General features: G+C 45.5%; 49 protein-coding genes and 1 CRISPR repeat array (1 of these 50 only partly in view). Of the genes, 36 read left to right on the top strand and 13 right to left on the bottom strand.

Annotation, left to right across the window (positions count from 1 at the left end; all coding sequences use genetic code 11):
* Window positions 1-145: 145 nt before the first annotated feature.
* Window positions 146-544, bottom strand: a complete 399-nt coding sequence (locus tag TOL_RS10820) for a hypothetical protein (RefSeq protein ID WP_015487365.1) — start codon at window positions 542-544, stop codon at window positions 146-148.
* Between the two features lie 1244 nt (window positions 545-1788).
* Window positions 1789-2844 (bottom strand): LysM peptidoglycan-binding domain-containing protein, encoded by a 1056-nt coding sequence (locus TOL_RS10800; RefSeq protein WP_015487362.1) that lies wholly within the window; start codon window positions 2842-2844, stop codon window positions 1789-1791.
* Between the two features lie 431 nt (window positions 2845-3275).
* Between TOL_RS10800 and TOL_RS10795 the strand changes: the two genes are divergently transcribed.
* From TOL_RS10795 to TOL_RS10750, 10 genes are all read left to right on the top strand, one after another.
* On the top strand, window positions 3276-4139 hold the full coding sequence (locus TOL_RS10795; RefSeq protein ID WP_015487361.1) for a helix-turn-helix transcriptional regulator: 864 nt from the start codon (window positions 3276-3278) through the stop codon (window positions 4137-4139).
* Window positions 4140-4234: 95 nt separating this feature from the next.
* Complete coding sequence (locus tag TOL_RS10790; protein WP_015487360.1) at window positions 4235-6505, top strand: CRISPR-associated helicase/endonuclease Cas3; 2271 nt, start codon at window positions 4235-4237, stop codon at window positions 6503-6505.
* A gap of 326 nt (window positions 6506-6831) precedes the next feature.
* Window positions 6832-7488 (top strand): type I-C CRISPR-associated protein Cas5c, encoded by a 657-nt coding sequence (gene cas5c / locus TOL_RS10785; RefSeq protein WP_015487358.1) that lies wholly within the window; start codon window positions 6832-6834, stop codon window positions 7486-7488.
* A complete protein-coding gene (gene cas8c, locus TOL_RS10780) occupies window positions 7485-9245 on the top strand; it encodes a type I-C CRISPR-associated protein Cas8c/Csd1 (RefSeq protein ID WP_015487357.1) in 1761 nt (586 codons plus the stop codon). Before cas5c ends, cas8c begins: the two co-directional genes overlap by 4 nt.
* Complete coding sequence (gene cas7c / locus TOL_RS10775) at window positions 9229-10089, top strand: type I-C CRISPR-associated protein Cas7/Csd2 (RefSeq protein WP_015487356.1); 861 nt, start codon at window positions 9229-9231, stop codon at window positions 10087-10089. Before cas8c ends, cas7c begins: the two co-directional genes overlap by 17 nt.
* A gap of 15 nt (window positions 10090-10104) precedes the next feature.
* On the top strand, window positions 10105-10731 hold the full coding sequence (cas4, locus tag TOL_RS10770; RefSeq protein WP_015487355.1) for a CRISPR-associated protein Cas4: 627 nt from the start codon (window positions 10105-10107) through the stop codon (window positions 10729-10731).
* Window positions 10728-11744, top strand: a complete 1017-nt coding sequence (gene cas1c, locus TOL_RS10765) for a type I-C CRISPR-associated endonuclease Cas1c (RefSeq protein ID WP_015487354.1) — start codon at window positions 10728-10730, stop codon at window positions 11742-11744. Before cas4 ends, cas1c begins: the two co-directional genes overlap by 4 nt.
* A 1-nt stretch (window position 11745) precedes the next feature.
* Window positions 11746-12039 carry a CRISPR-associated endonuclease Cas2 gene (gene cas2, locus TOL_RS10760; RefSeq protein ID WP_015487353.1) on the top strand — a complete coding sequence of 98 codons (294 nt, stop codon included), beginning with the start codon at window positions 11746-11748 and terminating at the stop codon, window positions 12037-12039.
* 188 nt (window positions 12040-12227) lie between these two features.
* Window positions 12228-19932: direct repeats of the CRISPR family, unit length 32 nt; unit sequence GTCGCGTCCTTCACGGGCGCGCGGATAGAAAC.
* Window positions 19933-20153: 221 nt separating this feature from the next.
* Window positions 20154-20780: an AHH domain-containing protein gene (locus TOL_RS18390; protein WP_015487352.1), complete on the top strand. Its 627-nt coding sequence runs from the start codon at window positions 20154-20156 to the stop codon at window positions 20778-20780.
* Window positions 20781-20782: 2 nt separating this feature from the next.
* Window positions 20783-21352, top strand: coding sequence for an imm11 family protein (locus TOL_RS10750; RefSeq protein WP_015487351.1), 570 nt, complete (start codon window positions 20783-20785; stop codon window positions 21350-21352).
* Between the two features lie 122 nt (window positions 21353-21474).
* On the opposite strand, the gene TOL_RS10745 is transcribed toward TOL_RS10750, so the two are convergent.
* Window positions 21475-21717, bottom strand: coding sequence for a hypothetical protein (locus tag TOL_RS10745; protein ID WP_015487350.1), 243 nt, complete (start codon window positions 21715-21717; stop codon window positions 21475-21477).
* Between the two features lie 197 nt (window positions 21718-21914).
* On the opposite strand from TOL_RS10745, the gene TOL_RS10740 reads away from it, so the two are divergent.
* The 10 genes from TOL_RS10740 to TOL_RS10700 all read left to right on the top strand — a co-directional run bounded on the left by TOL_RS10740 (window position 21915) and on the right by TOL_RS10700 (window position 29982).
* Window positions 21915-22172 (top strand): hypothetical protein, encoded by a 258-nt coding sequence (locus tag TOL_RS10740; RefSeq protein ID WP_015487349.1) that lies wholly within the window; start codon window positions 21915-21917, stop codon window positions 22170-22172.
* A 193-nt stretch (window positions 22173-22365) separates the two neighbouring features.
* Window positions 22366-22929 carry a hypothetical protein gene (locus TOL_RS18385; RefSeq protein ID WP_015487347.1) on the top strand — a complete coding sequence of 188 codons (564 nt, stop codon included), beginning with the start codon at window positions 22366-22368 and terminating at the stop codon, window positions 22927-22929.
* 333 nt (window positions 22930-23262) lie between these two features.
* Entirely contained in the window at window positions 23263-23784 is a 522-nt protein-coding gene (locus TOL_RS10730) for a hypothetical protein (protein ID WP_015487346.1), read from the top strand.
* Window positions 23781-23954, top strand: a complete 174-nt coding sequence (locus TOL_RS19040) for a hypothetical protein (protein ID WP_015487345.1) — start codon at window positions 23781-23783, stop codon at window positions 23952-23954. The genes TOL_RS10730 and TOL_RS19040 overlap by 4 nt, the downstream gene beginning before the upstream one ends.
* A gap of 208 nt (window positions 23955-24162) precedes the next feature.
* On the top strand, window positions 24163-24582 hold the full coding sequence (locus tag TOL_RS10725) for a hypothetical protein (protein ID WP_015487344.1): 420 nt from the start codon (window positions 24163-24165) through the stop codon (window positions 24580-24582).
* A 135-nt stretch (window positions 24583-24717) separates the two neighbouring features.
* Window positions 24718-25752, top strand: a complete 1035-nt coding sequence (gene selD / locus TOL_RS10720; protein WP_144055444.1) for a selenide, water dikinase SelD — start codon at window positions 24718-24720, stop codon at window positions 25750-25752.
* Window positions 25749-26861: a tRNA 2-selenouridine(34) synthase MnmH gene (mnmH, locus tag TOL_RS10715; protein WP_041588478.1), complete on the top strand. Its 1113-nt coding sequence runs from the start codon at window positions 25749-25751 to the stop codon at window positions 26859-26861. The genes selD and mnmH overlap by 4 nt, the downstream gene beginning before the upstream one ends.
* Window positions 26862-26876: 15 nt before the next feature.
* A complete protein-coding gene (locus tag TOL_RS10710) occupies window positions 26877-27755 on the top strand; it encodes a putative selenate ABC transporter substrate-binding protein (RefSeq protein WP_263866285.1) in 879 nt (292 codons plus the stop codon).
* A gap of 6 nt (window positions 27756-27761) precedes the next feature.
* On the top strand, window positions 27762-28454 hold the full coding sequence (locus tag TOL_RS10705) for an ATP-binding cassette domain-containing protein (protein ID WP_015487340.1): 693 nt from the start codon (window positions 27762-27764) through the stop codon (window positions 28452-28454).
* A complete protein-coding gene (locus TOL_RS10700; protein ID WP_197537891.1) occupies window positions 28441-29982 on the top strand; it encodes a PhnE/PtxC family ABC transporter permease in 1542 nt (513 codons plus the stop codon). The genes TOL_RS10705 and TOL_RS10700 overlap by 14 nt, the downstream gene beginning before the upstream one ends.
* A 9-nt stretch (window positions 29983-29991) precedes the next feature.
* Here TOL_RS10700 and TOL_RS10695 read toward each other — a convergent pair whose 3' ends face one another.
* A complete protein-coding gene (locus tag TOL_RS10695) occupies window positions 29992-30846 on the bottom strand; it encodes a sterol desaturase family protein (protein WP_015487338.1) in 855 nt (284 codons plus the stop codon).
* Between the two features lie 121 nt (window positions 30847-30967).
* Here TOL_RS10695 and TOL_RS10690 point away from each other — a divergent pair, with 121 nt between their 5' ends.
* Entirely contained in the window at window positions 30968-31987 is a 1020-nt protein-coding gene (locus TOL_RS10690; protein WP_015487337.1) for an AraC family transcriptional regulator, read from the top strand.
* A gap of 15 nt (window positions 31988-32002) precedes the next feature.
* Here TOL_RS10690 and TOL_RS18380 read toward each other — a convergent pair whose 3' ends face one another.
* From TOL_RS18380 to TOL_RS10645, 9 genes are all read right to left on the bottom strand, one after another.
* Window positions 32003-32992, bottom strand: coding sequence for an alpha/beta hydrolase (locus tag TOL_RS18380; RefSeq protein WP_015487336.1), 990 nt, complete (start codon window positions 32990-32992; stop codon window positions 32003-32005).
* Window positions 32993-33026: 34 nt separating this feature from the next.
* The gene (locus TOL_RS10680) at window positions 33027-33875 is read right to left on the bottom strand and encodes a sulfotransferase family protein (protein WP_015487335.1); all 849 of its coding nucleotides are present in this window, start codon (window positions 33873-33875) and stop codon (window positions 33027-33029) included.
* Between the two features lie 6 nt (window positions 33876-33881).
* Entirely contained in the window at window positions 33882-34433 is a 552-nt protein-coding gene (locus tag TOL_RS10675) for a serine acetyltransferase (RefSeq protein WP_015487334.1), read from the bottom strand.
* Window positions 34434-34469: 36 nt separating this feature from the next.
* Complete coding sequence (locus TOL_RS10670; RefSeq protein ID WP_015487333.1) at window positions 34470-35054, bottom strand: serine O-acetyltransferase; 585 nt, start codon at window positions 35052-35054, stop codon at window positions 34470-34472.
* Between the two features lie 10 nt (window positions 35055-35064).
* Window positions 35065-35295, bottom strand: coding sequence for an acyl carrier protein (locus tag TOL_RS10665; RefSeq protein ID WP_015487332.1), 231 nt, complete (start codon window positions 35293-35295; stop codon window positions 35065-35067).
* A 21-nt stretch (window positions 35296-35316) separates the two neighbouring features.
* Complete coding sequence (locus TOL_RS10660) at window positions 35317-35898, bottom strand: chorismate--pyruvate lyase family protein (protein WP_015487331.1); 582 nt, start codon at window positions 35896-35898, stop codon at window positions 35317-35319.
* Between the two features lie 34 nt (window positions 35899-35932).
* A complete protein-coding gene (locus TOL_RS10655) occupies window positions 35933-37369 on the bottom strand; it encodes a class I adenylate-forming enzyme family protein (RefSeq protein ID WP_015487330.1) in 1437 nt (478 codons plus the stop codon).
* Between the two features lie 84 nt (window positions 37370-37453).
* A complete protein-coding gene (locus TOL_RS10650) occupies window positions 37454-38218 on the bottom strand; it encodes a glycosyltransferase family 2 protein (protein ID WP_015487329.1) in 765 nt (254 codons plus the stop codon).
* A gap of 91 nt (window positions 38219-38309) precedes the next feature.
* Window positions 38310-39380, bottom strand: coding sequence for a GHMP family kinase ATP-binding protein (locus TOL_RS10645; protein ID WP_015487328.1), 1071 nt, complete (start codon window positions 39378-39380; stop codon window positions 38310-38312).
* A 513-nt stretch (window positions 39381-39893) separates the two neighbouring features.
* On the opposite strand from TOL_RS10645, the gene TOL_RS10640 reads away from it, so the two are divergent.
* The 15 genes from TOL_RS10640 to TOL_RS10570 form a co-directional block, all read left to right on the top strand.
* Window positions 39894-41171, top strand: coding sequence for a glycosyltransferase family 4 protein (locus tag TOL_RS10640; protein ID WP_225666262.1), 1278 nt, complete (start codon window positions 39894-39896; stop codon window positions 41169-41171).
* A 15-nt stretch (window positions 41172-41186) separates the two neighbouring features.
* Window positions 41187-43988 carry a sialidase family protein gene (locus TOL_RS18375; RefSeq protein WP_144055362.1) on the top strand — a complete coding sequence of 934 codons (2802 nt, stop codon included), beginning with the start codon at window positions 41187-41189 and terminating at the stop codon, window positions 43986-43988.
* Window positions 43989-44014: 26 nt separating this feature from the next.
* A complete protein-coding gene (locus TOL_RS10630; RefSeq protein ID WP_015487325.1) occupies window positions 44015-44599 on the top strand; it encodes a serine O-acetyltransferase in 585 nt (194 codons plus the stop codon).
* A 34-nt stretch (window positions 44600-44633) separates the two neighbouring features.
* Window positions 44634-45218: a metal-dependent hydrolase gene (locus TOL_RS10625; RefSeq protein WP_015487324.1), complete on the top strand. Its 585-nt coding sequence runs from the start codon at window positions 44634-44636 to the stop codon at window positions 45216-45218.
* Between the two features lie 108 nt (window positions 45219-45326).
* The gene (locus tag TOL_RS10620) at window positions 45327-46325 is read left to right on the top strand and encodes an efflux RND transporter periplasmic adaptor subunit (protein ID WP_158505916.1); all 999 of its coding nucleotides are present in this window, start codon (window positions 45327-45329) and stop codon (window positions 46323-46325) included.
* Window positions 46322-47836: a TolC family protein gene (locus TOL_RS10615; protein ID WP_041588477.1), complete on the top strand. Its 1515-nt coding sequence runs from the start codon at window positions 46322-46324 to the stop codon at window positions 47834-47836. The genes TOL_RS10620 and TOL_RS10615 overlap by 4 nt, the downstream gene beginning before the upstream one ends.
* Before the next feature lie 2 nt (window positions 47837-47838).
* Window positions 47839-49317: a flippase gene (locus TOL_RS10610; protein ID WP_015487321.1), complete on the top strand. Its 1479-nt coding sequence runs from the start codon at window positions 47839-47841 to the stop codon at window positions 49315-49317.
* A gap of 13 nt (window positions 49318-49330) precedes the next feature.
* On the top strand, window positions 49331-50593 hold the full coding sequence (locus TOL_RS10605) for a tetratricopeptide repeat protein (protein ID WP_144055361.1): 1263 nt from the start codon (window positions 49331-49333) through the stop codon (window positions 50591-50593).
* Entirely contained in the window at window positions 50590-52128 is a 1539-nt protein-coding gene (locus TOL_RS10600; RefSeq protein WP_015487319.1) for a hypothetical protein, read from the top strand. The genes TOL_RS10605 and TOL_RS10600 overlap by 4 nt, the downstream gene beginning before the upstream one ends.
* Before the next feature lie 4 nt (window positions 52129-52132).
* Window positions 52133-53713 (top strand): glycosyltransferase family 39 protein, encoded by a 1581-nt coding sequence (locus TOL_RS10595; protein ID WP_231847987.1) that lies wholly within the window; start codon window positions 52133-52135, stop codon window positions 53711-53713.
* Window positions 53714-53715: 2 nt separating this feature from the next.
* Complete coding sequence (locus tag TOL_RS10590) at window positions 53716-54453, top strand: nucleotidyltransferase family protein (protein ID WP_015487317.1); 738 nt, start codon at window positions 53716-53718, stop codon at window positions 54451-54453.
* Window position 54454: 1 nt separating this feature from the next.
* Complete coding sequence (locus TOL_RS10585) at window positions 54455-55567, top strand: beta-galactosidase (protein WP_015487316.1); 1113 nt, start codon at window positions 54455-54457, stop codon at window positions 55565-55567.
* Window positions 55568-55582: 15 nt separating this feature from the next.
* Window positions 55583-56176, top strand: a complete 594-nt coding sequence (locus TOL_RS10580) for a D-sedoheptulose-7-phosphate isomerase (protein WP_015487315.1) — start codon at window positions 55583-55585, stop codon at window positions 56174-56176.
* Window positions 56177-56239: 63 nt separating this feature from the next.
* Window positions 56240-56890 (top strand): hypothetical protein, encoded by a 651-nt coding sequence (locus tag TOL_RS10575; RefSeq protein ID WP_015487314.1) that lies wholly within the window; start codon window positions 56240-56242, stop codon window positions 56888-56890.
* Between the two features lie 147 nt (window positions 56891-57037).
* A protein-coding gene (locus TOL_RS10570; RefSeq protein ID WP_015487313.1) for an alkaline phosphatase D family protein crosses the window boundary here: on the top strand, window positions 57038-57671 show its start. The gene runs 716 nt beyond the window's last position; only the first 634 of its 1350 coding nucleotides appear in the window; its start codon is at window positions 57038-57040; its stop codon lies off the right edge, out of view.

Raw genomic sequence — 57671 nt, 5'->3', positions numbered from 1 at the left:
TAAGAGCGTATCTTATGCGAGACAGCCTCTTAGGTTTAGAGAATTTGGTTATGTCACATGTACTCAAAACACTGATATTCCTGCAACCTTTGATTTCGTCTATTTCAGTCATCTCTACGTTTGACGTTGGAAGCACGATCACGAGCTACCAACTCAATTTTGTACTTGGATCTTGTTTGGCTGCAATCACAGCCATAAATTGCAAATAGTTCGGTCGATCGTTTAAAATTGAGTTTTCATAGCTCACATTGCTTATCTTCGTTACGTAGCTTCCTTTCCCGCAACGCTCTTCGACAATAGCTTCAATTGTTTTCTGTAGTACTTCGACCGTTATATCAGCAAAATAAGCTCTGTCGCTTCCTTGATTTGCTCTAGCTCTAATGGTGACTGAAGGGTTGTTATATCCGTCGTAGCTATATTCGTAAAATACTAACGAAAATTTACCTTTGACGTCCTTTTCATTAAATTCAACTTTAACGAGTTCTTTATTTATCTTTTTTTCAATTTCGCCAAAAGAGAAGCTTGTTATTTTCGATGTGATCATGATCTTTTCTTCCTTGGTTTTATATTTGGTTGTATAGGTATATGGAGATTATTAAAAATAGTATCAATAAGGATATTGATACTAGTGCGACTGTCATAATTATATGGGATATAATTTTTAGCCAGTAATTCTATCTTTGGGGCGGGAATATCTTTAAATCGTCGTTTTGCAATGCTAGGGTAGGTGAAATTCGTCATGTAAATAATCGTTTTATGAAGATGTAGCGGAAACTCTAGATAGTTTACTTTTTCTTCAGGCGTAAAATTCGGACTTTTTAATAATATATGATCATATTTTCTACCGAAATGCCCGGCCAATGATGCTATTCCTGCCCAGATAAATATTCCTGAAAAGAACAGTATGAACATTAATATCATCATTAGATCAAAAATAATTTCATCCATATTAAAAAATAATTAGAGGATCGTTTGATATTGTCATCTTATTTCCTCCAGTTTTTACAATCGACTATATACGTACGCAACCATGATTAATAACAGGATTGTTAAGGGAATAGTTGCTATGCCAACAGTCATGATTATGTAGGCGGAAATTTTTGGTATTATTTCTAGTTTCGGTGCCGGAACGTTCTTGAATCGTTTCTTTGCTAAAAATGGATAAGTAAAATATGAAAGATAGATTATCGTTTTGTGTAGGGCGAGCGGGAATTCACGATAATTTAACTGTTCATCTTCGGTGAAGTAAGGTTTTTTAAACAGTACGGGGTCATATTTTTTGCTTAGATATTTTGATATTAGTACCGTCCCAGTCCAGGCGAATATGCCTGCTAGTAATAATACGAACATTAAAACAATTGTTAGATCGAAAACAATTTTATCCATTGGTGTTAATCCTAAACCGGAATCTTAAGGTATAGGTAGATTGCAACGGAAAGAAATATCAGAAATCCGAAGACTGTAATAAGTGCTAGAGTAATTATAGAGTATGACGAAATTTTTGTAAGCGCATCGATTTTAGGTGCGGGTTTGTTCTTGAATCGTTTTTTTGACATAAATGAGTAAGAAAAGTAACTCATATATATTACTGTTTTGTGCAAGTTTAATGGGAATTCCTTGTAGTTTACTTGCTCTTCCGGAGTAAAGTATGGGCTTCTTAGCAGTGTTGAGTCATATTTTTTTGAAAAGCTATTGCACAGAAGAAAAACGCCTCCCCAAGTGGCTATGCCTGAAAATAAAAGTATAAACATCAGGGTCATCATGATATTGAAGAGTATAGTATCCATTCTAAAGTACCGAACTAAGATTGTTTGATATTAGTAACTTATTAGTGTCTATGCCGGTTTTCGAAGCATGTTCAAATATGTTTCGGCAAACATTAGTTATACCGGTAGTATCAGCAATATTTCCCTCTCCCATATACTGATATACGGAGCCAGCGATTTTTCCTGTTGCGTAAGCTCCTAAAGCAATGGCTATTCCTATAGCGATTGCTGCTACCCAGCCTACGGGTGTTAGTGCGAGTATAAGAGAGACAGCGGTTCCTGCCGCAATTCCACTAATGGTGCTGCTAAGGCCTTCAACTAGAACAATACTTCTATCTTTGATGCTATTTGTCGTCGCGATTGTTTTGCAGCTATCCGCTAAGCTTATAGCGCTCAGCACCAATCCGCCTTTTGCCGCGGCTTTTCCATAATCACCAATTTTACTAGCAGCATATTTGATATTGGCGGTTGGAACCGTGCCTTTGGTACGGGAAATACGCAAAACTTCCTTCACCGATTTATCGCCGGTAAACAGACGCGTTGTGCTCTTCATATTTTCACTGAGCTTGTCGATCGACTGCTTACGAATATAGTCGTACTGATTTTTGCTGATAGCACCTTGTTTGTATTGCTCATAACTAACAGCGATTTTACTGATTAGTGATTTATTGCTATTCAGCAAAGCGTCGGCTCCGCCAGCCATTGCTGAAGCAGTTGCCAGTGATACGTCAATCAAGCTTGGCATCATAGAACGCTCTTGCGGAGTTGCTTTATTCCAGTCTCTGCAAACCGGGCCAAGGTAGTCTGGTTGCAGATCTTTCAGTATCGGCGGCTTGTAGTTCCAAACTTCCGTCGAGACGTAGCTGGCAGGGATAGGAATCTGTAACAATTGGCCTGAGTAAATAAGATCAGGATTCTTAATTTGGGGGTTAGCAGCCATCGTTTCAGAGATAAGGCTTTGCAAAACGTCTGCCTGCAGATTTCCGTGATAACGAACGATGATTTTTGATAGCGTTTCGCCTGCTTGTACTTGATGTAGCTGTATATCTCGATCCAGCAAAGGGATAAGTACAGTCATTTTCAATCCTTGAATAAGCTCTAAGTGGCGAGAATGGTATAGGCCCAGACTGCGAGGGTCAATCCGAAGGGATGTGGGTATTACCAAATCTGAAGACATTGATGCTGCCGAGACCGAATTGCTTGAAGCAATTTACACATACAGCGACTTAGCTAGCCAATGTCAGGTTAGGAAACTTACGAACACCGTCTTTCAGGCGTTTCTCGATAATATCCGTATATAACCCGTTTCAATGGCACTAGAGCTAGCAACAGATCGAATAAGACGATTCCGAGTAATCTTCCGTTTGGTTTTACTAACGTTACGAACCATAAGTTCATTCCTCAAAAGTGTTGTCACCATAGCATCCGCTCCCTAGGCGGCCAAAGACATTTACACCATACTGAAATGCTCTTAAGGTGACCGAGGAATCACCAAGGAGCACATATACAATGGAAGTTCGCGAGTCGTTATCGTACCAACATCAACAAATACTCAGATACATAGAGCTGCGCGCGCAATGGGAAGGGCGGATCAACGCCAAACACATAGCCGAAAGTTTTAATATAGGACGTGAGTTGGGTGGCAAGCTCATAAATCGTTACAACGACACCTGCCCAAGCAATCTAACCTACGATGCCAGCGCGAAAGCACACCTAACAACAGAAAAGTTTACCCCACAGTTAACCACTGGCACGTTAGAAGAGTACATCTACGGATTTTTTCAAGCGGACCTACCTGATGAACAGACAGGTTGGACATTGAAAGATACCTTCCCAATGCGTCAATTTGGACGGGCCCCCCGACCTGAAATCGTACGCCCAATTCTTAACGCCATTCAAAATAAGCGCAAGTTAGATATCGCTTATCTTTCGATGAATAGCCCTGAGTATGAAGGGCGTATTATTAGCCCTCATAATCTAATACACGACGGAGCACGCTTTCATGTGCGTGCCAGATGCGAAAAAAACCAGGATTTCCGCGATTTTGTCTTGTCGCGCATTACCGATGTATATGACGACGAAGGCCCCGCAGAATACGGCGAACAAGACGATGAGCGCTGGAATACTTGGGTAACCTTAACCATAGAACCCGACATTCGGCTTATTCAATCAAAGAAAGACATCGTCGCCTACGACTACTGCATGAACCAAAACGCCGAAGGGCGCTACCAATGCCAATACACAGTACGCGCGGCATTATTGATTTATACACTGAAGTATCTAGGCCTTGATCGACTGCGAGAAAAAGCAGAAGCACAGCAAATAATGCTCACCCCCGAATGCCAAAACGACATAGAAAAATACCTAACCTGAACCTGCTTGAAAATCCGACATGTTTTTATGAACAGTGATTGCAGAGTCACAAAGGAAACGCTGAAATAATCTCAGCAAACAAAACTGGAAAAGTAATGAAAAAGCTGACCAACTACGTCGCTCATGTAAAGCAGAAAATGAACTCTAGTGATTGGGATGTACCTCATAATCTTGCAGAACATTTGATCAAAACCGCTGAATTAGCTGGCCAGTTTGCTCCTAAAAATTCAATAGAGTGGGCGTCACTTACAGGCCAGTGGCATGACCTAGGGAAATATAGAAAGCGCTTTCAAGACTATATTCGTTATCAATCCGGCTTTGAAAGAGAGAACGCCCATATTGAGAACAGCCAACGCGCACCCCATTCTACGGCAGGTGCTATTCATGCTGTGAGCTCTTTGCCGCCAATCGTTGGACATATTGTTGCCTATATGATTGCAGGTCATCATGCAGGCTTACCAGACTGGGAAGGTGGCAGGGGCAGTCTCAAATATCGATTGAAGGATGGCGAGCAGGAATATCAGGAAGCGCTACAAGAGGCAATTCCAGACGATATTCTTCAGTTTTCAGCGCCTCAATTTCCATCATTTATTCAAAATAAGGATGTGCTTCCACTTTGGATTCGTATTCTATTTTCCTGCTTAGTGGATGCCGACTTTCGTGATACAGAATCCTATATGGCTCCAGAGAAAACCAAACAGCGGGGAAGTTACCCTGACTTAAATGATCTACTTATTCGCTTTGATAAAGAAATATCAAAGCTACGGGAAAATGCGCCAGATACACCTCTGATAAAAATAAGAAATGAAATATTGGCTGCTTGTAATAAAGCGGCGGTATTAAAGCCCGGCTTGTTTAGTCTGACGGTGCCGACAGGAGGCGGAAAAACTCTTTCCAGCTTGTCATTCGCATTACGTCATGCGAAAAAGTTTAATAAACGTCGGATTATTTATGCCATTCCTTTTACCAGTATTATTGAACAAAATGCTGAGGTTTTTAGACAGTTTCTTGGTGATGAATCTGTCTTAGAACATCACAGCAGCCTAGATGTTGACCCTGGAGAAGAAAACTCAAAAGCAAGGTTGGCGACTGAAAACTGGGATGCCCCTCTAATCGTAACGACTAATGTCCAGCTATTTGAATCTTTATTTGCCTCAAGAACCAGCCGTTGTCGCAAGCTGCATAATCTGGTGGATAGCATCATTATTCTGGATGAAGCCCAGCAAATACCGCGTGAGTTCCAAGCGCCAATTACTCAGGTAATGCAGCAAATGTCTGATCACTTTGGCGTGACCTGGGTGCTTTGTACAGCAACACAACCGGATTTATCAGCAGCACAGGACTACCTTGGTCGTACCACGTTCAATGGATTAAATAACATACGGGAAATAGTTAGTGACCCAACCCAGTTAGCGCAACAACTCAAACGAGTTGAGGTGGTATTACCAAAGCATGATGCCCCCATAACACCCTGGCCTGAAGTTGCTGAACAGCTATCACAAGAAGATTCTGTGTTGGCCATCGTCAACACCCGAAAAAATGCCAAAGATCTTTATGGCCAATTACCCAATGATGGTAACAATTTACATCTTTCTGCCAATATGTGTGCTGAACACAGAACGAACGTCATTCAACAAATAAAACACCGTTTGGCTACCAGAAGGGCAGGCGATACTCGTCCGTTACGTGTGGTGAGCACGAGCCTTATTGAAGCGGGGGTCGATGTAGACTTCCCCGTGGTTTATCGAGCGATAGCAGGGCTGGATTCCATCGCGCAATCGGCAGGGCGCTGTAATCGTGAAGGCAAACTGGAATCAGGAAGAGTGATTGTTTTTAAGCCTGAGCAACCTTCACCGCCTGGGTTTTTGAGGGATGGAGAAAGTGCCACCCTAGAGATGATAGGCGCAGGTTTATTGGATGACCCTCTCTCTCCAAGCTCCTTCCTTCGTTATTTCAAAGCCCTAAACAATAAGGCGGATAGAGATAGGCACAAGATACTATCGGAATTTTTAAAAGTTAAAGTCACTCAAAAAAATGAACTGGCAATTCAGTTCCGTAGTGCTGCTGAAAAGTTTCGATTAATAGATGATAAAGGGGTTTCAGTGATCGTACCTTTTCAGCCAAAAGAGGGGAGCACATGCCCTGTGGAAACCTGGATTGAGCAATTGGAAAGAGACCCCTTGGAAAAGTGGATCTATAAAAAGCTACAACGCTATACCGTCAGCCTGCCTGAGCGAATAGCTCATGAACTGGTTAAAATCGGGGCAATAGAGCAACGTGCTGGGTTAAAGGTACTTATGAGTAAGTATTATGATTCTGTATGGGGAGTTTATGGCCCTGACGATTTATTAGATGGGGTGATTTAATAGAAGGGGCACCGAAGTGCCCCTGTGTACTACAGAAAGTAATGAATATTACCTAGTTTCTATCCGCACCCCCGATTCAGGAGCGACAAGGTTATATTACTTAATATTACCTAGAATTGAAAGTTGGGATATTTAGGTTTAGCATATGCTTATCGCGATTATTTGTGGGGCATATGCTATGGGGCTTGGTTGGATACCCGAGGCGCTTAAAGTTCTGGAGAAGTATCCAGCCAGCCGCTTTTGGGGGGGGGCTGGTGATTTCTGCTTTGGTATTTTTAGGGGCAGTTTGGTTGTATACCAATTGATAGTGAAGGAAAGGAGCAACAATGGGATTTTGTATAGAGGTCAGTGGCGATTACGCCTGCTTTACACGGCCAGAAATGAAAGTAGAGCGCGTTAGCTATGACGTGATTACTCCATCGGCGGCGCGTGCCATCTTTGAGGCGATTCTGTGGAAGCCTGCCATTCAGTGGAATATCCATAAAATAGAAGTTCTGAAACCTATTCGCTGGGTCAATATTCGGCGTAATGAAGTGGGTTCGGTGCTACCAGTGGGGAACGTCAATAAGGGCATGAAGGGTGGAGAGCTGCCCGTACAATACATAGAAGAGCAACGCCAGCAACGCGCAGGTCTGATACTCAAGGATGTGGCATATCGCCTACATGCCAGCTTCGACATGACCAGCAAAGCTGACGCCGGAGATAACCCAGGCAAGTTTGCAGAAATGTTTAAACGTCGTGCGAAAAAAGGCCAGTGCTTTAATCAACCCTATTTAGGTTGCCGAGAGTTCAGTTGTGAATTTCGCCTGATTGAGGAAGGAGCAGAAGAGCTAGCTGCAATTCCTGACTCTAAACCCTTAGGCTGGATGCTCTACGATATGGATTATCAAGCTAAAGAAACAATTCCGTTATTCTTCAATGCCGATATGCAAAACGGCGTAATACAAGTACCTGCGAAAAACAGTGAGGAGGTAAGGGGATGATACTGCAATCACTGAACGAATATTATAACCGCAAAGAATCAGAGCTACCCCCTTTTGGCTTTGAAGAAAAAGCCATCCCATTTCTGATTATTATTGACAAGGAAGGACGCTTTATTCATTTGGAAAGAACGGGCGAGATAGAAGATAAAAGAATTCAGCCTCAAAGCTTTGAAGTACCACAGGGAAAGGGTCGTAGTGGTGCAAAATCCTACGAAACCGCCTATTTGCTGTGGGATCACTATGGCTATGTGCTTAATCAACCTAAGCTTGATAAGCCAGATGCACAGCCAAATAAAAAAGCCATTGATGATGCCGAAAAACAACACCAGAGTTTTAAAACCCAAATACAGCAATTACATACTGATCTACCTGATGATGAAGGGGTGGCTGCTGTTTATCATTTCCTGAACTCAGCAGAACAAATAGATATGGTAAAGCAGCATGAATACTGGCTTGAGTGCTTGAAAATTAAAGGCTGCAATATGGCTTTTAAACTGGCAAGTGAAGACTACCTTGTCTGCCAATCTCCAGGAGTGGTTGATTGGGTAAAATCTCAACCCTTGCCGGACGAAGATACAGCAGAGGGCTTGTGTCTGGTAACAGGAGAAAAAGCCTCTATTGTGCGCCTGCATGATGCTATTTCCGGTGTGGCTCAAAAGCCAGCCCCTTTAGCTGCTATTAATGATTCGGCTTACTGCTCCTATGGAAAAAACAAAGCCTTTAACTTTCCTGTCAGTGTGGATGCCAGTTTCAAATACGCAACGGCTCTCAATCATTTACTGCGTAAAGGTTCGCCCAATAAATTTCGTTTGTTAGATACCACATTTATCTGCTGGGCAGAGAAAACCAGCCCTTTAGAACACCTTCTGCCCGCCTTTCTAACGGACGATGGCGATGACCCGGATAAAAGTGTAGGCATGGTCACCGCCTTATTTAACACTGTTTTTAATGGCGCTTATCAAGAGGATGATGCTACAGAGCGATTTTATCTGCTTGGGCTATCCCCAAACTCCGCAAGAATTGTTATTCGTTTTTGGTGTGTGGGTACAGTCGCTGAATTTTCTGAAAATATTGCTCAATGGTTTCGAGATTTAGATATTGATGGTCGAGATAAATTTGGTTATCCCATGTTTAAAAAATTGCTTCGAGCGACGGCCTTACAATACAAAGATGATAATGTCTCACCTAACTTACCGACAGAATTACTTAGAGCTATTTTGAATAATAGCCCCTTGCCAGAAACCTATATTCAGTCCTTGACTCGTCGTATCAAAGCAGAGCAGGGGCACATTACCTTTAACCGTGTTAGTGGTTTAAAAGCCTACCTGACACGTCGCTATCGACTAAACAAACAGAGGGAATTAACAGTGTCACTAGATAAAGAAAATACTGAGATAGGGTACTGCCTAGGGCGGCTATTTGCCGTGCTGGAAAAGTTACAGAAAGATGCACAGCCAGGAATAAATGCGACCATTAAAGATCGTTATTATTCTAGCGCTAGTTGTACACCTGGAAGTGTCTTTGGTACGTTAATTCGATTGTCTAACCATCATTTGAAAAAACTAGAACAACCAGGTTGGCGAGTTAATGCAGAGAAGAGGATTGGTGAAGTAATGGAATTAATACCCGCCTTTCCATCGCACCTGAATCTAGAACAACAGGCGTTATTCGCCGTTGGTTATTACCACCAGAAACAAGATTTTTATAAAACTAAAACTGAACCAGAAAAGGAGAGCACTCATGAGCTTGCAGAATAGATACGACTTTTTATACCTCTTTGATGTAAAGGATGGAAATCCTAATGGTGATCCCGATGCGGGTAACTTGCCACGAATAGATGCCGAAACAGGTATGGGTTTAGTAACAGACGTATGCTTAAAGCGTAAAGTCAGAAACTTCGTGCAACTGACCCAGCAAGAAAAAACAGGATACAAAATCTTTGTTAAAGAAAAAGCTATTCTGAACAATTTGATTGATGAGTCACACGAACAAGAAGCCGTTGCCAGTAAAGAAAAGGGCGATAAAACGGAAGCAGCAAAACAATGGATGTGTGATAACTACTTTGACGTGCGTACCTTTGGTGCTGTTATGAGTACGGGAAAAAATGCAGGGCAAGTGCGTGGGCCAATTCAATTAACCTTCTCACGCTCAATTGACCCTATTGTTGCCAGTGAGCACAGCATTACCCGTATGGCTGTAACTACTGAGAAGGAATCAGAAAGTCAGAAGGGCGATAACCGCACGATGGGACGGAAATTTACCGTGCCCTATGGTTTGTATCTGTGTAAAGGCTTTATCTCAGCAAATCTTGCTAATCAAACTGGCTTCGGTGAAGAAGATTTAACCCTGTTTTGGCAATCATTAGAGCAAATGTTTGACCATGACCGTTCAGCCAGTCGTGGTGAAATGAGTCCCCGTGGCCTGTATATCTTCAAACACAGCAACGAGTTAGGCAATGCCTCAGCCGCGAGCCTGTTTGATCGGGTGAAGGTGACTAAAAAGCCGGAAGTCGATGTAGCCAGATCCTTTGATGCCTACCAAGTGGATGTCATAGAGAATGGTTTGCCTGAAGGTATTGAACTGATTCGTAAGCTAGGTTAATTAGAAGGAAAGGGTATGGATAATCAGAAAATAACATTATTCATATCTGCCATCCAACACTACGCCTACTGCCCACGTCAATTTGCTTTGATACATGTCGAGCAAGCGTGGGCAGATAACCGTTTCACTGCCGAGGGAAATCTCCTGCATCAACGAGTGGATGCAGGAGATCCTGAGCAGCGCGGTAAAGTTCGTTTTGAACGCGCTGTGCAGCTAAAGTCTGAACGATTGGGTTTGGTTGGTAAATTGGATTTACTGGAAGTTGAGCAAACTGCCAGTGGCTCTGAATTTCGACCTGTAGAGTACAAGCGTGGCAAAGCAAAAATGCAAAATTGGGATCGTTTACAAGTTTGCGCTCAAGCACTTTGCTTAGAGGAAATGCGGGGCATTACTGTAACCGAAGGCGCTATTTGGTATTGGGAAACCCGACATCGGGAAAAAATCGTTATTGATTCTGTTCTTCGTAAAGAAACAGAAGATGCCATTCATGCTGCTAAAGAGTTGCTTTCACAGGGACGAACGCCGCCGCCAGTTGTTGATAAAAAACGCTGTAAAGCCTGTTCTTTAGTGGATCTTTGCGAGCCTGAAGCTTTCCGACAGGATCATTCGGCCACTTATATCAGGACGATATTTGAATCATGAAAAAGCTGCTCAATACCCTCTATATAACTCGCCAAGAAACCTATCTTCATAAGGAACGCGAAACCATCGTTATTAAGCAAGGTGATGACAAGCTTGCTCAATTTCCTTCTTTGGCATTAACCAATATTTTATGTTTTGGTCGAGTTTCAGTTTCTCCTTTTTTGATGGGGTATTTAGCAGAGCAGGGGATTGGGTTAAGTTTTTTTACTGAATACGGTCGATTTCTTGTACGTATGCAGGGGCCGGAAACCGGCAATGTTCTATTACGACGTACTCAATACCGTGTGGCGGACAACGAAGAGCAGTCGTTAAATGTCGCGCGTTTAATGATTGGAGCAAAAATCGCAAATAGCCGAGCAGTACTGCAACGTGATCTAAGAAATCATGGTGAAAACCCAAATCTGTTATCAACGGCTGACAAGTTGGCCACCAGTTTACGAAGATCTAAGCATGCTGAATCACTGAGTTCTTTGATGGGGATTGAAGGTGATGCTGCGAGTGCTTATTTTTCTAGCTTTCAGGAACGAGTTAGAAGTCCCGGTTTTAACTTCAATGGAAGAGTGCGACGGCCACCAACAGACCCTGTGAATGCCTTGCTCTCTTTTGCATATTCGATGATTACACAAGAATGCGTGTCAGCCTTGCAAGGAGTCGGGCTTGATCCTTATGTTGGGTTTCTTCATCAAGATCGTCCAGGCCGGCCGAGCTTGGCACTGGATTTATTAGAAGAATTTAGAGCAGGCTGGGCTGATCGATTGGTATTAACCTTAATCAACCGGCAACAGCTAAAACTAAAAGATTTCACCCACGAAGCCAGTGGTGCAGTACGATTGACCGATGATGGTCGAAAGACATTCTTGACGCATTTTCAGGAACGGAAAAGAGAAGAATTATTGCATCCATATTTAAAAGAAAAGATCCCTTTAGGTTTATTGCCGCATTGCCAAGCTACTTTACTGGCCAGACATTTACGCGGAGATATGGAATATTACCCTCCGTGGCTGGTGAAATAATATGTTGATGTTAATAACCTATGATGTCAGCGTAACCACATCCGATGGACGCAGGCGGCTGCGTAATATCGCCAAAGTTTGCCTTGACTATGGCACCCGTGTTCAGAACTCTGTGTTTGAATGTGAAGTTACTCCAGCTCAGTTTGTAGAGTTAAAAAACGAACTGCTTTGTATCTACGATTCTGATGAAGACAGCCTTCGTTTTTACTATCTGGGTAAAAAAGGGCGGGAGAAAGTAGAGCACTTTGGTGCGAAAGCGGTTATCGACCCTCACAATAGCACTTTGATTTTGTGAATCAAAAATCTCTCCGCTTACCTGTGGTTCTCAGTAAAACCCCATAGGTTTAGCGATATCGTAACTATCTGATTTTAAATAACTTATTTAGAATTAATTGATTCTTTAGGTTTACCGTCAAGTAAATTAGCAAGGTTAGCGGAAAGTAAACTCTTTTCGTATGTTCTTTAACAACTTAGACTTGAACAGTCGCGTCCTTCACGGGCGCGCGGATAGAAACAAATTGGATACTTGAGACTTGAACTCACCTTCAGGAGTCGCGTCCTTCACGGGCGCGCGGATAGAAACGGCTATGACGCAGACTAGGCTTGATATTCGGGCTGTCGCGTCCTTCACGGGCGCGCGGATAGAAACACGCATCGCCGCCGAGTTGTTTGGTATGGGTGCTCGTCGCGTCCTTCACGGGCGCGCGGATAGAAACCAAGTCTCTCATTAACTTCAACAGCAACAACTTCGTCGCGTCCTTCACGGGCGCGCGGATAGAAACTGGTACATCAAGATAGAATGCATTTTGCATATAAGTCGCGTCCTTCACGGGCGCGCGGATAGAAACTGCTGTTTTGCCGGTTAGGTCATCGGCAAGACCGTCGCGTCCTTCACGGGCGCGCGGATAGAAACGCAAAATCTCTCAGGCGTCAAATTAAACTCAGTGCCAAGTCGCGTCCTTCACGGGCGCGCGGATAGAAACAGCGACAGAAGTAGCAAGCGCAGGAACCCCTGAAAGTCGCGTCCTTCACGGGCGCGCGGATAGAAACCCTGAAATTGTTAAGCGCCTTTACCCGATACCAAAGGTCGCGTCCTTCACGGGCGCGCGGATAGAAACTGGTAAAATGATACAGATGCGCCACCCGGCTGTTGGTCGCGTCCTTCACGGGCGCGCGGATAGAAACATCGAAAGGGAAGTTTGTGTTCGGCGGTATGCAAAGTCGCGTCCTTCACGGGCGCGCGGATAGAAACTTTATCCAGTCGGGGATGGTTGTCATTAAACAACGTCGCGTCCTTCACGGGCGCGCGGATAGAAACATGTGAGCGTTGAGAAACACCTATGAGCGAAAGAGTCGCGTCCTTCACGGGCGCGCGGATAGAAACATACTGATTAAAGCTGAATCCGCGAATCGCCTCGTCGCGTCCTTCACGGGCGCGCGGATAGAAACTTATTAGCTAGTCAGGTTACTGGTAAACCATTCCGTCGCGTCCTTCACGGGCGCGCGGATAGAAACGCCCCAGTAGTTATGCTGCTGGGGCACTCCTTAAGTCGCGTCCTTCACGGGCGCGCGGATAGAAACAGGCTTGGACCGAATTAGGTCTAGCAGCGTTTGAGGTCGCGTCCTTCACGGGCGCGCGGATAGAAACAGATTGCGTCGGTCTCAATAATATAGCTACCTCGTCGCGTCCTTCACGGGCGCGCGGATAGAAACCGGTAATGCTCAACGGCGTCGCCGGTGATTTTTGTCGCGTCCTTCACGGGCGCGCGGATAGAAACAAGAGAAGTCTCTTTCTTCAACTGCGCAGGCTATGTCGCGTCCTTCACGGGCGCGCGGATAGAAACAAAACCCGGCTTTGCTTTTAAGTGTGGCGAATGGGTCGCGTCCTTCACGGGCGCGCGGATAGAAACAATCAGTTGCTGGCAAGCGTGTTGACCTATCTGGGTCGCGTCCTTCACGGGCGCGCGGATAGAAACATTGTAGACTTCATCCCTATACGGGAATATAACTGTCGCGTCCTTCACGGGCGCGCGGATAGAAACATGGCCACAATAGCATTGATAACATTCAATATTGTCGCGTCCTTCACGGGCGCGCGGATAGAAACATGCCGCCACGACCACCAAAAAGGCATTTATACGTCGCGTCCTTCACGGGCGCGCGGATAGAAACAGATTAGACACTTGAGACTTAAACTCGCCATCTGGTCGCGTCCTTCACGGGCGCGCGGATAGAAACTTGGTTTAATTCTTTAACAACCCTCTTACTCATTGTCGCGTCCTTCACGGGCGCGCGGATAGAAACACATTGATCACATCAAGCCTGTCAGCAAGGGCGGGTCGCGTCCTTCACGGGCGCGCGGATAGAAACAATCTTAGCAATGTGCGCTAATACAGATATTAGGTCGCGTCCTTCACGGGCGCGCGGATAGAAACACGGCTTCAAAGAATGCTTTGCATCTAATGGCTACTGTCGCGTCCTTCACGGGCGCGCGGATAGAAACATATAAAGAAGCTCGTCACGTGTCGTGTTTTTGTGTCGCGTCCTTCACGGGCGCGCGGATAGAAACTATTAGGGTTCGCGGTACATTTTACAGTTCAGAATGTCGCGTCCTTCACGGGCGCGCGGATAGAAACTCTTTGAATGCTTGAACACTCACATGCTTGCCGAGTCGCGTCCTTCACGGGCGCGCGGATAGAAACTCGCAATTGCTAGCGAATACAAACTGAACCCCCGTCGCGTCCTTCACGGGCGCGCGGATAGAAACAGTATTAGCGGCTCCAACTTCTCAACCAGAAGAAGTCGCGTCCTTCACGGGCGCGCGGATAGAAACTCAGTAAGAACTACACTGCCAAATTTTACAGTCGTCGCGTCCTTCACGGGCGCGCGGATAGAAACAAATAATCGAATATTGGCAGAGTTAAAAGGTCTGTCGCGTCCTTCACGGGCGCGCGGATAGAAACATTTTTCCGTGTGTCGCGTATTGTCTGGTGCTGAAGTCGCGTCCTTCACGGGCGCGCGGATAGAAACTGGTGTCATCTGACGGCACACCCCCTGTGCTTTCGTCGCGTCCTTCACGGGCGCGCGGATAGAAACTCTAGCTGTTACTTTGCTCACTGATGTTAAGTGCGTCGCGTCCTTCACGGGCGCGCGGATAGAAACATCCGGATATTGCATGGCGATTGAATGAGATATGTCGCGTCCTTCACGGGCGCGCGGATAGAAACTGAAGGCGATGAAGGTATTGAAAGTGATGAAGTTGGTCGCGTCCTTCACGGGCGCGCGGATAGAAACAATCACCGACAATAACAACTGCTGCTGCGTGGGGGTCGCGTCCTTCACGGGCGCGCGGATAGAAACAGCATAGTACGAGCTATGTGCATCCAATTTGGCAAGTCGCGTCCTTCACGGGCGCGCGGATAGAAACAATCGGTGTGACGTTTGGTCAGCACTGGGAATACGTCGCGTCCTTCACGGGCGCGCGGATAGAAACCAAGGTGGGCACGGGAGTATCACCGGCTATATGTGTCGCGTCCTTCACGGGCGCGCGGATAGAAACGTAGACAATCGCCTTCGTGATCATCGTCTCAATGGTCGCGTCCTTCACGGGCGCGCGGATAGAAACTTGTTTCGGAACTGGAAAAGGCAGCTAGTTGACGTGTCGCGTCCTTCACGGGCGCGCGGATAGAAACTAAGCGCGTTACTTCACAGCCTGCGGTTTGTAGGCGGTCGCGTCCTTCACGGGCGCGCGGATAGAAACAAGAAGAAGCAATCGCGGCAGCTGCATTAACGCGTCGCGTCCTTCACGGGCGCGCGGATAGAAACTGAGTTATCGCTTTGAATATCTCGCCGCGCTGGTGTCGCGTCCTTCACGGGCGCGCGGATAGAAACCCACCGCGACACCGGCAGCGATACCAGCCGACGCGTCGCGTCCTTCACGGGCGCGCGGATAGAAACTCTGAGTTAACGCTCGGCACTCGCGTTGATATTGTCGCGTCCTTCACGGGCGCGCGGATAGAAACGAGCCTCAAAAAGGCGAGCGTTACAACATGATGGTTGTCGCGTCCTTCACGGGCGCGCGGATAGAAACTCGCTGCACTGGTGGCGTCGCCGCAGCGTTACGACGTCGCGTCCTTCACGGGCGCGCGGATAGAAACAAAAAGTGAGTGACTGGGAATCATGAGTCGAGAGTCGCGTCCTTCACGGGCGCGCGGATAGAAACGATAAGTGTGACTTTGTTTACTGATCGTGACATGTCGCGTCCTTCACGGGCGCGCGGATAGAAACATAACAGTTTCCGTATTGGTTTTACTGATTATTGGTCGCGTCCTTCACGGGCGCGCGGATAGAAACTTTTTAGTTCAATTTTCAACTGCTGAGCCTCAAGGTCGCGTCCTTCACGGGCGCGCGGATAGAAACCGCAAACTCCATGCCTTTCGTAACAGCGTTGTAAAGTCGCGTCCTTCACGGGCGCGCGGATAGAAACTTATCAGCCTTTCTTAGCTGCTTTAAGAATGCTGGTCGCGTCCTTCACGGGCGCGCGGATAGAAACCTGTGCATCCGTCAGTTCCAGAACCGCATTGCAGAGTCGCGTCCTTCACGGGCGCGCGGATAGAAACATACTCAAAAACAAAAGTGGCTTACAACAACTCGGTCGCGTCCTTCACGGGCGCGCGGATAGAAACATCAATACCCTTATCTCGGATATTTGATTCCATATGGTCGCGTCCTTCACGGGCGCGCGGATAGAAACTTTGCCTTGCAGTGCGTTGCGTAGCAGAGCGAATGTCGCGTCCTTCACGGGCGCGCGGATAGAAACACCGTAATGATTGATTTTATCGAGGGCCACAACAAGTCGCGTCCTTCACGGGCGCGCGGATAGAAACTCATAATCAGTTACTCCGTAATTTCGCAATAACGTCGCGTCCTTCACGGGCGCGCGGATAGAAACATTGACCAGGGGCAGTACGAAAAATGGTCTCCAGGTCGCGTCCTTCACGGGCGCGCGGATAGAAACATGCCGGTGATAAAGTGATAATCGACGGCGAGCGTCGCGTCCTTCACGGGCGCGCGGATAGAAACATAATGACAAGCTAAGAGAAATGGTTATCGTAAAGTCGCGTCCTTCACGGGCGCGCGGATAGAAACAGGAATGCCAACGCACATTATCCGGTGGCAATCAGGTCGCGTCCTTCACGGGCGCGCGGATAGAAACAGGCATATCTCGACCGGCAAATGCGGCGCGAATCGTCGCGTCCTTCACGGGCGCGCGGATAGAAACTAGAAATGTCTCGCTGGAAGCGGAACGAGATAGGTCGCGTCCTTCACGGGCGCGCGGATAGAAACCGTATCAGGATTAAAGCGGCTTGATCAATCGCCAGGTCGCGTCCTTCACGGGCGCGCGGATAGAAACATTACAGCAAGGGCATTTTGCTGTGACAACCGGAGGTCGCGTCCTTCACGGGCGCGCGGATAGAAACTTATGGATTTAGCAATGAATCTTGGGGATATTGAGTCGCGTCCTTCACGGGCGCGCGGATAGAAACTCGGTGCCTTCCATGGCTGTCGAGAGTTCGTCGCAGGTCGCGTCCTTCACGGGCGCGCGGATAGAAACTGACACGAGAGCCAGAACAGAAAAAAGTGCGCGACGTCGCGTCCTTCACGGGCGCGCGGATAGAAACTAAAACTGCGGTTAGCGCGGTGCGATCGGCTTCGGTCGCGTCCTTCACGGGCGCGCGGATAGAAACAGGTTGTCATAACTGTTGCAGATGGATCGACAGAGTCGCGTCCTTCACGGGCGCGCGGATAGAAACTCGGTAAGTCGCTTAGTGCTATATGCTGCTGCGTCGCGTCCTTCACGGGCGCGCGGATAGAAACCGTGCCTACGCGCCCCAATTGGCAAGCCATACGGTCGCGTCCTTCACGGGCGCGCGGATAGAAACACAAGTGCCGTGCTCGAGCAAATGCTTGGCCACTAGTCGCGTCCTTCACGGGCGCGCGGATAGAAACTAGTAAACTGCGCCAAATCGTTATACGCCTTACCGTCGCGTCCTTCACGGGCGCGCGGATAGAAACTAAATCATCGGCTAACTCGTCTTTTTCTTTGCGCGTCGCGTCCTTCACGGGCGCGCGGATAGAAACAGTTTGTTCCTGGGCGGCTTTTACATCAGCGTCGGTCGCGTCCTTCACGGGCGCGCGGATAGAAACCATCGTAACGTGGCGGCGGTAATTGATGCCGCGAGTCGCGTCCTTCACGGGCGCGCGGATAGAAACCACCTGGCACTGACCATATTTTTATTAGTTGGTCGTCGCGTCCTTCACGGGCGCGCGGATAGAAACTGCAAAAGCGCTTGAATACGAGCTAACCCACTTCGGTCGCGTCCTTCACGGGCGCGCGGATAGAAACAATAGTGTCAGCCTCATCTGCCCAACCGCTTATCGTCGCGTCCTTCACGGGCGCGCGGATAGAAACTTGTAAACCACTGGTGCGCAGCGCTCTAGCCGTTAGTCGCGTCCTTCACGGGCGCGCGGATAGAAACAAGACGGGCGCTATGGCGACAGCGCCGCGGTCTGTCGCGTCCTTCACGGGCGCGCGGATAGAAACGGTTTTCGGCAGCAAGATGGGCGCATCACTCAAGGTCGCGTCCTTCACGGGCGCGCGGATAGAAACGGTTTTCGGCAGCAAGATGGGCGCATCACTCAAGGTCGCGTCCTTCACGGGCGCGCGGATAGAAACATCCGTTTTTTGGAATGGCTACGAGGCATTAGCCGGTCGCGTCCTTCACGGGCGCGCGGATAGAAACCAGTTAACGTTTACGCTATCCAGCTCTTTATAGTGTGTCGCGTCCTTCACGGGCGCGCGGATAGAAACAAGAAAATTGCCGCCATCGCTTTGAATGCGTACGTCGCGTCCTTCACGGGCGCGCGGATAGAAACAAGACCTTATCAGTCACCGCAACATGAACGCACGTCGCGTCCTTCACGGGCGCGCGGATAGAAACAAAGCTATACGCAACAGCGCCGTCGTGCGGGCCTGTCGCGTCCTTCACGGGCGCGCGGATAGAAACTCGCACACCCTTCCGCAATACGCCGCGCCAAATTAGTCGCGTCCTTCACGGGCGCGCGGATAGAAACGTTCTCAGTTTTAAGCGTGCTCTCAACCAACCCGGTCGCGTCCTTCACGGGCGCGCGGATAGAAACTGCTCAACAGCAACATGGCGAACAATATTCAGCAGTCGCGTCCTTCACGGGCGCGCGGATAGAAACAAGAAACCAAACCGAGCTATGCCATCGCGCCAAGTCGCGTCCTTCACGGGCGCGCGGATAGAAACAAGAAACCAACCCGCTCACACAAACCGAGCTATGTCGCGTCCTTCACGGGCGCGCGGATAGAAACCCTAAAACGCCGTCAGGCTGCTTTATCGCTGAAAGTCGCGTCCTTCACGGGCGCGCGGATAGAAACTGAACATTGCTTGTGAACCATCGCCCCCATCATGTCGCGTCCTTCACGGGCGCGCGGATAGAAACTAGCTGGCCGCCCTCGCTTAAAATCTGACTCTCGTGTCGCGTCCTTCACGGGCGCGCGGATAGAAACGTCATACCCATCAAGACCCCGCGCGGGTTGATCGAGTCGCGTCCTTCAAGGGCGCGCGGATAGAAACCTGTATGAGTGGGATCCAGTCCTAACGCCAGATGTCGCGTCCTTCACGGGCGCGCGGATAGAAACAGATTGGTTAGCCGGTACAGAGTCTGCTACGGCGGGTCGCGTCCTTCACGGGCGCGCGGATAGAAACATAACTGAACGTCTCTACACTGCGAGTAGATATGTCGCGTCCTTCACGGGCGCGCGGATAGAAACAAAGTGGACTGCTTCGCAGCCCGTTAAAATCTGGGGTCGCGTCCTTCACGGGCGCGCGGATAGAAACATGGTACGGCACATGGATGCCTAAAATGATTCAGGTCGCGTCCTTCACGGGCGCGCGGATAGAAACTTTTCCCGCTACGGTTAATTCTGATGCAATTTGGTCGCGTCCTTCACGGGCGCGCGGATAGAAACTGGCAATTCAGCACCGGAGAGGACGAGAAAAATCGTCGCGTCCTTCACGGGCGCGCGGATAGAAACAGTTGCGCAATATAAGTAATGATATTTACGCTATGTCGCGTCCTTCACGGGCGCGCGGATAGAAACCAGACAATCTATGATGCAACATTCTTTGATGGTTCACTGCCGAACAGGCAGCTTAGAAAACCTACAACTGAAACTCATTTTCCCCGTTAGTTTCGACCACTCTATAGTTCTCTGTCAGCGTTTACACCAATAACTGCGTGATTTTATGAAACTCAGTATAATTTTTATCTATTACCGATTCGGTTATATTACGACTCGATATTATCTAAAGGACTGAATTAATGAACCCTATCAAGGACGTCTTGCGAGAAACAGTAGCTGACGCTAAGTCGAAGAGTCATGCTGATAACGATTACAAGACCTTCAAGCGAGTCGAATCTAAATTCGCCAGAATGAACCGGGCCCGCTTGGCAGCAAAGCTTGAACAGTATCGTGAAGGTGGCTTTCAGATGACTACTGCAGAGTTGATGCGGGAGCGTCACTCGTCAGAAATGTTGGGTAAATTCCTAAGAATTAGTGGATTTTCGCGCCCTGGTCCCAAATGGGAGGCTCATCATATCGTGTCCACAATACATCGCGAGGCAGTAGCCATGAGGTTGCTTATCGCAGATGATGATTTTTCGATAAGAATTGATGATCCTGATAATGGCACTTGGATGCCAAAGACAAAAGCGGATGCTAGAGCAACGATTTATCCGGATGCTATTGGTCATAACAGGATTCATAGGCAGCGATATTATAGGTGGCTTGAGAATACCGTTACAGCATTTGATGATGGTGCTCAGGTGCGAGCTTTCTTGAATACAGTTCGTGTACAGCTTTTACACGGCAATATTAAAGACGAGATTAAGCTTCAACAAGAGATTGATGAGGCTGAGTATAATGACTGGCTTAAAAAGAACGTGTGAATATGATTTATCAATTAGATCCTGATTTTGAAAGATTCTACTCCTTTGACTTTGATGTAGAAGACTTGCTAGAAAAAATGCCTAGATATAGTCAAAGATTTAGGGCAAAACCGAGGTTATCTGATTGGGTTGAACCTGAGGGGAGGTTTTATAGAAGTCAGTGTTTCTCCGGTGACACTAAATCTGTGCCTGATATGTCGGTTTGGGCCTTGGGTAATTTGATATTAAATGAAAGAGCTTACGGTGTATTTTCAGAATTTATTGGTATGGCAGGCGAGTTTCTCCCTCTAACCGTAAATGGTTGCGCATTTTATATGTTCAATACACTTAAGGTTCTGAATGGTGATCAAGTCGACTGTTCAAATGCAGTGGATATAATTGATTCTGGTGTTCACTTCGGGAAGGCTGGCTTCGATATTCTTGAAGATCAACTGAATAAAGTCGAAATCTTCAAGTTAAAAGAAGAAAAGTTAGTTCATAGCTTTGTTACTCAGGGATTTAAGAGCCTGTGTGAGGACGAAGGTCTAACCGGTCTAAATTTTCTGCAAATAAATTGTATTAGTTCAGACTAGATCTGTGTTGAGTTCTATTTAGCGGTTGACTTGGGTGGAGCGTCTTAGACAATCACGCAATTCATAATCCCAAACCTCTTTAATGTGCACTGCCGAACAGGCAGCTTCTGTCCTTACTATTCTCAAAACATCTGCTCATCATTCGGCACCGACAATACTTCCTCGTAGCGTGCTCCTGCTTGCCTTAATCTATCCCGAATAATGCATACCATGGGCGCAGCGAGCGATGCATCTTTGCTGATTAAATGGTATTCAACAAACTCGTATAACGAATCCAAAGATCTGTGTATTAGATACAGTTCTTGGTGCAGGGATAATACGTCGTCCAGTGTTGCCGGATGCGGTGATCGATCGAGTTCTGTCATGTCCATACTCCAGTAGTCGATGGCAATACAGTGCCTATGCCCGATGCACCTGAATATCTGAATTCTGGGCTTTCGTGCTAGGATGCTGGGTTAAGTAATTTTCAATGTCGCTACTTAGGTAGTTGACCCACACACATTAAAGGATCGAGTAGTTATTATCAATATAACGAGTAACAACTACCCGATTGTATTTTTCTATGAAGCTGACACCAAGCGAACGATTATCTCTATTAATGGATACTGAAAAGCTGAAAACGCCCTTCCTAGAACAGCGGACAGGCATTAAAGCAGATCGTTGGAAAAACGTTAAAAGTGGGCGAACTGAGCTTAGAGTTTCTGAAGTTGAAGCATTGAAGTACATATGCCCAGAATATTGCTATTGGCTCGCTACCGGTGAAGAGCTGCCTGAAGCTGGGCAAATAAGCCCAATGACCAAAAAGCTTACGATGTCTTAACATCCATCGACAATGTATGGCCCACTCTGAAATACACACCTATAACTACGAAGATTGGGTCTCTAGACTATTAGTCAATCAGCTTTCGGAGTTTGCGATGCGAAGCCAACTCAACGTTATTCAAGCTTTGCTAAGAGATGGGAAGCAAGAGCCATATGTTATGCTCCCGCCATCGGCAGTGAAGGAGTGATTCATGTTTAAACTATTCAATGACTTATACAAGTATCAATCTTACTTTATTGATAACAGTAACTTTCTTGATTTACTCGACCCTTTTATTGGCGAACTTGAAGCTATGAGATTATCGGTATCCTCAGTTGCTGTGAAAGAGTTTTGGAAGCCGCTTGAAGTTGAAGTATTTCATAATGAAGGCACTGTCGATTTACCCGATTTATCTATCTGGAGGTTGGGTTTAGTCGTTATGACTAAACGTGCTTATGAATCGCTAGTATCTCTTTTGTCGCCTTTTGGTGAATTTCTACCCGTGAAATTACTGGGTGAAACAGGGTATCTGTACCACTGTACGAATATTCGTCAGTTTTCCGACTCTGAGGTCACTTATCGGATGCATGGAGATATTTTTGCTGGCGTTTCCAGCCTAAAGTTTTCTGAAGGTTTTAACGATCATTGTGTGACTGGTATTCATAAAGTTTGCTCAGATACCTACTTTAGTAAGGAAGTCGCTATGGTAATTAAAGAGCAAAACTTAACCGGTTTGTTGCTATCTGATGATCTTACGTTAATGGCGCCGTATTAAAACATCTGCTCTTCATTTGGCACCAATACATCCTCGTTGCGCAGTCCTGCTTGCCTTAATCTATCCCGAATAATGCATACCATGGGCGCAGCGAGCGATGCATCTTTGCTGATCAAGTGGTATTCAACAAACTCGTATAGCGAATCCAAAGATCGGTGTATTAGATACAGTTCTTGGTGCAGAGATAATATGTTGTCCAGTGTTGCGGGATGCGGTGATCGATCGGGTTTGTCTCTTTTGTTTGTAGGTACAAACCAATTGACTTTTATAAACTATATGATCTAGTCTGTTTCTCGTTTCGAAATTGGAAACATAACAGTAGAGGCAGGCTAGATGTTAAAACCACAAGACACGCTCATAGCGCTTAAGCTATGGGCCGATTATCAACAGCAGCTTGTGATGCCGTTGCGTGAAGCTGCGTCGTTGGTTGGTATCAGCGTGAGCGAGTTCAGCAAAGGTTTGCAACGCTTAGAAGTTGCAAAGCTAGTAGTAGTTCGTGATGGCCGTCGTTTTGTTGAGCGTGGTGCTTTGCTAGAGTGGCTTTGCTACGGCGTACGTTACGCCTATCCGGTTGAGCAAATCGGGTTTGGTCGTGGCGTGCCAACGGCGTGGAATTGCCCTCATGTGAAGTCGGATATCTTGCCGCCAACGCCTGCAACGGTCTGGCAGCAGCCAAAAGGCACAATAGAGGGGGTGATGATTGCCCCAATTCACGATTCAGCGCCGTTGGCCGCAAGTAATAACGCGCTGATGTATCAAGCATTGGCATTGATAGATGCCGTGCGCTTAGGCAAACCAAGAGAGTTGGCAATCGCAAGGGAGTTGCTGACAAAGCTAATTAAAGGGACGTTATGAGCGCATACGATATCAATATTGCTCAGTTGAAGAATATTGCACTGGCTTTGGATGATCTTCTTTCTGAGGTTACTTTTGTCGGTGGATGCACGACGGCGTTATTGGTGGATGAGTCGGCTTTCTTTGGTGTGCGCCAAACCGATGATCTTACGTTAATGGCGCCGTATTAATTGCTAGCAGGTAAATAAATACGCGTAACGAGCAATGTATCTCGCGAAAAAGTTTCGCTCTTACAAAATGACAGCACCTAAGCTTGCCGTCGTCAGTCCAAGAACATCCTAACAGTGTGAGTTGGCCGTTAATTTTAAACTTGTGTACCCATAGGATGCAGAATCTTTGGGCGGTATACTCAGGTATCAAACAAAAGGCCAAAACCCCATGGATAAATTTACCCGTAATTATTTAATCGTGCTGAGTAGCCTGCTGCTTATCGGGTTGGTTTGGTATTTTTACGAAAGCCCCGAGGTTGCGAAGCTGAATTCTGCTTTGAGTAACAATGCCGAGGTGGCGGCGTATCCTTATCGTTTTCGGGTATTTAAGGTTGAGAATGGGGTGGCCACGATGGGCACGCCGCGTTCGCCTGCGTTTGCGGCTTCGCAGGCGTTGGTGCTGTTATTTCCAGAGCTAAAAGGGGTGCCCGTCGGTGCGCCGGAAATGTTCGCAGCTCAGCAGCGAATGGCCGAGATACAAAGCAAGGCTGGAAGTATCGTTATGGGCTTTGATGCGGTTTCTAGTGTGAAGTGGCAGCTAGATGAAGGCTGGCTGCGCAGTAATGGGGTTAATCCCGAGCTCTTATAGCTAAAAGAGCGTTTTTGTTCATATTCTCTTTGGGTCTAGTCACCTACATTTTGCCCTCCCTCTCAGGTATCATGCGGCCTCAGATATTCTTGCTTTGAGGTTTTTGTGTCGAACACGCCGGTTACGTCCCATCCTATTCGTTTAACCGAATACAGCCACGGTGCGGGTTGCGGTTGTAAGATTTCGCCTAAGGTGCTGGATAGCATTTTGGTGTCAAAGTTGAACATTCCTATGGATGCCAACTTGCTGGTGGGCAATAGCAGCAAGGATGATGCGGCGGCGTACGATATTGGTAACGGTCAGGTAATTTTAAGCACCACCGATTTCTTTATGCCGATTGCGGATGATCCGTTCGATTTTGGCCGTATCGCGGCGACCAACGCCATTAGCGATATCTACGCCATGGGCGGCAAGCCGTTGATGGCGATTGCGATTTTGGGTTGGCCAATCAATGTGTTGCCGCCTGAGGTGGCTCAGCAGGTGGTCGATGGCGGCCGTCAGGCGTGTATGGATGCCGGTATTCAGTTGGCGGGTGGCCATAGCATTGATTCGCCCGAGCCGATTTTTGGTTTGGCGGTAACGGGCATCGTCGAAAAATCGCGTCTTAAACAAAACAATACCGCGTCTGCGGGTTGTGTTTTGTATCTCACTAAGCCGTTGGGTGTGGGTGTATTAACCACGGCGCAGAAGCAGAAGAAGCTAAAGCCAGAGCACGAATTTTTAGCGCGTGATGTGATGTGCCAGTTGAATAAAGCCGGTGCGGATTTCGCGGCTATTGAGGGTGTTGAGGCCATTACCGATGTCACCGGTTTTGGTCTGATGGGGCACTTGTTAGAAATCTGTGAAGGCAGCGGTGTGAACGCGGTGGTGCGCTATGGCGATGTCCCAACTCTTGGCCCAGTAAAAGATTATATAGCGTTGGGCTGTTTGCCCGGCGGTACGACTCGTAACTTTGAGAGTTATGGCCATAAGCTTGCGCCGCTGAGCGATGAACAGCGTGCAGTATTGTGCGATCCACAAACCAGTGGCGGTTTGCTGGTGGCGGTGCGTCCAGAGCAGGCGAGTGCGGTAGAGGCGGTATTAGCGCAACACGAGTTACCTTGTTGTTGTATTGGTGAGCTCGTGGCCACCAACACTAACAATTCAGCACGCATCGAGGTGCTGGCGTGAGTCGCCCTGATACAAACGATTTTAGCGCCATTTTTTTGCGCGATACGCCCATGATGGATACCCGTGCGCCACTGGAATATGCCAAAGGTGCATTTCCGCACACGGTGAGTTTGCCGTTAATGACGGATGCCGAGCGTGCAAAAGTCGGTACGTGTTATAAGCAACAAGGCCAAGACGAAGCGATTAAGCTTGGGCACGAGTTAGTGTCTGGCGCTGTAAAAGAAGCGCGCGTGCAACAGTGGCTGGCCTTTGCGGCCGCGAATCCCGATGGGTATTTGTATTGTTTTCGGGGTGGTTTGCGTAGCCAAATTACCCAGCGCTGGTTGGCCGAGGCCGGTTGCGAATATCCACGTATTACCGGTGGCTATAAAGCCATGCGGCGTTTTTTAATTAATACGTTAGAGCGCGTTGTCGATCAGCGTTCGGCCATTATTTTATCGGGCCGCACGGGTTGTGCAAAAACTGATTTATTAAATACCTTGCCCAATAGTATTGATCTTGAGGGGTTGGCCCATCATCGTGGCAGCACGTTTGGCAAGCGTCCGGCGGGGCAGCCTTCGCAAATTGATTTTGAAAATAATTTAGCGATTCAGTTATTACGCAAAGATCATGATTTAGCGGGTAATGATTCGGCGTCGATTATTTTGGAAGATGAAAGTCTGCTCATTGGCCGCTGTGCCTTACCTGCAGTTTTACGTGCGCGTATGGAAGGTTCGGGTGTGGTTGTGGTGGATGCCGAATTAGAAGATCGCGTAGAGCACAGTTTTAATAATTATATTTTGCATAAGCTCGGCGAGTGGCAAGCGCAAGAGGGTGAAGAGTTAGGCTTTGCTGGTTTTGCTGCGGATCTGCGCGATTCTATGCAGCGTGTGCGCAAGCGTTTAGGAGGTGTTCGTCATGCGGAAATCTCGGCTATTTTAGAGGCGGCAATTGCAGCGCATGAAGCCGGTGATAATAGCCAGCATCGCGATTGGATTCGCCCCATGTTAGAGCTGTATTACGATCCTATGTACGATTATCAATTAAATAAAAAGGCAGAGCGTATTGTATTTCGCGGTTCTGCTAATGAAGTACGTGATTACTTACTTAATAACTCAGGGTCTAGATAAGATTCTATTACGGAAATAAAAAGGAAATTCTACATGTTTAAAAAATGGCTTTCGGCGGCAGTATTATTGGCAGCAAGCACGTTAGTGAATGCAGAGACCTTTACCTTTACTGCTATTCCTGATGAAGATGAGTCGCGTCTTGAAGAACGTTTTGGCAAGGTTGCTGCGTATTTATCCGAGCAGTTGGGCGTAGATGTTAAATACATTCCGGTTAAGTCGTATCCTGCGGCGATTACTGCGTTCCGTAACGATCAGGTACAGCTAGCGTGGTTTGGTGGTTTGTCGGGCGTGCGTGCGCGTCTGTTGGTGCCAGGTTCGGAAGCCATTGCGCAAGGTTACGAAGATCAGTTCTTTAAAACCTATATCATTGCCAATACTAGCGCTGATTTAAATGCGAGTGAGGAATTTCCTAAAGGTATTAAGGGCAAGAGTTTTACCTTTGGTTCTAAAGGGTCGACGTCTGGTCGTTTGATGCCTGAGTTTTATATTCGTGAAGCGTTTAAAGCGTCGCCTGATGATGTGTTCTCGCGCGTGGGTTTTTCTGGCGATCACAGCCGCACCATCGCGGAAGTTCAATCGGGTGCTTATGAAGTGGGTGCCGTGAACTACAGCGTTTGGGATACCGAGTTGGCCGAAGGCAAAGTCGATCCTGCTAAAGTTAAAGTTCTGTGGACTACGCCGACTTATCCGGATTATCAGTGGACGATTCGTGGCGATGTAGATCAGCGCTACGGTGAAGGCTTTAAAGAGAAAGTAACGGCGGCGTTATTGAATATGACCGATGCTGATTTACTGGCTAGTTTTCCGCGTCAGAGCTTTGTACCGGCTAAAAATAGCGATTACGCACCTATTGAAGAAACCGGTGCAGCGATTGGTTTATTAGGCGACGATTAATAACTGATGATATTTCACTTAGATCAGCAAACATTTTCTTATGGTAAACGCTCGGCACACAGTGCTGGGCCTGCTGCTTTAAGTGATATTTCGCTTTCGATTAAAGCGGGCGAGAAGGTCGCTTTAATCGGCCCTTCGGGTGCGGGTAAATCCAGTTTATTGAATTTGCTTTATCACAATTCTCCTTTGCAATCGGCTTGGTGTCCGCAAGATGGCGGGCTGGTCGATTCGTTGTCTGTGTATAACAATATTTTTAGTGGCGGGTTAGAGCGCCATTCTACGCTCTATAATCTTGTGAATTTATTGCGCCCATTTGCTGCACCTAGAAAAGAGATCGAGGTTTTGGCTCGCCAATTAGGCTTGCGCGATAAGTTGTTTACCTCGGTTGATCAATTATCCGGTGGGCAACGGCAGCGAGTGGCATTGGGACGTGCACTGTATCGTCAACAGCCGGTGTTTTTAGGTGATGAGCCGGTGTCGTCGTTAGATCCATTGCAGGCCGACGAGCTGCTGGCCTTGGTGTTAAAGCAACACGAAACCGCGATTGTGAGTTTGCATAATCGCCGTTTAGCCCTAAATCATTTTGATCGTATTATTACTTTGCGGGCAGGGCGCATTGTGTTTGATGGCCCGAGCGCCGGATTAACCATGGCGCATCTCGATGCCATGTACGAGGTGGATGCCAGTGGCGCTGAGTAATTTAGCGTCGGCTTCTTCTTTCATCTCGATGCAACTTCAAGGTACAGGGCGACGATTATTCTGGCTGAGTATCGCCTTTATTGTGTCTGCGCTTGTATGTCTGCCGTTTGCCGATTTGCAATTGCATGCAGTTGATCCTTGGTTAGAGCTTTCTCATATTGCGTGGGGAATGATCACCCCTAGTTTTGCCCATTTAACCATTAACGAATTACTGCAGGCGTTGGGGCATACCGTCGCTTTTGCGTTGTTAGCGGTGGTGATATCGGTGCCTTTGGGCGTGGTGTTCGCCATGTTATTTCGCTTTCGTGTTGTACGCTGGGCGATGGCTTCGATACGGGCGGTACACGAAATATTCTGGGGATTGCTGTTTATGCAAATCTTCGGGTTAAGTGCCACGACTGGTCTACTCGCGATTTTAATCCCGTATACCGGCGTATTCGCCAAAGTATTTGCCGAAATATTTGAACAGCAATCGCAGTTACCCACCCAGTCGATGAGCCCAAAAGCGGGCGCGTTAAGTCGTTATGTGTATGGCTTGATTCCGCAAAGCTATGGAGCAATGGCGGGTTACGTGCGTTATCGCTTTGAGTGCGCGCTGCGTTCGAGCGCGATTTTAGGTTTTATTGGTTTACCGACGTTAGGCTTCTTTCTCGAAAGTTCGTTTAAGCAGGGTGATTACAGCGAGGCGGCCGGTGTTTTTTGGCTGTTTTTATTGTTAATCGCGACGGTACGTTATTGGCTAAAACCACGATTTTGGTGGTTGTATGCCTTGGCCGCAATTTGGTTATTGCCCGAAAGCCCTACGGTTTATGGCTCGACGGTTTGGCAGTTTTTTAGCCAAGATATTTGGCCGAGTGCTTTTTTACGCGGGGATTTAACCGCAAGCTTAAGTTGGTTAGATAAGCAGTTTTGGCAGGTGGCTTGGCCCGCTATCGGGACGACCTTGGTGATAACTCAGCTTGCCTTAGTGCTCACGGGCATTTTAACCGTATTGATGTATCCCTTGGCGACGAAAGTGATTGTGGTAAATGCTATTCGTTTGCCAAGCCGTTTTTTGATTCTGTTTTTACGCTCGATGCCCGAATTGATGTTGGCCTTTATCTTTCTTTTGTTGTTTGGGCCGTCGGCTATTCCTGCGATCATAGCGCTCGCTTTTCATAACGCCGGTTTGATCGTATTTTTATTGTCGAATGCGAGCGAGGCCGACGCGAAAGAGCATGCAACTCAAGCCTTTGCCAAACGCGCACTGGATCGCTATGTCTATCAAGAGTTGCCACGTCGTTACACGGCATTTTTAGCTTTTTTGTTTTATCGCTGGGAAGTGATTCTGCGCGAGAGCGCCATTATGGGGATTTTAGGGATTGCCACATTAGGCTTTTATGTTGATTCGGCGTTTGAAGATATTCGCTTTGATCGAGCCTTTTTCCTAATTCTCATTACCGCTTTGCTGAATATCGTTGTTGATAGTGTGTCTCGCAGTGTGCGCCAACGCGCGGGATTAACGACTGCCAACTTGGCTGTGCGTTAATCCTTTTTTCTATTCGCCGTAGTGTTCCTTTACCCAATCAGGGTGCTTGTACAGTATGCGTATGTCTTTGTAGCGGCGAATATCTCTGAACATGGCTAGCCAGTCGTGTACTTGAAGATCCCATGCGTTATAAGGTTTTGATGGCATACGAGTAACGCCATATTTGATTTCCCCCGCGTCTTTTTCGGCAACAAATGTCCCGAATAATTTATCCCAAATAATAAAAACGCCGCCAAAGTTGGTATCAATTTGTGCTGGATTACTGCCGTGGTGTACGCGGTGATGTGAGGGCGTATTAAATATTTTTTCTAATGGCCCTAGGGTACGCACTTGTTCGGTGTGTAAGAAAAACTGATACACCAAGTTGGCTTCAATTGCTATTAACGTCCAATTTTTATCGAAGCCGACGAGTGCTGCGGGTATCCACCACACAAGCCAGCCACCAGATAGGGCGAAGGTGAAGTTTTGGCGTAAGGCGGTTGAGAAGTTCATATGCTCAGATGAATGGTGCGTAACATGCACATTCCAAAACCAGCGTACTTTGTGCATCAGAACGTGGGCGCAATAAAAACACAGATCGATGAATACGATGATGGCCAACACACTCCAGAGGCTTAATTCCGGATTCCATTGGAAGCCATATTGATAAACCCACTGGTAGAAGGCTTGAATAAACAACGCGACGGCGATGCCATCGACAACCTTGTAAGAAACTCCCGTCATCATGTTGGCGAGTGTTTCGCGCCAGATATAGACACCGGTTTTGCCTTTGTGTCTGGCCCAAGCAAATTCGCCGAGCATGACACCACCAAAGATAACGCCAAAAGCGGCGATGAACATAAGCGCATGAATGACATCTTGCATGCTGACTTCCTAATTTGTTGTTTGATACCGATGATTTTATGATCGTTTCTTAAATAACTATTGATCTTTTACGCCAGTTTTTTGATACTTTAAGCCGATTTTGTGTCTATGTGGATTTGTTATGGCCGTTCAGGCGCTTGCCCATCTTTCGGTTAGTGGTGACCTTGCTGCTCTTTTGTGCGAGTTTTTGCGCCAGCGTGGTGATCTTAATAATCCCTTGTATAGCCGCCTACTTAGATTCGATGCTAACAAGCGTTTAACCTTTACGCAGTGGTGGCAAGCACTTGATGAATTACAGCGGATTTACCCAGATTTACCAGTAAGTGTGTTGGTTGGTGAAAGCGTGAAGGCCTCACACTTAGGCGTTATCGGTTATTTAACTCAAGCATGTCACAACGTGCTGGAGGCATTTCAGCGTTTTGAGCGTTATCAACGTTTGCTGCACGATGGCGATAAAGCACGATTAGTGGTCGATGGTGACACGGTTGGCTTGGTATGGTCGCGAGATTATGAGGCGTCGACGCAGATCTCTGATGAAGTCTTTATCGTCGGTATGATGACCTTTATTCGCAGTATGACGGGGCGGGAGGATCTGAATGCCGTTCGAGCGGACTTTTTTTGGCAGGAGTCATCAAATACGTCCGCACTGGTTGCGGCACTCGCTGGTGATGTCTGTTTCGAGAAAGAAGCCAATGCGTTATGGCTGCCTTTAAGTGCGCTTCAGCTTCCGGTAAAACAATTCGACTTTGCCTTGCGCGGGTTATTAGAGCAGCAAGCTGAGGGTCTGCTTTCGGGGTTAAATCGCGATGAGGATTTTATTCATGCATTTCATACCGAACTTCTACGAGCGTTACAAAATAGTGATCCAAAGGTAGGGCGGGTCGCTAAAGCACTGGCAATGTCGGAACGTACTTTGGTCAGACGATTAGAAGAGCAGGGAACCAATTTTAGAGAGGCATTATTGCAATTACGCTTGCAGCTGGCTTGTCAGTATTTATCCGAGCAAAGGCTGACGTTAACAGAAATTGCGTTATTGCTGGGGTATTCCGAACAGGCGGCTTTTGCACGAACGTTTCGTAAGCTCACCGGCCAAACGCCGCGCACTTATCAACAAGATGCGATACGGCGGCGTAGGCAGTGATTAAAATTTCAGCGGCTACGGCGTTGGTAACAATTGCTCAATCATGAAGTCAGACAGTTCCCGTTTGGGACCGGGTTCAATCGTTGTGATGATTTCACAAGTTAGGCCCACTGCGGTGCAGTGTTCGCCAATAAATGACGCATGTTTTGAGGAGTGGGCAATCAGTACGCGCGCAGCTCGTTTGGCTTCTTCGCGTTCGTCGTCGTCAACAATGGAGTCGAAATCTAAATTAATCGGGCCAGCATCAGTGCCGTATCTATCGGGTGTTTTTTCAGAATAAATAGCCGCATCATCTGCCGTAAATAGAGCAGCTATATCGACCTTTGCATACATCTCGGGCGTTATTTGGTCGCGGCTATCCACGTTAAACCAGTATAAGTCGTCTTCAAACTCAGAAAGCTCAGCCCAATTTGGATCAACGTCTACGATACTGGCCCACTGTGTGGTGTCGTAGGTTGATTGACCAGCAAGATGACCAACGACTTGAATCTTACTGGATTGTCTACGCACTGGATCGGTATTCGTTGGATCAGCGATATCATCAGCAACACCTAGATATAAAGCAGCACCGGCACCGGCAGAGTTGCCCCAAGCGGCAAAGTGCGCAGGATCTATGTTTAATGACGCAGCTCTATGTCGCAGCATTTGCACGGCTAAGGTCATATCTTCGCGAAGGATTTGGTCCAGTGTGTATTCTTTATCGGCGGTAACACGATAATCTATCGTTGCAACGCTAATACCGGCCGCTAGCAGCGTTTCTTTAACATCCGTGTCGTCGACTTGAGTTTTAGTACCTGACTTGAAACCACCGCCGTGAATAAATATCGCCAGCGGGACCGGAGTCGCGGAGTCAACGAGATAAATATCCATGACGTTTTCTTTATATTTACCGTAACGCATATTTTCAATCGTTGGAGCTGTTTCAGCGGCAGCGTCGACTACAAATATCGGTAAAATCCAAGATAAGCACAGTGTGGCAGCTACGCCTTTTATTATATTTTTCATTGTACTGCCCTCGAGATAAAGCAACTGCTTGGCATTATTGCCAAGCGGAAAGGGAACTACCGGTTAATTCGCTAACAAATTTCTTTTCAGTGGCGAAGTACTGTTTTAGTGTTTCTTTACTCGCATCGTCAATTTGCGGAAGCGGCTTTTTACTGGTATTAAATTTACGGAAAAGTTCTGGAATACCACTGCGCTTAACGGTTTCAGTTAAACGGGTGTACCCCGCTTTCGCTAGCATCCGATAGGTTTTCACCAATAAATTTTCTAGTTTAATAAAACGGTAGCTACGAGCTTGGTTACGACGTTCTTCTACACCGGGTGGTACGAAATTAACGTCCTTTAAACCTAAGAATTCGAAGACATCGCGGAAGCCTTTTTCGTAGTTCTCGTTAAAGTCTTCCAGCACGATGACTTTGATTTGTTCTGCAGGGAAGTTATCAAAGAACTGCTTTAGATACTGGGTGTAGCAGCCAAACTCTAGTTTCTTCTCGTCTTTAATGTAGTCAGAGAAAGGAACCGTTGGAGCGATGTCGCCTTTGCGCTGTGCATGAAGGTAATCGGAAAATGTACGGTAAATAGGGTCGCGTACAATGGCAATTATCTTTGCATCGGGGCAGTTTTCTTTAATGCGCTTCGCAGCTTCTGGATGGTACATGTACGTAACTGAAAACTCGCCTTTTAGCAGAGAGTCATCAGTACAGCCTTTAAACTGGCTGGCATACCATTCAGGGCTGTGTTGGTTAAACAAGTCGCTGAAGTAGTTAATCTCTTTTGGATTACCATCGTAAATTTCTGGGTGTTGAATAACATTCTCAAAAAACCACGTAGATCCACATTTTCCAGATCCAACACCAATAAAGTCTACGATAGAGGACTTCGACATCGTTAATTACCCTTGTTTTTCAGCAGGCTGAACAGTTTCTAATGGTTTAATTCGAGCAGGATTTCCCATCGCAATGGAGTTATCAGGGATATCCGTAAGTACGAGGCTGTTGGCTCTAACGATAACGTTATTGCCGATAGTAACATCACCTAAAATTTTGCAACCCGGCTCAAGTGTGACGTTATCACCGATAATGGCTAAGCGCGGTGCTCCGCGAATATTACCCACGGTGACGCCTTCGTATACGGTAAAGTTATCGCCGATTTTTTCGGCCAATACGAAGATACCGCTGAAATTCATCACCACCATGCCTTTGCCGATATTGGCGTAGGCTTGAATGCTAATGCCGGTGAGCATTTGCGTGATGTAGAACAACCCAAAGTACATAACTTTAAGCAGTAAGCCGAGCGGGCGAGGGGATACGTTTCCAGCGAAACGGCCAAAACGATACACCAGCACTGCCCATGTACCGCGTTGAGTAAGTAGCGCTAGCTTGTTGCCTAATGTACTTTTGCCATATAAAAATGTGGCTTTTCGGCTAAGGTCGTTGTTTTTCATAAAATTACTTTATAAGTCTCTGCGAGTCGGTTGCTATTAGTAGTTAGCAATCTTGCCTTCCCGCTTTTCCGCCATCCAGTTGGTTTCACGATTAATGATTCGTGCTGGATTGCCGATTACGGTGCAATTGTCGGGTACGTCAGAGAGCACAACAGAGTTAGCACCTACTACGACGTTATTTCCGATGGTGACATCGCCTAACACTTTGGCACCCGCTCCCAAGAAAACATTGTTACCAAGCTTTGGTGGATTGGGTTTGCCGCGTAAATGACCGGTGGTTACACCTTGAAAAACGATACAATTTTCACCAATTTCTCCGCTACTAATAAAAATTCCAGAGAAGTTATGAATAATGAATCCCGGTTTTATTTTCGCTGTTGAAGGAATATAAATACCGAATCCTAATACAACTAAGATTTTTCCTAGTATGTACGGAAAGAATAATACTATGCGTAATACTTTATTTAGGCTTCTTAGCCATTGTCCGTAACGGAACACAATGACGGCGATGGTTCCTGGTTCCAGAAACACTCGTACGTTCTTCGTAAACCAACTTTTTTCACTTAAAAACCATTGTTGTTTAAAGCGAACGTCGGCCATTATTGTATCAATTAAGCCCATCTCATATTTCCTATTGAGCAATGCAGGTTTCGATGAATTTACCCATTTTTTCAAATGTATCGAACATTTCTGAACCTAATTCATCACTGTCAATTTCGATATCAAATTCTTCTTCCAGCGCGACGATTAAAGAAATGCGGTGGATAGAATCTAAATTGAGAGCTTGATCAGCTGCCACATCCGTATAATCAGCTTGCGTTATGCTTGAGACAGTCGATTTTAAGCGCTCTAGCATGGACATAAATGGATACTCCGATTCAGTTTAATGTTTGTTTTGATACAGTCGGTACGGGAACTTTTCAGTTACCTGAATCACTGGTTCGTTATCAATATGGATTAAGTAAGTACGGCAAATCAATTCACCGCAGTAGTAACTTTTGCTACCTGGAACCACTTCTTTCTTTATTTCACGATAAATGTCGATGACTTGGCGATAGGTTTCTAAGCCTTTGTCGCGTAGTAATTCGCCAATGCCTATGGTGCCGGCGATTAATTGATTACGCACATCTTCTTCGAGGTGATTGATGTTCAGTACCGACGTCGCATAGGCGTATACATCACCAGAACGAGTGCCGGAAATACTCACATCACGAAGTAAAACGTCATCGCCAGTTTTTAAGCCCATCTGCGGAATGTCGTTTTCTAGTGGTGCTACTCGTTGGCCCATTTGTTCAACTTGGATGGGCTCCCAGAAGTAGGCTTCTAGTGTTTTTGTAACAGTTCCATCAGTAACGAGTAGCGTTCTAACGATTGGCGGGAAAGCTGCTATGTCTAACGATTCGTCACGATCGTTAGTAATAATTCCGCTTTCTACATAACCTTTGGTATTAAAATTATCCAACATGGCACATACCTCAATGGTGGCTACGCTTGGTATCTTATAGATACTTACGCAGGACTTTCCCTAATGGGCTCTTCGGTATTTCGCTAATAAAATCGATGATTTTAGGAACTTTATACTCGACTAAATGCTGCGCACAGTGCGCTCGCACATCTTCTGCTGTTAAATTGCCGGAGCTAACGATAGCAACTTTTACCGCTTCTCCGTACAGGGGGTCGGGCTTGCCGAGTGCGACAGCGTCGATAACTCCGGGTAGCTGCTTAACAACTTTTTCAATATCTAATGGATCAACTTTATTTCCAGCTACGTTAATCATCAGTTTTTTACGACCCGAAATACGTAAGTAGCCTTCGGCGTCCATTATGCCTAGGTCACCCGTGTGGTAACCGTCACTTTTAAATGTTTCTGCCGTTAGTTCATCTAAGCCAGTGTAGCCATTTGTCATAGCGGCGGTTTGTATGATGACTTCGCCTTCAGATCCAGCCGGTACTGGTTGGCCGTCATCATCAATTAGCGTGATGATGGTATTCGCTAACGGCTTACCGACAGAATTTCTATTGTCGGCATTTGGATAGGCATTAATGGCTGCGGCACCGGTTTCGGTTGATCCATACAGTTGGCCAAGATACATGCCGAAACGCTCATGAAAAGCAATCGCGATTTCTTCATCGAGAGGTGCGCCAGCGGTATACACCAAGCGCAGACGCTCTAAATTAGGCGCTTCTTTAAATGGGGTTGATGCAATCATTTTGCACATGAAGGGCACCGAAGGAAAAATCGTTACACCTTGCTCAGCGATGGTTTTAACGACTTTTCTTGGATTGAATTCACCACTATGAATAACTAAGGTACCGCCGTTCATCAGTGCGGCAAGAAAACAGTTACCTAAGCCATGTGCGTGAAACATAGGTGCGCAGCACATGATGGTATCGTCGCTGTTCAACGATAGGGTTTCGCGCGCATTAAGAATTTCAGCGATAACGGCACCATGGCTACGGACCACTTGCTTAGGTGTACCCGTAGAGCCAGACGAAAACATAACTAGGGCGCTGGAATCAGCAGGTACATTCGCCGTAGTGGGAGACTGGGCTATCGATACAGGCATGGCATCAATGAGTAAAGTTGCCAGACCAAGATCTTTAATCTTTTGATCTTCTTTTTCCGTTACCAGCACCAATTTCACTTTGGCATTCGCGGTATAGCTAAGAAGCTCTTCTTCAGTGTAAGCCGTGTTTAGTGGTAACAAAGATGCGCCGACCGCCCAAGTAGCGAGTGTACCGATAATAAACTCTGGAGAATTTGGTACAAACAGGGCGATTTGGTCGTGCGCTTGTATACCTACTGCATGAAGGTCGTTGATTAACTGATCTACCGCATTGCCGAGGCTTTGATAGCTGTAGTGTTGATCTTTCCAGACTATGGCTAACTTATCTGTATGGGCCTGACGTTGCTCTTGAAAAAGTGCATATACCATAAACTAGATCATTCTTCTAAACCGCTGAATTGTACGCATCACACTATGAATTTAGGATGATGCGTGAAGGCCTTCATAATATCACTACTGATTTTGTGCTCCAGCTTTTTTTGGTACTGGAGTTGAATGCTTTAACTTTCCATACAATTTAAATAGTTCAATAAATGCTTTCAAAATTACCCAAGGATTTGCACCGGTTTGTTCACCTGCCTGACGCGGGTAGTGGCTAACGCCAACCTGAGCTAATTTAAATTTCATCAAGCCAGCTTGAGCTAAAAGTTCGGTGCTGACCATGGCGCCATTAGACTCTAATGTTACGCTGTCGATAACTTCGCGTTTAAACAGTTTAAACGCACAGTCAATGTCTTTTGCTTTGATGCCAAACAGTAATTTAACTAGGGTTCCCCAGCAAAAAGCATTGAGTTTGCGATGCCATGGGTCGGCACGGTGGGCGCGGAAACCAATAGCAATGTCATTATCTTTGATCAAAGGCAGAAGCAACGAGACTTCTTCTAAATCAAATTGACCATCAGAGTCAGAAAAGAAAATGTAATCGTTTTTGCCACCAAAAAGGCCCGACTTTACTGCGCCGCCATACCCTTTGTTTTGCGGGTGGTGAATTGGATGCACTTCTTTATGTTCTTTCTGTAGGCGGTCAATAATTTCGCCGGTTTTATCTGAACTGCCGTCGTTTACCGGAATTACTTCCACTTCTTCGAAATACTTAGAAAAGACCTCGATGGCCTTCAAAACCGTATTTTCAATGTTGAGTTCTTCGTTGTATGCAGGAAATACAACGGACACGCTGCTGAGTTTTTTCGAGGTGGTTGCAGTAGTGATAGTAGTCATTGTTAAAAACCGTATTTTAGTGGCAGGCAGTAGCATCCAGCCTGTTAGAATTTAAGGGGTTGCATAAATTTCTAAGCGTTATCTAGGTAAATCAGGCAACTAATGGACCTTGACTTGTAAATACCGTCTGCGGTGTCTTCATTTGACGACAACTGCGCCATGACTGAACACCTTCAAGTTCGAAAGCGAAATCCATGATTTCTGCACCGCCTTTAATTAACGCTTCAATCACTTCACGTTTTTTGGTTGATTCACAATAAAACATCATGAAGCCACCACCACCTGCGCCACTCACTTTACCGCCTAACGCTCCGGCTTTAATTGCATCTTCATACAATTGATCGAGTAAAGGATTTGAAATGGTTGCCGCCATTTTCTTCTTTTCTTGCCAGGTGTAATCGAGCAGCTTGCCAAATTCGGTCGGGTTACCGGTAAGCAATGCTTTTTTCATTTCGTGAGCATGAGATTTCAAATTGTGCATTGCATCAAGACAACCCTTGTCATTGTTCTCTACGTTCTTGACCTGTGACTCAATGATGGTCGACGATAGGCGATTTTTCTTGGTGTATGCCAATACAAGGTTGTATTCAAGCTCGCGTAAAACCCAAGGATCAATGCGCAGTGGGTTAACAATCACACCGCTTTCCTTGTTGAATTCCATGAAGTTGAAGCCGCCAAATGCACTCGCATACTGATCTTGTAGGCCGCCCATAATGCCTAATTCATGGCGTTCAATTTGAACGGCACGCTGGGCAATATCGTACTGGCTCATGCTGAGATTTTTTAACTCTTTAAACGCACCAATAAGGGATACCACCATGGCCGATGAAGATCCGAGTCCGGAGCCTGGGGGAGCGTCGTTGTGAGTTACCAACTTAAACCCAACGCTACCATCATAGAAATGCTTAATGGCACCTTTGGCCAGGTCAGATTCGCCGTTGTAGATAATTTCGTTCTTTAAGTTGATGCGAGAGCTGCTACCGAAATCATAGGACTCAATTTCGATATCGGGAGTGTCGTTTAATTGCAGATGGGTGTAGGCGTATCGATTGATCGTAACGTTAAGTACGTTACCACCGTAGATGTCGCTGTAGCTCTGAACGTCAGTTCCACCGCCGGCTAGGCCTAGTCGCAGTGGTGCTCGGCATCTATAAAACTGCATTACGCACCTACCTTACAGAAAATCACAATTTTAATTTCCATCTATTGTCAAGATCGTTACTGGCCTGATTGGCATGTTTTGACTAAAGGGTCGAGTCCTTTTTCCGTACTGTTGAACGGAATTTGAACTGTATGTGTTGCAAGGCGCACAATGACCGATACTATTTGGTGATACTGTTTGTAACACTTAATAATCGGAATTCTAGACGCCTATAATCCTTTAGCATGGTTTTTTAACGAATTTGTCACCTAAGGTAAGAAATACTATTCCTTGTGGCGAACATTGACTGTACAGAAAACCCAAAAAGGTTCAAGATGTTTCGTAAGATTATGTAAAGGAAAGTCGTGACATTGTGGCCCAATAAGCGCATTTTTTGATCTGATTGTTTTTTACATATTTTTATAATTTGTCGCATTTTGTCTTATCTGTTTGATGTTTTTTACTCAGTTTTGTCACCGTTGCACTGGATTTGTGTGTGATGGATGTGTTTTTAGAAAAAAATGGGAGGGTGTTGTGAGTTCTAAGTTGGTTGGTAGATCAAAAAAAATAGTAATGGTGGCGGCGTGTCCTTTTCCTGCCAATCATGGTTCGCCTGCCTCCATTAGAGAGATGTCAGAGGCGTTGGTGTCTTTAGGGCATGATGTTCACATCGTTACTTACCCCATATCCGAAGATATTCCAGTTACGGGACCTACCATTCATCGTGTTCCTCGTGTGCCTTTCTCTAAAAGCAATGCCATTAAAGTTGGGCCTGCTCTAGATAAGTTCTTCTTTAACCCCTTTATGGTGCTGAAGCTCATCTATGTCATTTTCAAATACAAAATAGATGTTATTCATGCACACAACTATGAAGGCGTCTTAATTGGCTGGTTGGCTAAGCTGATTACTCGCAAGCCGTTGCTATACAATGCGGTCAATAGCATGGCTGACGAGTTGCCTACTTATGATTTTTTTAAGAATAAAGATTTGGCTCGTAAGCTGGCGTGGGTGTTGGATAAAACGTTGCCTTTTCGTGGTGATCACGTCACGACGGTATCAGACGACTTGAAACACTTTCTTGTTGATCTAGGTATTGAGAAAGAAAAAATTACAGTATTGCCGGCTGGCGTGTTTCCTGAAATGTTTGATGAGTCAGATCCGCAGTCGATTTACGACAGACATGGCTTGAACGCAGACGGTATGTACATGATGTACACCGGTAGCTTAGATGCTTTTCAGCGTATTGATTATCTGATTGATACTGCCGCTCGTGTTATAAAGATCGAGCCAACGGCGAAGCTTCTAATTGTTTGCAATATCGACAATCCAGATGCGAAAAATAAGTATTTGGACTACGCCGCATCGTTAGGCATAGCTGACAATGTTTTGTTTTTCGATCATGTGCCGTTGGATGAGTTGTCGAGTTATTTGGCCATTGCTAATGTCGCGATCATTCCTCGACCAGAATGCCCTGGGCATCCAGTTAAGGTTTTGAATTACATGTCTGCCCGTAAGGCCATTGCTGGCTTTGTTGGCGGAGCGAAGGGATTAACACATAACAAAGATGCCTTAATCGTTGCGAATCACGATTTGGATGCGTTAGCGGAGCAGGTAGTCGTGCTGCTGCGCGATAAGGAATTAAGGATTCGTCTAGGAAATAGTGCAAGGGACGTAGTCGATCAATTTTACACTTGGGGTCGTTTAGCTCAGGGCTTGGATGTTATTTACGATCATTTACTGGGGCGGGTTGATGAAAGTGAGTTCCGAAGCAATTTGAGTGAGTTTGTTCTTGAAAATTATTCGAATTCCTGACTTTAGGTAACTATTTTGAAGATAATATCCATCGAATTTCTAGCAGAGAGTCTAAAGCCAATCTCATTCCGGTTGGCTTCGTTTGCATTCATCTTATCTGTGTCGGTGCTTTCAGGTTGTGGTGGCGGCTCTGTGTCGGATGTCGCTGATAGTGATGGCGATGGATTGTCCGATGTACTAGAAAAATCCTTAGGTACCAGTGCGGTGTTGTCTGATTCTGATCGTGATGGACTATCCGATTATGATGAAGTGAAAGTGTACGGTACAAATCCTATGAAATCCGATACGGATGATGATGGATTAACGGATAAGCAAGAAGTTATTCAGTTTTTAACGAATCCCTTGCTTGCGGATACCGATAGTGATGGTCTCAGCGATAAAGCTGAGATTTCTTCCGATCCGCGCACAGATCCTTTGGATAGCGACACGGATGATGACGGCATTAATGATGGCGATGAAGTTAATACGTATGGAACTAATCCAACCTCATTGGATACCGATTTAGACACACTCCGTGATTATGTCGAGATATTTAATCTCGGCACTAATCCTCTGTCATCAGACTCCGATACAGATACTTACCCGGATGCGGATGAGGTCAATGCAGATACTGACCCGATGAATTATTATTCGAACCTGACTGAGGATGCAAAATTACGTTTTGCTTTGCCTGTGGATCTTTCAAAATCTGATGGACATGCCTATGCGCCAAGCGTTGTGGTTGATAGCGATGGTAATCCTCATGCCGCTTTTCACGATAACGTCGAAGGAGGAATGGAAATCTTTTATGTCCATTCTGATGATCGTGGTGAAACTTTCTCAACGGCATTAAATGTGTCAAATAGCCCAGGCATCGCCGAATTCGCCAAAATTGCGGTAGATGCTGCCGGTACCGTTTATATCATCTATAAAGATAATGTGGACGGTACTGCTAACGTATTTTTCGTGAAGAAAGATGCTGGCTCAGATAGCTTTGATCCACCATTAAATTTAACTCGTGGTGCCGTCATCACCGCCGCTCCTGATATTGTGGTTGACTCTACTGGGCGGGTCGTCGTTATTTGGTATACGGCTGGCGCAGTCGTTATTTCTGCCGCTACTGATGGTGGTTATCTTGTCGATAGTAACGGCGATTATATTTTAGATGTGGATGGACACATGCAGTCTAGCTTCATTGAATTAGGACGATTTGTTGCTGACGATTCGCCGACGACTACCGCCATTACGGTTAATGATGATGATGATGAAATACATGCGGTGTTTGGCAAAGCAGCTGAATACGGTGTTCAGGTTCATTATGTACGTTCGTTTGATGGCATCTTCTCCGCTGAATCCACTCAAGTGTCATTTGCGGAGGGCGGTACCGCGGGTTCTAAGATTGCGGTCGATGGCAGTTATGTTTACATTTCCTGGACTGCTTATCCGTTAGATCAGAAAGAAGACATAAGTCTGGCACGCTCTAAGGATGGCGGAGCTACGTTTGAGGCGGTTGTGAGCGTGTCTGATAGCGCGTCGGAAAAAGCCTCAACGTCAGTATTCTCTGATCTTGCTGTGATGCGTGATGGTACCTTAGTTGCGATTTGGCAGGACACGTTTGCGGGCAACTATGAAACGGTTGTTAGTCGTTCTTTTGACCATGGTCTAACCTTCGAAGAGCCATACAACTTTAATCCTAGCGAAGAGGGTTCATTGGTATCGTCGATCGCGATTAATGATGATTCTCAGATATTTATCGCTGTGGATGACAACCGCTTTGGGCCTTTTGAAGCAATTATGAGTCGCGGTCAAGTCGGTTTACCTGCTGTAGCTGCCGCCTCTGTCACCGAAGATGTTTTAACTATTGGAGTTAATAGTACCGAATCTACTACGCTGCATGCGTATTCGACCGTTCCTTTGTACTGGACGGTAAAATTGTATAAAAAAGATGAGACCGAAAAAGTGCTTGGGCGCGTTGACCGCAAGGTGCGTGACTTTGTCTCTCAACCATCGGATTTTTCTGTAGACTTCTCTGCCGACTGGGATGGAACTGTTGATGCGGGTTCTATTACCGGAGAATTGGATGGTGCGTATTATTTCCTTATCACCGGTCTTACTGCTGATGGTGTGGAAGCTGCAGAAAAACGCGTCAATTTGACGGTTGTATTGTCGGCGAATGCATCAGTTTTAGAGTTTTCTGAATATCTAAGCTCGCAAAAAGCGTTTGCTCCCGATGGTGATGGTCGCCAAGAAATCATCTGGTTTAGTGGTAATTACAATCGTCAGGTTGATTGGTCTCTCGTGATCAAGGATTCGCTAAATAATGAGATCTATCATGATAGCGGTGAAGGCCGAAGCTTGTTCGTCGAGTGGAATGGAATTAATGACGCAGGCCTATTGATGGGCGAGGGCAACTATACCGCGACGGCGACCGGTGTTGACTCTGAAGGCAATGAAATTACAGAAACATTAGATTTTGGTATTGATTTGACGTCACCAACCTTAGATGGTCTTACTTTCTCGCCAACGACCATTGATGGTGCGGGAGAGGTGATGGATATTGATTTCTCTATTTCAGAAGGTGCTGTGGTTACGCTTTACATCTATCAGGGTGAGAGCCAGTTAGTGTCTGAGTTGCATCGGTTATCCTATCCGAATAATGAAGACGGCAGTCCAATTAACATTCATTTGGAATGGGACGGTATGACAGGCGACGAAGGTGGCAATTACGTTGATCCGGGTACATATACTGTACGTATTTGGTGTCGCGACTTTGCTGCTAACAGGGTTATAGAATATCCCATGGTGCGAGAAATCTGTGTCGGTGCTTGTTCCGAGTAATGGTTTAATAGAGTAGAAGGTTGGTTATGTTCGCATTGCTCCGTAGCGATTTATATCGTAAACGCACTTACTATGTTCGTATCGATAATTTCGTAAATAAGTATCTGAAAATAACCTTTCAGCTCGGTACTATGTACTTGGTGAGTTATCGCCTGGGGCAGTTTGCGTACTCGAAAACTGCGGGTAACTTTGTCACTCGGTTGTTGGCTAAGGGGCTTTATCTTATTAGTGAATTCCTGATGTCATCTGTTACTGGCATTAAAGTGTCGCCAACTACAGACATAGGTCCTGGCTTCGTCATCCACAATTTTTCTTGCATTGCTATTGATGCAAAAAAAATTGGTCAGAATTGTACAGTTAATCAATGTGTTTCTATTGGTGCTGATTATTCTGGCCCTACAGGAAAAAAACCTGTTTTGGGCGACAATGTTTTTGTTGGATCGGGTGCTAAAATACTGGGCAATGTTGTTATTGGCGATAATGTTGTGATTGCAGCTAATGCTCTGGTTTTGAAATCTGTTCCTGATAATTGCACTGTGAGCGGTGTTCCTGCTCGGATTATTTCAAGGCAAAATACCAGTAGTTATCTGAAATTTGACGGCAAGGAATGAACCGCTATAGCGGTTCGATATAGGAGCAGAACGAATGGCGACAACGGTGGGGCACGCATTAGCTGGGGTTGATTGCCTATTAATCTATCGCGCAATTAATCCGAGTAAAAATGTTAAGCTGGGTGTGCTGTCTCTGTTAGGAATGATGTTTTTTGCTAACGCTCCAGATCTCGATATCATCGTCAGTGCTGTTCTATCAAATGATCACCTCAAGTATCACGGCCAACAAAGTCATACGCCATTTTATATGCTTTTCTTTTCTTTGATGGTGGCGCTGCTTTTACTGAAAACTCCGTTGCGCTCATTTACGAATTACTCATTGGGGGAACAGAGTTATAAAACGGTTTTTTCGTTAGTTTTTATTGCTTTGTTGAGCCATTCGGTACTCGATTTATTCACGGGGCCGCTTCGAGGATTGCATAATTCGTTTGGCACTCCCATTTTGGCGCCATTTTGGCCGGATAGGGTATCCTCACCAATAACCTTGTTGATTGGCCCGCATCACGATACGGCTGATCGTTTTTTCGACTGGTATAATGTCTGGGTTGTGCTTAGTGAACTCCTGATTTTTGTGCCAATTACGTTCATGATTTTATTACTTTCTAAAAAGATGCGCTAAATTATGCAAAGAAATATACTATTCTCACTGTTTGTAGCATGCATTATTGGGGTTGTAGGGTACTTGCTTTTTAGCGCCCGATTACAGCTAATATCAACGAGTAGCGAAGTGGCGAGGAATTCAGGAAAGCCTATTCCTGTTGAAATCCAAGCCGTCGACTCTGGTATTGTATCCTCAAGTTATGCTGTTACAGCTACCGCTGCAGTAGGCGAGTCGGTATCAATACGCCCGCAAATTGAAGGCATCATCGAAACTCAATCAGTTCAGTTGGGTGATGTTGTTGAGAAAGGGCAAGAGTTGCTCGCGTTTGATGATGTTATGTACGCCTCAAACTTGGAGATGACAACGGTTCTGCTTGATTCGAAGAAGAAACTGTTAGATTTCTTTGCTAAGAACATGAAAGAAGTCGAATCATTGTTAGCGGGAGACTATGTCTCGCAAGAAAAATACAGTGATGCCTTTTTAAGTTACAACCAAGCCCAAACCAATTATGCAGAAGCAAAACATAACTTAGCCTCAGCTGAGTATGCACTTGCTAACACTCATATTGTCACTCCGATTTCTGGTGTTATCAGTGAGGTTAAGAGCTTTCCTAGTGCCTACATTAAGAAAGGTGAAGAGGCGATGGTGATCAGCTCTATCGATCCTATCTTGTTTAAAATATTACTGCCTGAAAAAGAGTTGCAGTTCTTTACCCTTGGTAAGGATGTTGAAATTCGCTTACCTGCTTACGATAACGAAACTCTAAGCGGTAATATTTATCGTATCGATCCAGAACTTGATGAAGTGAAAGGTGCAGCAAAAGTCTACGTACAAGCCCCTAATAAATCGTTGCGAGTTAAGCCTGGTATGACTGGCGTGGTGTACTTCAAAGAAGATCGCCATTCAGCGCGTATCCCTTCTATCGCACTTATTAATCAATTGGATCGTGAAGGTACAGTATTTAAAGTTAATAAAGACGGTGTCGTGCAATTAACCACAGTACGTTTAGGCCGCACCGGTGGTGGCTATTTTGAAATTCTGGATGGCCTTGCCGTAGGTGATAAAATCGTGGTTGCAGGTCAGCAAAGCCTTCGTGATGGGGACCACGTTAAGGTGGGTGAATGATCATGCCGAGAACGTCTTATAAGATTTTAGCTTTGTGCTTAGCCGTCGGATTCGCTAATGCCACCGCGGCGGCTACAAGTACAGTAGCTACCACAGGTACAGTGGCTGTTACAGGTTCAGATGTCGAGATTATCCCTGTTGCTGAATTGGATACCCGTGTCGCGACCTTTGATGGTAAGCACATTAAGACGGCATACGAATTGTTGACCGAAAAAGAACAGGTTGGCTTCGTTAAGTTAGCCTTGTCGTATTGTAAAAATAGCCCCGCGCTTCGTGTTCAAAATTTAGAACTTGATGCGGCTCGTAAAGCTTACGCGTACGAAAAGAATTCATCTTTTTATCCGGATCTTTCGTTGACCTTTGGTCCAAGCTATACCACAGGTGAGCCGGTTGGCTTTTTTGCTATAGCCAATGATTCAAATACGGTAGCAGGTATCGATGGTGCTGCGGTTATCGATCAAAGCGCGAGCGGCGTTATTAATGAAGCTAAGGCCGAAGTTGATTTTCCTTTGTATAAGAGTGGCCGATTTTTTTGGAGTGAAAGCAACAAAGCACGATTACTTCAAGGTCAAGTTAACTTTGAGAAAGCCAGTCACAGTAAATCCATCGAAGGTGCAGTGTTAGAAATTGCCGACTTCTTGTTGGAGAAGAGCCAAGCCGAGGCGGAGTTGCTGGTTTATAAAAAATCTTTGTCATTGGCGAATGAAAAGCTGGCCTTAATTCAACGCGTGGCTGACTCGCAAATGGTCGATAAGACTAAGTTGTATGAAGCTGAAGAGTCGATAGTCAGTTTGAACGACAGCATTATGACGGTTCAATCAACGTTGGCTTTTCTACAGCAAAAACTAAAGTATTACTTTCCTGATGTGGAGCTGAACTCACTGCCAAACATTCAGTTGTATCAGGTTGCAACGCTACCAGATGTTGATGTGATTATTGAGAAGCACTTAGCATCCAGTACTGATTTGATGATGCAGCAGGCGGCTATTGATATCGCAGCTGCGAGTTACGATAGTGAGAAAACCAGCGATGGTATGAAGGTTTCAGTCTACGGAAATGTTCGTGCTGTGGCTGACGAAAACTTAAATGGTCAGCGTTCACTGTCAACTGTGGGGCTTGAAGTAGAAATTCCTATCACAGATATTTTGCGTAGTAACGGTCGTTCGCGAAGTGCCGCCGTTACTGAAAGTATGGAAGTCGCCAAGCTGGAAGTTATTCAACAAAATATTCGCTTTAGCGTGTTCGATCTTTATCAAGAATTCACCAAAGAAAGTTATAAGTTAAGCAGTAGTAATGCTGAGCTTAACAAAGCGGTACAAGACTTAAAGCAAGAGAAAGAACTATACACCCATGGTAAGTCTAGCCAAGTCGACGTTCTTGATAAGCGTTTAGAACTAGAGCAAAAGAAACTTAACTTAGTAAAGTCGGCGTCTAAAATATGGTCGTTGAGTTTCCAACTTCTACCGGTCGCTTGGTCATGTGGTCAGTATTCAGATTCGGTGGCTAGATAATTATGTCGGCCAATCGGCGAATAGCGGGTAACGTAGTCGCAACAATTTTGGGTGAGGGCGTTGGTGCATTACTTAATATCTACGTTATCATTCTTATTGCACGAGAATTAGGACCAGAAAATTTTGGTGCCTTCTCATTCATCCTCGCATTTGTTGGCTTAATTCAATTAGTCACGGATATGGGGATTACCAATCTTTTGGTTCGGGAAATAGCTCAGAATCCCGAGCGTTATCCGGCAATTATCGGCAGCGTTCGAAGTTTAGCATGGATGTTAACTGGGATTGTTTTGCTGCCACTATCTATCGTGTGTCTTGTTTTTATTGAAGATAAAGATTTTGGGCTTAGCTTGTTGCTGATGGCGTCTGCGGCTTTAGCGGTTATGCATGCCGTTATCTATGGCGCAGTTTTTCGTGCATTCGAACGCATGACCTTTAATGCTACGTTCTTCGTTTTTCATAAGATACTCTTGCTTGTTTTAGTGCTTGTTTGGATGGCTGGTGAGGCAACGATTTTAAATCTTTGTTTGGTTTACTTGCTGGCTAATATTGCTCAATTCCTGATGTTTTTCATAGCAACTTGGAAAGTATTTGGCCGCGTGGAGTTGGCATTTGATTATCCTTATCTAAAGTATTTGCTCATAGAAGCTATACCGGTTGGCTTTTCTATGTTGTTTCGTAAAGCGACGCTACACGTCGATTCTATCTTGTTAAGTGCTTTATCTACTCCTTTAGCTCTTGGTCTGTTCAGTGCTGCTTATCGCATTATTCAGATCATAGAAATGCTGCCATTTACGCTGTCTATTCCTATGTATCCACAGCTAGCGAGATTAGCGGGTACAAATATGCAGGCGTTTAACGACTTCTTAAATAAGATACTGCGCTTCTATGTGATGATTGCCTTACCTGTAATGGGGGGCTTATTCATCTTCGCGAATCAGATTATCGGCATAATGTATACCGATGACTACCAAAGTGCTGGGGCGTTACTTCAAGCCCTATCGGTTGTTGTTTTCTTTATCTTTCCCTCTTCGATAATGATTTATGTGTATACCGCGACACAAAAGCAGCGCCTGTTCACTTGGGTTTCGCTGGGTGTTTTTTCGATCAACGCGATTCTTGATGTGATATTTATTCCATTCTTCGATGCGTTAGGTGCCGTTATAGGCACCGCTTTTGCGGAAGCATTTTTTGTTATCTCGTCGCTATATTTACTGAACAAAAGCGGCTGCATTGTAGATGTGGTCAGCATCATCGTACGTCCGCTGCTTGCTCTTGTTTTGGCGGTTACCGTATTTGAACTGGTACCTATTTTCGACGGTATCTTGATGCTTATCGTTCAAGGGGTTCTGTTCTTAATCCTGTATGCGGCATTGTTGTTAGTCACTCGTGCAATAACGCTGGCTGAGATTAAGACAGTGGCTCAGGGATTAAAGAGATCTAAAGCTCAGTCCGTTGACTCTCAGTTGGAGGGGAATGGTTGATATGAGTGCCATCATGAGCAGATCAGAGAAATTAAGTTACTTGTCGATGGGCTTGATCCTTGTGATGTTGGCTAGTTTTGCTGCACCTTGGGTTAAGTTTCCGCTATCGGCGGGCATTAGCGGTATTGGCTATATTTCGATTTTAGAGTCGGAAGTACGGTACTTGTACTTCTATGTAGCCTTGGTACTACTCGGACTATCGGCCTTTATATACTCAGAATATCGCCAAGCCCCGCGGTATAACGTGTTCTTTATTGCCATTAGCTTATCCTTGCTGCTGCTTGTTCCTGCTTACCTTATTAGTCGTGATAGCTCGGTTGTGGCTAACTACATTCAAGACACTGAAGATTTTCGCCAATTACAGCGCTTTTTCAGAACCTATTTTGTTCCTAACAAGGGTAACTCATTGGCTCTGCTGCAAGACGGCGCTTTTAATAGCATTACCGCTCGTGTGCTTAGCGTCTTCTCAATTTTAAACTGGGGTTGGTTTGTCGCCGTTTTTAGCGCGTTAGCGATCTTCATAATCAGTAGCTATAGAACCAAATTTTTTGTACTGATATTGAGTGTTTTTATCGTATTCGCTCCGGCGGGTATTACGCTCGGTAATACTGGCTTGTCGGCGCTATACAGCGTCAAGGCTCAAAAGCACTTTGCTGATGCCGATGTGATGAGAGCCTACACTGAGATGATATCGGCGTTCCGGCTTGATCCCTTACTGAAATATTCCGAACGTTCTACGTATCTTTTTTCTAAGCTTAGCTTTCAAATCTACGGCGAAGACAATGCTAGCAGTGTTTTGTATCGGGCTAAGCAGCTTGAATTAGCCGGAAAACGTAAGCAGTCGATGCAGTTGTTGCTAGAGACCGTCAAAGACGGTGGCGATGAATATTTTTCGTTTGTGGAGCGCCAAGCAAAGGTTCAGTTGGTATTTTTGGTCGAAAAAATGTCTCGCCGTTATTATCGAGAAGGCTTTTATGATCAGGCTTTCGCGCTTATCTCTGATGCCCTAAGTATTATGCCAAAGAATAAGGCTCTGAGAATGCAGAAGACTTATGCCTATATACAATTAAACTTGGCCGATCATTGCTTGCAGACGGTCCAAGAAGTGTTGCAAGAAATTGATACTGTCTATTTGAAGGCTGATTTTCTCTCAACATTGGGAGAATGTTATCTGCTTGATGGTCAATTAATTAATGCGCGCATGGCGTTTCAGCAATCAATTGAGTTAGATAGCACTCGAAACATTCGAGCAATCAGAGGGTTGAGCGGAACATGAGTGGGTTAGCCAGCGGGCGATTTTTTACAGTGTTGGTATCTTGGATCCGTAAGTTATCCATTGGCCGTATTTTGGCTTCCATATGGTTTTCTTATCGAAAAATTTGGTTTGGTATTCTAGGATTTTCGATTTTCCTTGGTGTTATGACCGTATTTTCTCTGGAGGAGAATGGCTACGCTCGTGGCGTTGATGCATGGGATGGTGCTGAGTGGATTAGCAATGGCGGCGACGATGCTGGCCCTGTGTCATATTATCGTTACAGTCTGGTTTTACAGACGACACCTGACAGCAGTTTTCTTAAGGTATCGGCTACCGGTAGTTTTACGGTTTATGTGAATGGTAAAGAAGTCATTAAACAAAATGCGCCGTCCACGCGACCTGTTGTTATCGGAATGCCAACAGATGCACTCAAGTCTGGTAAGAACGTTATTGCGATACGAGTGGAAAAAAAGACAACGACAGGGCGTCCTGAGCTTTTATTTTCTATGTCGATAGATGACGTGTATACGGGAACAACCAATTATATATCGAATGAATCTTGGTTGGTCTCTAGTGTTCCCGGAAATTCAACGTCATTAAAATTTCAGTGGTTCGAAGAGTTGTTCGATGATGGCTTGTGGCATGCAGCGATAAAAAGCTCATCCAATGTTGTACCTGCGATGCCAGATAATCTCCCCGCGGAGCTAGCGAGTGGCAAGGCGTTGATAGACTTCACGCCCATCTGGCACGCTTATCCTGAAATTACTCAAGCTCACTTGAAGACTTCCTTACCGTTTAAACGCAACAAATTGCTAAATGCTTGGCTAATGTTGAAATGTAATGGTGAGTATCGAGTTGCCGTGAACGGTGTTGGGGTTGGTAACTATTACTCAGAAAATTCGACCATACGACTCATCAATATCTTTCAGTATCTAACCTCAAGTCATGTTAACTATATTGACGTGTCGGCGGAGTGTGGCTTTGGCGAAGGTATTAATCTGAAGGCATTTCTCGAATTGGACGATCATCAAATAGTCTCTATTCCTAGCCGTGAGTGGCGGCTATACCCATATGACGATGTTAAATTAGACAGCAATGCTGTGTTAGAAGATCCCTATATCGTTGTTACTCAGACCTCTCCAGAAGTTGATCGTATTCGTAAATTGACCGGCGGACTCGCTACTTTAGAAGTCATAGATGAAAACCATTCGGTACTATTTGGGCTGAAGTTTATCAAATGGGTATTCTTCTGGGCCTTTTTGTTCTCTGCATTCAATGCGCTGCTATTGATCAAAATGGGGACGGATCGTCCGTTCATACATGAGGTAAATACGGTATTCGTGATTTTAACTCTGGTCGGTGGCTTGTGTATGTATTGGCTACTGGATGAACGCATAGATTTTCATAGGTTCTATAACTTGTTGAACGTTAGTTTTTTCGCGTTGCTATGTATCATTTTAGAGCTCCTTCTTGTTTATGGTCGTGGAGGCTTTCAGCATTTGTTCAGTTCTAAAAATACTCCTCTTGCTGATGCGGAGGTTAAAAATGCTGGCTAAGGCGATGAAAAATAATTATTTGGCAATGGCATTGCTATTTGTGTTGGTCGTTTTATGTGCTTATTTCCGAGTATCCGGTTTAGAGCTACGTCCATTGTCTATTGATGAAGCAACTATCGTAAGTTTTATTCAAGGTGTGGTTGCCAAGGGCTATCCCTACGTTGTCGTCAGTACGATGGAAGTACCTTTGGCGACTTATGAATTGATCCCATATTTTCTAACAATCCCTTCATTATTTACTGGTGAGGTAACAGAATTTACGGTGAGATTGCCGTCGGTGATTTTCTCGGTCGGAACTATGATCATGATTTTTATGATATGTTTTCGCCAGTTTGGTTTGTTTAGTGCAGTTATTTCTTGCGTTTTGTATAGCACTTCAACTTGGGCAATCTATTGGGGGCAAAATGCATTTCACCCCGCACCAACTCAGTTTTTCACGCTTCTCACCGTTGTTTTAATTCAGCGTCTGCTAAGCCAGAACGAACCAACATTGAAGTTATCGCTAGCAGTTTGGTTAAGTTTTACTTTTACCTATTTAAGTTGGGAAGGATCGGGTTTCTTGCTGCCAGTGGCGGCCGTGATCGTGCTGTATTTTAAACGCGATAATCTACTCTGGATCTTTAATCGCAACTTACTGGTTATGTATGCTCTGGTGATCTTAACGTTGGTTTGGCAAGGCGTGCGCCGCATCATGCTGCAAGAGCCACACTTGATGCTCGGATCGGGTAAGGGCGATATTAGTTTGCCGCAGTTGGGCTTTCTGAATGATTCTTGGGATCCATTATTCTATCTGATCAACTTCTTTGGCATGGAAACTCACCTGCTTGTGGGCTTAGTATTTGTCGTCGGATTCTATTATTTCTTGCGCTTAGAGGCGCTAAGGTACTTCTACTTATTCTTCATATTGACCGTGCTGTTTTTATCAAACTTTTTGCTGTTTTATAATGCCCACTACCTCTATTTTATCTATCCGTTTTTCATCATTAGTGTCGGCGTTATTATTTCAAATGCCGTACAAGACGGTTACAGCATACTAAAACGCGATATGTCGCCGATTACGTTAGGTATCGGATTGTTTGCCAGTGCTTTCTTCTTGTTGACCGTGTTTGCGTCGATTAACTCGAATTTTGTACAAGCATATTCTATTGGGAACCAAGGGTATTTGGGGGTCCGTCTTGATTACAGGAATGATTTGGCCCAGCCTGATTACAGGACGGTGACTGAGGCGCTCGATAAGAACATTAGGGCGGGTGATGTGGTCATTAGTATGGCGCCAATGCCGACTCGTCTGTATAGCGGCATAACATCTGATTATTTTTTACAGACGATTACGGATCGAAAAATCGTCTATGACAATAATTTAGTAACGCCATTTTATCGAGATAAGTTCATTGGCTCTGTTGTGTTAAGAAATTTCGATGAGTTGAAAGATTTATTGGCCAGTAATGAGCGTGTATGGTTTGTTGCCGCTCCTTATCAGTCGATGCCAACGGTAATCGATGCCGACACAGTAGAATTTATTGATAGTAACTTTCGCGTCATTAAAGAAAGCTACGATGCACGCCTTTATTTATGGACCCGATGATAATGAATGAAAAACTAGATTCTTTAGTATGTGTAATTCTTAGCGGTGGCAAGGGAACTCGTTTACAAAGTGTTGTTCAAGATGTACCTAAGCCAATGGCAGACATTTCTGGTGAACCTTTTTTAAGCCTACTTCTGACCAGAATGATTGCTCAAGGGGTTAAGAAATTCGTTTTATCGGTTGGCTACAAACGCGATGTAATTATTAATTATTATCGGGAAAACCCGATTGCTGGCGTTGATATTCAGTTTGCTGAGGAAGTAGAGCCTCTAGGGACTGGGGGCGGTATTAAAAATGCTGCAAGCGTTCTTGATAGTTCAAATTACTTGGTTCTGAACGGTGATAGTACCTGTGCAGCCGATATTAGCGACTTTATTGAATCGGTAGAGCAGTCGGATCAAGCTGCTGGTGTCCTTGTTAATCATCAGGACGATTGTGCACGCTATGGGCAAATTGTTTTTGATCCCGTTACGCATCGTTCGTTAGAAATGAGAGAGAAAAACCCAAATGCGGGTGCTGGATATATCAATGCGGGAGTTTATTTATTACCGCGTGATTTTATTGCCAGTTTACCTAATGGTGCTTTTTCTTTCGAAGAAGTCGGTTTTCCTTTGCTGATGGAGAACGGCTTGTACGCTTATGCTAATACTAATAAGTTTATTGATATTGGTGTTCCTGAAGATTACTACGCTGTATGTGCTAATAAGTCGTATTACTTCCCCGAAGTTGAGGGAGTGTAACGTGTCTGCACTTCGATTTTTCTCTGCTTTGATGTCATATACCTTTGCTTTCCTGTGCTTTATCGCGGTTAGCGGTTGCCAAAATGTATTAGGCGAAGGTAGTGATTTAAAGCATGACAAAACTCAAAATGCTGAAGTTGCCCGAGTTAGTAGTGTGGCGGCATCACGACCAAGTGGTATTTTTATCAGTGGTGGTCAGTATCAAGAAGAACCATTACTGGCTAAGCCATTTGTTGATGGTGCTCTCATCAGAGTACGCTGGCACGAACTTGAACCGAGTGAAGGCCAGTTCGACTGGCGTTATCTAGATAGCGAAATCGCTAAAGTCGCTAAGCTCGGCAAGGTATACACCTTGGCTGTGGTTGGTGGGCCATCGACTCCAAGCTGGGTATTTGCTAAAGGCGCGCAGGGCTATTCCTTTACGCTGAATAATCCATATGCATCGAAGGCGCGCCCAGTAGACAACAAATTACCCTTGCCATGGGATGCTATCTATTTGAAAGCTTGGCATCGTTTGATTGCAGAGTTAGGCAAGCGCTATTCAAGTGATCCTAATTTGTTGCTGGTGCATATTACCTTGTCGAGTCAAAACGGTTTTGAAATGCATCTGCCTTATAGCCGTGGTCCGCGTGACCCTAATCAATTGCCGTCTTGGGATAAGTTCGGCTTTAGTGAAGATAAATATATTAATGCTGCGAAGACGACATTAGATGCTTATTCACAGGCGTTTCCGACTAAGTTTTTAGATCTGGAAATTCATAACGTATTCGATAGCTATCGCATCCCTCAGGAGTTAGTTCGCTACGGTGTAACGCACATTGGTAAACGTTTTGGGCCATTCGGTGCATGGTTAAATGACCGAGATGTGCGATGGGATAAGCCGTTGAGGGAGTTAATGAAAGAAACCAGCTCTCAATCTTTTTGTAATTATCAGTTGATTGGCAACGCCACTCGCCAGTTGGAGCGGGTAGGCAAAAATGGTTTGCAAGGTGCAATTCAAAATGGCTTGGATGATGGCTGTCGCTATTTTGAAGTATGGGAAGTTGACGTGAAAAATCGAGACTTCGAGCAGTACCTAACCGAACTGCAATCGCAATTAAAAAATTCACATTAAATTTAAGGATCCCTTATGAACATTGATCGCAATTACATTCGTCAACGAATAGAAGCTTCGATCGCTATTAAGCAAGAGGTGTTGAAGGATGAAGTTTTAATGGATCGCTTACTTGCGCTGTCTAATGAGTGTATTGCTGCTTTTAAACGTGGCAATAAGGTCATTTTGGCTGGTAACGGTGGTAGCGCTGCCGATGCCCAGCACATTGCTGCAGAATTTGTGAGCCGTTTTGAATTTGATCGTCCAGGATTGCCTTCTATTGCTATTACAACCGATACCTCGATGATAACTGCGATTGGTAACGACTATGGTTATGAGCGTGTATTTACTCGTCAGTTAGAAGCCATCAGTAAGCCTGGAGACGTATTTATTGGTATTACAACGTCGGGTAACTCAGTCAACGTGGTGCATGCCCTTGAGCGCGCAAAAGACCTAGAGCTGGTAACGGCTACTTTTACCGGCCAAGCAGGTAAAGTGCATGAATTGGCAGAGTATGTCATCGCAATTCCATCAAAACATACCGCTAGAATACAAGAGTGCCATATTCTAATGGGGCACATCTTGTGTGGAATCGTAGAAGATGCAATGTTCGAGCGACCAGTAAAGTAACTCTAGCTCTGAGAGTGTATTAACGACAGCGTCAGTTTTATATTGGAATATTGGATACTTATTATGTTGGATGTACCACAGCTATTATCACGTTTGAAAATCTCATTGCCGCGGTCAAGTGCCGCCGCATGTGCTATGTGTTCTATGGGGGGCGTTGGCTCAACCGCACTAGCGCGTCATGTGGGTTCTATATCAGATAAAACCATTAGAGAGCATGCTTATACACCTAACGTATATGAGGGTGATAAAGGTATTCGACTGGGTTACATGTACGGTAATCCATACGATGCAGTGCTGTCTGTTTTTCGCCGTAATTTTCAAGATATGCACTCTAAGGCGATGAATATCAATAGCCCTACGCCTTACAAAAGCCTAAAGGGCGTATCGATCGAACAGTATGCCGAAGAAGCCGTTGATTACTTTAATATTCAGCGCCAGTTTGATAATTGGACTAATCCTGATTTAGTAAAGCATCCGACGATTCTGATTAAGTACGAAGGCTTAGTTGATTCTATCGACGATATTTTAGGCTTCTTTGAGTCTACTGAGCCGTTTGAGGTTCGCAGTCGTAATTCAGCATGGATGAAAGAGAGTCCTAAAGTTATCGACGGACTACAAACTATGTATGGCGATTTGGCCAAGCAGATAGAAGCTATGCCAGCAGTGAAGATATTGCTTCCGAAGCAATGGCAAGGTTTGGTCGATATCGACTGATATTGGGAATAGCCATTACGCGTAATGGATTGGCATGTTCATTCGCGTATGTCTTAGCAGAGATTGCGTGCTTGATGCACGCATTTTTGGTATGAGTGTCGCGTAGTCAAGGGACTAGGCTTTATAGCTTTATATGAGGATGAAGAAATGTTATTGAATCGCATTAGTATCAAAACCTATTTGCTAGGCATGTGGTTTATTGGCATTTCTATGCTGTCAGCGAGCGTTGAGGCGGCAGTACAGACAGACGGCCCTATGGTGGGTGCTGTTACCCATGTTCGTGCAAAGGTATTCCTTCGTACTGACGCGCCTGCGCAGGTTCAGATTGAGTTTAGTGAATCTTCGAGTATGAGTAACTCACTCAAAACTCCAAAAGAAGTAACGCGTTATGCTAATGATTTTACTAAAATTGTTACCCTTAAAGGTTTAATTCCTGGCACTAAGTATTATTACCGAGTGTTGGTTGATGGTGTTGCGCAACAAACAGAAAACTATCCAAGCTTTACAACCTTTGCCCCATTAGGGCAAGACGCTGAATTCTCGTTTGGTTTATTAAGCGATGTTGGTAACTACGTTAAAAACCCAGCGGGTGCTTATAAAACATTAGCCGATGCCAAACCTGATTTTGTGTTGCAAATCGGGGATTGGGACCATAGGGATCCAGCGAATTTGCGGGAGATGCGCAAGATGCATCGCGACGTTCGTGGGTCTGGTTCGGATGCTGGCGCTGATTTTAGTCAGTTCTTAGCACCTGTCGCACCTTTATTTCATATGTGGGATG

The sequence above is a fragment of the Thalassolituus oleivorans MIL-1 genome (assembly GCF_000355675.1).
GTDB classification, from domain to species: domain Bacteria; phylum Pseudomonadota; class Gammaproteobacteria; order Pseudomonadales; family Oceanobacteraceae; genus Thalassolituus; species Thalassolituus oleivorans.
The sequence above is the reverse complement of the archived record's forward strand: the minus strand, read 5'-3'. Positions and strand labels throughout refer to the sequence as shown.

Bases quoted from the DNA above. Each gene is read 5' to 3' on its own strand.
- TOL_RS10820 (WP_015487365.1), bottom strand. From the start codon at position 544: ATGATCACATCGAAAATAACAAGCTTCTCTTTTGGCGAAATTGAAAAA.
- TOL_RS10800 (WP_015487362.1), bottom strand. From the start codon at position 2,844: ATGACTGTACTTATCCCTTTGCTGGATCGAGATATACAGCTACATCAA.
- TOL_RS10795 (WP_015487361.1), top strand. From the start codon at position 3,276: ATGGAAGTTCGCGAGTCGTTATCGTACCAACATCAACAAATACTCAGA.
- TOL_RS10790 (WP_015487360.1), top strand. From the start codon at position 4,235: ATGAAAAAGCTGACCAACTACGTCGCTCATGTAAAGCAGAAAATGAAC.
- cas5c (WP_015487358.1), top strand. From the start codon at position 6,832: ATGGGATTTTGTATAGAGGTCAGTGGCGATTACGCCTGCTTTACACGG.
- cas8c (WP_015487357.1), top strand. From the start codon at position 7,485: ATGATACTGCAATCACTGAACGAATATTATAACCGCAAAGAATCAGAG.
- cas7c (WP_015487356.1), top strand. From the start codon at position 9,229: ATGAGCTTGCAGAATAGATACGACTTTTTATACCTCTTTGATGTAAAG.
- cas4 (WP_015487355.1), top strand. From the start codon at position 10,105: ATGGATAATCAGAAAATAACATTATTCATATCTGCCATCCAACACTAC.
- cas1c (WP_015487354.1), top strand. From the start codon at position 10,728: ATGAAAAAGCTGCTCAATACCCTCTATATAACTCGCCAAGAAACCTAT.
- cas2 (WP_015487353.1), top strand. From the start codon at position 11,746: ATGTTGATGTTAATAACCTATGATGTCAGCGTAACCACATCCGATGGA.
- TOL_RS18390 (WP_015487352.1), top strand. From the start codon at position 20,154: ATGAACCCTATCAAGGACGTCTTGCGAGAAACAGTAGCTGACGCTAAG.
- TOL_RS10750 (WP_015487351.1), top strand. From the start codon at position 20,783: ATGATTTATCAATTAGATCCTGATTTTGAAAGATTCTACTCCTTTGAC.
- TOL_RS10745 (WP_015487350.1), bottom strand. From the start codon at position 21,717: ATGACAGAACTCGATCGATCACCGCATCCGGCAACACTGGACGACGTA.
- TOL_RS10740 (WP_015487349.1), top strand. From the start codon at position 21,915: ATGAAGCTGACACCAAGCGAACGATTATCTCTATTAATGGATACTGAA.
- TOL_RS18385 (WP_015487347.1), top strand. From the start codon at position 22,366: ATGTTTAAACTATTCAATGACTTATACAAGTATCAATCTTACTTTATT.
- TOL_RS10730 (WP_015487346.1), top strand. From the start codon at position 23,263: ATGTTAAAACCACAAGACACGCTCATAGCGCTTAAGCTATGGGCCGAT.
- TOL_RS19040 (WP_015487345.1), top strand. From the start codon at position 23,781: ATGAGCGCATACGATATCAATATTGCTCAGTTGAAGAATATTGCACTG.
- TOL_RS10725 (WP_015487344.1), top strand. From the start codon at position 24,163: ATGGATAAATTTACCCGTAATTATTTAATCGTGCTGAGTAGCCTGCTG.
- TOL_RS10705 (WP_015487340.1), top strand. From the start codon at position 27,762: ATGATATTTCACTTAGATCAGCAAACATTTTCTTATGGTAAACGCTCG.
- TOL_RS10695 (WP_015487338.1), bottom strand. From the start codon at position 30,846: ATGCAAGATGTCATTCATGCGCTTATGTTCATCGCCGCTTTTGGCGTT.
- TOL_RS10690 (WP_015487337.1), top strand. From the start codon at position 30,968: ATGGCCGTTCAGGCGCTTGCCCATCTTTCGGTTAGTGGTGACCTTGCT.
- TOL_RS18380 (WP_015487336.1), bottom strand. From the start codon at position 32,992: ATGAAAAATATAATAAAAGGCGTAGCTGCCACACTGTGCTTATCTTGG.
- TOL_RS10680 (WP_015487335.1), bottom strand. From the start codon at position 33,875: ATGTCGAAGTCCTCTATCGTAGACTTTATTGGTGTTGGATCTGGAAAA.
- TOL_RS10675 (WP_015487334.1), bottom strand. From the start codon at position 34,433: ATGAAAAACAACGACCTTAGCCGAAAAGCCACATTTTTATATGGCAAA.
- TOL_RS10670 (WP_015487333.1), bottom strand. From the start codon at position 35,054: ATGGGCTTAATTGATACAATAATGGCCGACGTTCGCTTTAAACAACAA.
- TOL_RS10665 (WP_015487332.1), bottom strand. From the start codon at position 35,295: ATGTCCATGCTAGAGCGCTTAAAATCGACTGTCTCAAGCATAACGCAA.
- TOL_RS10660 (WP_015487331.1), bottom strand. From the start codon at position 35,898: ATGTTGGATAATTTTAATACCAAAGGTTATGTAGAAAGCGGAATTATT.
- TOL_RS10655 (WP_015487330.1), bottom strand. From the start codon at position 37,369: ATGGTATATGCACTTTTTCAAGAGCAACGTCAGGCCCATACAGATAAG.
- TOL_RS10650 (WP_015487329.1), bottom strand. From the start codon at position 38,218: ATGACTACTATCACTACTGCAACCACCTCGAAAAAACTCAGCAGCGTG.
- TOL_RS10645 (WP_015487328.1), bottom strand. From the start codon at position 39,380: ATGCAGTTTTATAGATGCCGAGCACCACTGCGACTAGGCCTAGCCGGC.
- TOL_RS10630 (WP_015487325.1), top strand. From the start codon at position 44,015: ATGTTCGCATTGCTCCGTAGCGATTTATATCGTAAACGCACTTACTAT.
- TOL_RS10625 (WP_015487324.1), top strand. From the start codon at position 44,634: ATGGCGACAACGGTGGGGCACGCATTAGCTGGGGTTGATTGCCTATTA.
- TOL_RS10615 (WP_041588477.1), top strand. From the start codon at position 46,322: ATGATCATGCCGAGAACGTCTTATAAGATTTTAGCTTTGTGCTTAGCC.
- TOL_RS10610 (WP_015487321.1), top strand. From the start codon at position 47,839: ATGTCGGCCAATCGGCGAATAGCGGGTAACGTAGTCGCAACAATTTTG.
- TOL_RS10605 (WP_144055361.1), top strand. From the start codon at position 49,331: ATGAGCAGATCAGAGAAATTAAGTTACTTGTCGATGGGCTTGATCCTT.
- TOL_RS10600 (WP_015487319.1), top strand. From the start codon at position 50,590: ATGAGTGGGTTAGCCAGCGGGCGATTTTTTACAGTGTTGGTATCTTGG.
- TOL_RS10595 (WP_231847987.1), top strand. From the start codon at position 52,133: ATGAAAAATAATTATTTGGCAATGGCATTGCTATTTGTGTTGGTCGTT.
- TOL_RS10590 (WP_015487317.1), top strand. From the start codon at position 53,716: ATGAATGAAAAACTAGATTCTTTAGTATGTGTAATTCTTAGCGGTGGC.
- TOL_RS10580 (WP_015487315.1), top strand. From the start codon at position 55,583: ATGAACATTGATCGCAATTACATTCGTCAACGAATAGAAGCTTCGATC.
- TOL_RS10575 (WP_015487314.1), top strand. From the start codon at position 56,240: ATGTTGGATGTACCACAGCTATTATCACGTTTGAAAATCTCATTGCCG.